This is a genomic window from Saccharothrix sp. 6-C (assembly GCF_016695385.1).
GTDB lineage: Bacteria > Actinomycetota > Actinomycetes > Mycobacteriales > Pseudonocardiaceae > Actinosynnema > Actinosynnema texasense.
Genome location: NZ_CP064192.1, coordinates 3,953,533 through 4,009,595 on the forward strand (window position 1 = coordinate 3,953,533; position 56,063 = coordinate 4,009,595).

53 protein-coding genes and 1 tRNA gene (2 of these 54 only partly in view) are annotated in these 56,063 nt (G+C 72.3%); 26 read left to right on the forward strand and 28 right to left on the reverse strand.

Annotation, left to right across the window (positions count from 1 at the left end; translation table 11 throughout):
- From IOD16_RS16940 to IOD16_RS16965, 6 genes are all read left to right on the forward strand, one after another.
- Window positions 1–510, forward strand: partial view of a non-ribosomal peptide synthetase gene (locus IOD16_RS16940; protein ID WP_201440825.1) — the 3' portion only. It extends 2,712 nt beyond the left edge of the window; the window shows 510 of its 3,222 coding nt (coding positions 2,713–3,222); its start codon lies off the left edge, out of view; its stop codon occupies window positions 508–510.
- Window positions 507–1,847 (forward strand): MFS transporter, encoded by a 1,341-nt coding sequence (locus IOD16_RS16945; protein WP_236595043.1) that lies wholly within the window; start codon window positions 507–509, stop codon window positions 1,845–1,847. Before IOD16_RS16940 ends, IOD16_RS16945 begins: the two co-directional genes overlap by 4 nt.
- Window positions 1,844–6,256, forward strand: a complete 4,413-nt coding sequence (locus IOD16_RS16950) for a non-ribosomal peptide synthetase family protein (RefSeq protein ID WP_201440826.1) — start codon at window positions 1,844–1,846, stop codon at window positions 6,254–6,256. Before IOD16_RS16945 ends, IOD16_RS16950 begins: the two co-directional genes overlap by 4 nt.
- A 2-nt stretch (window positions 6,257–6,258) precedes the next feature.
- The gene (locus tag IOD16_RS16955) at window positions 6,259–7,257 is read left to right on the forward strand and encodes a class I SAM-dependent methyltransferase (protein ID WP_201440827.1); all 999 of its coding nucleotides are present in this window, start codon (window positions 6,259–6,261) and stop codon (window positions 7,255–7,257) included.
- A gap of 217 nt (window positions 7,258–7,474) precedes the next feature.
- On the forward strand, window positions 7,475–8,353 hold the full coding sequence (locus IOD16_RS16960; RefSeq protein WP_201440828.1) for a bile acid:sodium symporter family protein: 879 nt from the start codon (window positions 7,475–7,477) through the stop codon (window positions 8,351–8,353).
- A gap of 184 nt (window positions 8,354–8,537) precedes the next feature.
- Complete coding sequence (locus IOD16_RS16965) at window positions 8,538–10,823, forward strand: PQQ-dependent sugar dehydrogenase (protein ID WP_201440829.1); 2,286 nt, start codon at window positions 8,538–8,540, stop codon at window positions 10,821–10,823.
- A gap of 48 nt (window positions 10,824–10,871) precedes the next feature.
- On the opposite strand, the gene IOD16_RS16970 is transcribed toward IOD16_RS16965, so the two are convergent.
- Together IOD16_RS16970 and IOD16_RS40345 are read right to left on the reverse strand one after the other, a co-directional pair.
- Window positions 10,872–13,142 carry a catalase gene (locus IOD16_RS16970; protein WP_201440830.1) on the reverse strand — a complete coding sequence of 757 codons (2,271 nt, stop codon included), beginning with the start codon at window positions 13,140–13,142 and terminating at the stop codon, window positions 10,872–10,874.
- Window positions 13,143–13,216: 74 nt separating this feature from the next.
- Window positions 13,217–13,582: a GNAT family N-acetyltransferase gene (locus tag IOD16_RS40345; RefSeq protein WP_236595046.1), complete on the reverse strand. Its 366-nt coding sequence runs from the start codon at window positions 13,580–13,582 to the stop codon at window positions 13,217–13,219.
- Window positions 13,583–13,789: 207 nt separating this feature from the next.
- Between IOD16_RS40345 and IOD16_RS41005 the strand changes: the two genes are divergently transcribed.
- Entirely contained in the window at window positions 13,790–13,924 is a 135-nt protein-coding gene (locus IOD16_RS41005) for a hypothetical protein (protein WP_268957720.1), read from the forward strand.
- Between the two features lie 60 nt (window positions 13,925–13,984).
- Window positions 13,985–14,686, forward strand: coding sequence for a hypothetical protein (locus IOD16_RS16980; protein WP_201440832.1), 702 nt, complete (start codon window positions 13,985–13,987; stop codon window positions 14,684–14,686).
- On the opposite strand, the gene IOD16_RS40350 is transcribed toward IOD16_RS16980, so the two are convergent.
- From IOD16_RS40350 to IOD16_RS16990, 3 genes are all read right to left on the reverse strand, one after another.
- On the reverse strand, window positions 14,665–14,940 hold the full coding sequence (locus IOD16_RS40350) for a hypothetical protein (protein WP_442978107.1): 276 nt from the start codon (window positions 14,938–14,940) through the stop codon (window positions 14,665–14,667). The genes IOD16_RS16980 and IOD16_RS40350 overlap by 22 nt on opposite strands.
- 295 nt (window positions 14,941–15,235) lie before the next feature.
- Window positions 15,236–17,629, reverse strand: coding sequence for a DUF4082 domain-containing protein (locus IOD16_RS16985; RefSeq protein ID WP_201440833.1), 2,394 nt, complete (start codon window positions 17,627–17,629; stop codon window positions 15,236–15,238).
- Window positions 17,630–18,070: 441 nt separating this feature from the next.
- Complete coding sequence (locus tag IOD16_RS16990; RefSeq protein WP_201440834.1) at window positions 18,071–18,325, reverse strand: hypothetical protein; 255 nt, start codon at window positions 18,323–18,325, stop codon at window positions 18,071–18,073.
- An 80-nt stretch (window positions 18,326–18,405) separates the two neighbouring features.
- Here IOD16_RS16990 and tsrT point away from each other — a divergent pair, with 80 nt between their 5' ends.
- Window positions 18,406–20,118 carry a tryptophan 2-C-methyltransferase gene (tsrT, locus tag IOD16_RS16995; RefSeq protein ID WP_201440835.1) on the forward strand — a complete coding sequence of 571 codons (1,713 nt, stop codon included), beginning with the start codon at window positions 18,406–18,408 and terminating at the stop codon, window positions 20,116–20,118.
- 6 nt (window positions 20,119–20,124) lie between these two features.
- Here the strand turns inward: tsrT and IOD16_RS17000 are convergent, their stop codons facing one another.
- From IOD16_RS17000 to IOD16_RS17010, 3 genes are all read right to left on the reverse strand, one after another.
- Window positions 20,125–20,754 carry a LysE family translocator gene (locus IOD16_RS17000; protein ID WP_123741648.1) on the reverse strand — a complete coding sequence of 210 codons (630 nt, stop codon included), beginning with the start codon at window positions 20,752–20,754 and terminating at the stop codon, window positions 20,125–20,127.
- Between the two features lie 89 nt (window positions 20,755–20,843).
- Window positions 20,844–21,338, reverse strand: a complete 495-nt coding sequence (locus tag IOD16_RS17005) for a hypothetical protein (protein WP_201440836.1) — start codon at window positions 21,336–21,338, stop codon at window positions 20,844–20,846.
- A gap of 66 nt (window positions 21,339–21,404) precedes the next feature.
- Complete coding sequence (locus IOD16_RS17010) at window positions 21,405–21,809, reverse strand: STAS domain-containing protein (RefSeq protein WP_170184932.1); 405 nt, start codon at window positions 21,807–21,809, stop codon at window positions 21,405–21,407.
- Window positions 21,810–22,163: 354 nt separating this feature from the next.
- On the opposite strand from IOD16_RS17010, the gene IOD16_RS17015 reads away from it, so the two are divergent.
- Window positions 22,164–22,511 carry a VOC family protein gene (locus IOD16_RS17015; RefSeq protein WP_201440838.1) on the forward strand — a complete coding sequence of 116 codons (348 nt, stop codon included), beginning with the start codon at window positions 22,164–22,166 and terminating at the stop codon, window positions 22,509–22,511.
- Between the two features lie 10 nt (window positions 22,512–22,521).
- On the opposite strand, the gene IOD16_RS17020 is transcribed toward IOD16_RS17015, so the two are convergent.
- Genes IOD16_RS17020 through IOD16_RS17035 form a run of 4 tightly spaced genes read right to left on the reverse strand, consistent with a single transcriptional unit; the run spans window position 22,522 to window position 26,051 of the window.
- Window positions 22,522–23,022: an SRPBCC family protein gene (locus IOD16_RS17020; RefSeq protein WP_201440839.1), complete on the reverse strand. Its 501-nt coding sequence runs from the start codon at window positions 23,020–23,022 to the stop codon at window positions 22,522–22,524.
- Window positions 23,019–23,441: a metalloregulator ArsR/SmtB family transcription factor gene (locus IOD16_RS17025; protein WP_201440840.1), complete on the reverse strand. Its 423-nt coding sequence runs from the start codon at window positions 23,439–23,441 to the stop codon at window positions 23,019–23,021. Before IOD16_RS17025 ends, IOD16_RS17020 begins: the two co-directional genes overlap by 4 nt.
- A 28-nt stretch (window positions 23,442–23,469) precedes the next feature.
- On the reverse strand, window positions 23,470–24,555 hold the full coding sequence (locus IOD16_RS17030) for a M20 family metallopeptidase (RefSeq protein ID WP_201440841.1): 1,086 nt from the start codon (window positions 24,553–24,555) through the stop codon (window positions 23,470–23,472).
- A gap of 38 nt (window positions 24,556–24,593) precedes the next feature.
- A complete protein-coding gene (locus IOD16_RS17035; protein ID WP_268957721.1) occupies window positions 24,594–26,051 on the reverse strand; it encodes an MFS transporter in 1,458 nt (485 codons plus the stop codon).
- Between the two features lie 78 nt (window positions 26,052–26,129).
- Between IOD16_RS17035 and IOD16_RS17040 the strand changes: the two genes are divergently transcribed.
- Both IOD16_RS17040 and IOD16_RS17045 read left to right on the forward strand, forming a co-directional pair.
- The gene (locus IOD16_RS17040; RefSeq protein WP_201440842.1) at window positions 26,130–26,471 is read left to right on the forward strand and encodes a DUF6221 family protein; all 342 of its coding nucleotides are present in this window, start codon (window positions 26,130–26,132) and stop codon (window positions 26,469–26,471) included.
- The gene (locus tag IOD16_RS17045) at window positions 26,468–26,704 is read left to right on the forward strand and encodes a DUF6343 family protein (protein ID WP_201440843.1); all 237 of its coding nucleotides are present in this window, start codon (window positions 26,468–26,470) and stop codon (window positions 26,702–26,704) included. Before IOD16_RS17040 ends, IOD16_RS17045 begins: the two co-directional genes overlap by 4 nt.
- 8 nt (window positions 26,705–26,712) lie before the next feature.
- Here the strand turns inward: IOD16_RS17045 and IOD16_RS17050 are convergent, their stop codons facing one another.
- The 3 genes from IOD16_RS17050 to IOD16_RS17060 form a co-directional block, all read right to left on the reverse strand.
- Window positions 26,713–27,582 (reverse strand): isocitrate lyase/PEP mutase family protein, encoded by an 870-nt coding sequence (locus IOD16_RS17050; protein ID WP_201440844.1) that lies wholly within the window; start codon window positions 27,580–27,582, stop codon window positions 26,713–26,715.
- Window positions 27,583–27,646: 64 nt separating this feature from the next.
- Window positions 27,647–27,868 carry a hypothetical protein gene (locus IOD16_RS17055; RefSeq protein ID WP_201440845.1) on the reverse strand — a complete coding sequence of 74 codons (222 nt, stop codon included), beginning with the start codon at window positions 27,866–27,868 and terminating at the stop codon, window positions 27,647–27,649.
- A gap of 373 nt (window positions 27,869–28,241) precedes the next feature.
- Entirely contained in the window at window positions 28,242–28,856 is a 615-nt protein-coding gene (locus IOD16_RS17060; protein ID WP_123741659.1) for a cysteine hydrolase family protein, read from the reverse strand.
- A 455-nt stretch (window positions 28,857–29,311) separates the two neighbouring features.
- On the opposite strand from IOD16_RS17060, the gene IOD16_RS17065 reads away from it, so the two are divergent.
- From IOD16_RS17065 to IOD16_RS17085, 5 genes are all read left to right on the forward strand, one after another.
- A tRNA-Arg gene (locus IOD16_RS17065) sits at window positions 29,312–29,385 on the forward strand.
- 310 nt (window positions 29,386–29,695) lie between these two features.
- Window positions 29,696–30,724 (forward strand): pectate lyase family protein, encoded by a 1,029-nt coding sequence (locus IOD16_RS17070; protein WP_123741660.1) that lies wholly within the window; start codon window positions 29,696–29,698, stop codon window positions 30,722–30,724.
- Between the two features lie 14 nt (window positions 30,725–30,738).
- Window positions 30,739–31,743: a pectate lyase family protein gene (locus IOD16_RS17075; RefSeq protein ID WP_201440846.1), complete on the forward strand. Its 1,005-nt coding sequence runs from the start codon at window positions 30,739–30,741 to the stop codon at window positions 31,741–31,743.
- A 19-nt stretch (window positions 31,744–31,762) separates the two neighbouring features.
- Complete coding sequence (locus tag IOD16_RS17080; RefSeq protein ID WP_123741662.1) at window positions 31,763–32,758, forward strand: pectate lyase family protein; 996 nt, start codon at window positions 31,763–31,765, stop codon at window positions 32,756–32,758.
- The gene (locus IOD16_RS17085) at window positions 32,755–33,756 is read left to right on the forward strand and encodes a pectate lyase family protein (protein WP_123741663.1); all 1,002 of its coding nucleotides are present in this window, start codon (window positions 32,755–32,757) and stop codon (window positions 33,754–33,756) included. Before IOD16_RS17080 ends, IOD16_RS17085 begins: the two co-directional genes overlap by 4 nt.
- Before the next feature lie 59 nt (window positions 33,757–33,815).
- On the opposite strand, the gene IOD16_RS17090 is transcribed toward IOD16_RS17085, so the two are convergent.
- Window positions 33,816–34,478: a lytic polysaccharide monooxygenase auxiliary activity family 9 protein gene (locus IOD16_RS17090; protein ID WP_123747730.1), complete on the reverse strand. Its 663-nt coding sequence runs from the start codon at window positions 34,476–34,478 to the stop codon at window positions 33,816–33,818.
- A gap of 521 nt (window positions 34,479–34,999) precedes the next feature.
- Here IOD16_RS17090 and IOD16_RS17095 point away from each other — a divergent pair.
- Window positions 35,000–36,166, forward strand: a complete 1,167-nt coding sequence (locus IOD16_RS17095; protein WP_201440847.1) for an endo-1,4-beta-xylanase — start codon at window positions 35,000–35,002, stop codon at window positions 36,164–36,166.
- Window positions 36,167–36,568: 402 nt separating this feature from the next.
- Here the strand turns inward: IOD16_RS17095 and IOD16_RS17100 are convergent, their stop codons facing one another.
- The 5 genes from IOD16_RS17100 to IOD16_RS17120 form a co-directional block, all read right to left on the reverse strand.
- Window positions 36,569–37,171 (reverse strand): hypothetical protein, encoded by a 603-nt coding sequence (locus tag IOD16_RS17100; protein ID WP_201440848.1) that lies wholly within the window; start codon window positions 37,169–37,171, stop codon window positions 36,569–36,571.
- On the reverse strand, window positions 37,168–38,787 hold the full coding sequence (locus tag IOD16_RS17105; RefSeq protein WP_201440849.1) for a VWA domain-containing protein: 1,620 nt from the start codon (window positions 38,785–38,787) through the stop codon (window positions 37,168–37,170). The genes IOD16_RS17100 and IOD16_RS17105 overlap by 4 nt, the downstream gene beginning before the upstream one ends.
- Entirely contained in the window at window positions 38,784–39,938 is a 1,155-nt protein-coding gene (locus IOD16_RS17110; RefSeq protein ID WP_201440850.1) for a toxic anion resistance protein, read from the reverse strand. The genes IOD16_RS17105 and IOD16_RS17110 overlap by 4 nt, the downstream gene beginning before the upstream one ends.
- The gene (locus IOD16_RS17115) at window positions 39,935–41,005 is read right to left on the reverse strand and encodes a hypothetical protein (RefSeq protein ID WP_201440851.1); all 1,071 of its coding nucleotides are present in this window, start codon (window positions 41,003–41,005) and stop codon (window positions 39,935–39,937) included. Before IOD16_RS17115 ends, IOD16_RS17110 begins: the two co-directional genes overlap by 4 nt.
- A 71-nt stretch (window positions 41,006–41,076) precedes the next feature.
- On the reverse strand, window positions 41,077–41,268 hold the full coding sequence (locus IOD16_RS17120; protein WP_201440852.1) for a hypothetical protein: 192 nt from the start codon (window positions 41,266–41,268) through the stop codon (window positions 41,077–41,079).
- Between the two features lie 110 nt (window positions 41,269–41,378).
- Between IOD16_RS17120 and IOD16_RS17125 the strand changes: the two genes are divergently transcribed.
- Window positions 41,379–41,582 (forward strand): hypothetical protein, encoded by a 204-nt coding sequence (locus IOD16_RS17125; RefSeq protein ID WP_201440853.1) that lies wholly within the window; start codon window positions 41,379–41,381, stop codon window positions 41,580–41,582.
- Between the two features lie 426 nt (window positions 41,583–42,008).
- Window positions 42,009–42,473 carry a helix-turn-helix transcriptional regulator gene (locus IOD16_RS17130; protein WP_201440854.1) on the forward strand — a complete coding sequence of 155 codons (465 nt, stop codon included), beginning with the start codon at window positions 42,009–42,011 and terminating at the stop codon, window positions 42,471–42,473.
- Here the strand turns inward: IOD16_RS17130 and IOD16_RS17135 are convergent.
- The 4 genes from IOD16_RS17135 to IOD16_RS17150 all read right to left on the reverse strand — a co-directional run bounded on the left by IOD16_RS17135 (window position 42,467) and on the right by IOD16_RS17150 (window position 48,355).
- Window positions 42,467–42,613, reverse strand: a complete 147-nt coding sequence (locus IOD16_RS17135; RefSeq protein ID WP_123741671.1) for a DUF1059 domain-containing protein — start codon at window positions 42,611–42,613, stop codon at window positions 42,467–42,469. The two genes, IOD16_RS17130 and IOD16_RS17135, sit on opposite strands and share 7 nt — an antisense overlap.
- A 172-nt stretch (window positions 42,614–42,785) precedes the next feature.
- Window positions 42,786–45,566, reverse strand: coding sequence for a discoidin domain-containing protein (locus tag IOD16_RS17140; RefSeq protein WP_201440855.1), 2,781 nt, complete (start codon window positions 45,564–45,566; stop codon window positions 42,786–42,788).
- A gap of 265 nt (window positions 45,567–45,831) precedes the next feature.
- On the reverse strand, window positions 45,832–46,290 hold the full coding sequence (locus IOD16_RS17145; RefSeq protein ID WP_123741673.1) for a pyridoxamine 5'-phosphate oxidase family protein: 459 nt from the start codon (window positions 46,288–46,290) through the stop codon (window positions 45,832–45,834).
- A gap of 4 nt (window positions 46,291–46,294) precedes the next feature.
- The gene (locus IOD16_RS17150) at window positions 46,295–48,355 is read right to left on the reverse strand and encodes a diguanylate cyclase (protein WP_201440856.1); all 2,061 of its coding nucleotides are present in this window, start codon (window positions 48,353–48,355) and stop codon (window positions 46,295–46,297) included.
- Window positions 48,356–48,634: 279 nt separating this feature from the next.
- On the opposite strand from IOD16_RS17150, the gene IOD16_RS17155 reads away from it, so the two are divergent.
- Window positions 48,635–49,291 (forward strand): transcriptional regulator, encoded by a 657-nt coding sequence (locus tag IOD16_RS17155; RefSeq protein WP_123741675.1) that lies wholly within the window; start codon window positions 48,635–48,637, stop codon window positions 49,289–49,291.
- 178 nt (window positions 49,292–49,469) lie between these two features.
- On the opposite strand, the gene IOD16_RS17160 is transcribed toward IOD16_RS17155, so the two are convergent.
- Entirely contained in the window at window positions 49,470–51,614 is a 2,145-nt protein-coding gene (locus IOD16_RS17160; protein ID WP_148088672.1) for a putative bifunctional diguanylate cyclase/phosphodiesterase, read from the reverse strand.
- Window positions 51,615–51,750: 136 nt separating this feature from the next.
- Window positions 51,751–51,945, reverse strand: a complete 195-nt coding sequence (locus IOD16_RS17165) for a hypothetical protein (RefSeq protein WP_201440857.1) — start codon at window positions 51,943–51,945, stop codon at window positions 51,751–51,753.
- A gap of 107 nt (window positions 51,946–52,052) precedes the next feature.
- Between IOD16_RS17165 and IOD16_RS17170 the strand changes: the two genes are divergently transcribed.
- Window positions 52,053–53,225 (forward strand): metallophosphoesterase, encoded by a 1,173-nt coding sequence (locus tag IOD16_RS17170; RefSeq protein ID WP_201440858.1) that lies wholly within the window; start codon window positions 52,053–52,055, stop codon window positions 53,223–53,225.
- Between the two features lie 99 nt (window positions 53,226–53,324).
- Window positions 53,325–54,248, forward strand: a complete 924-nt coding sequence (locus IOD16_RS17175) for an NAD-dependent epimerase/dehydratase family protein (RefSeq protein ID WP_201440859.1) — start codon at window positions 53,325–53,327, stop codon at window positions 54,246–54,248.
- Here the strand turns inward: IOD16_RS17175 and IOD16_RS17180 are convergent.
- On the reverse strand, window positions 54,245–54,493 hold the full coding sequence (locus tag IOD16_RS17180; protein WP_201440860.1) for a hypothetical protein: 249 nt from the start codon (window positions 54,491–54,493) through the stop codon (window positions 54,245–54,247). The two genes, IOD16_RS17175 and IOD16_RS17180, sit on opposite strands and share 4 nt — an antisense overlap.
- A 284-nt stretch (window positions 54,494–54,777) precedes the next feature.
- Between IOD16_RS17180 and IOD16_RS17185 the strand changes: the two genes are divergently transcribed.
- The 3 genes in view from IOD16_RS17185 to modB are tightly spaced (each overlapping or abutting the next) and all read left to right on the forward strand, a layout consistent with a single transcriptional unit that may run on beyond the window.
- On the forward strand, window positions 54,778–55,176 hold the full coding sequence (locus IOD16_RS17185) for a TOBE domain-containing protein (protein ID WP_123747731.1): 399 nt from the start codon (window positions 54,778–54,780) through the stop codon (window positions 55,174–55,176).
- Window positions 55,176–55,919, forward strand: coding sequence for a molybdate ABC transporter substrate-binding protein (gene modA / locus IOD16_RS17190; protein WP_201440861.1), 744 nt, complete (start codon window positions 55,176–55,178; stop codon window positions 55,917–55,919). The genes IOD16_RS17185 and modA overlap by 1 nt, the downstream gene beginning before the upstream one ends.
- Window positions 55,916–56,063: the beginning of a molybdate ABC transporter permease subunit gene (gene modB / locus IOD16_RS17195; RefSeq protein WP_123741681.1), read on the forward strand. 674 nt of this gene lie beyond the right edge of the window; the window shows 148 of its 822 coding nt (coding positions 1–148); its start codon is at window positions 55,916–55,918; its stop codon lies off the right edge, out of view. The genes modA and modB overlap by 4 nt, the downstream gene beginning before the upstream one ends.

Sequence of the window (56,063 nt, forward strand, 5' to 3'; positions counted from 1 at the left end):
GTCCCGGTGGACGTGCCGCGCGACGGGTGGTGGCCCCGGCTGCGGACCGGGCTGGCGGCCCGGCTGCCGGACTACATGCTGCCCGCCACGGCGGTGGTGCTGGACGCGTTCCCGCTCACGCCCAACGGCAAGACCGACCGCAAGGCGCTGCCCGCGCCGGTGTGGGACGTCGGTGGCGAACGCGTGCCACCGCGTGACGCGGTGGAAGAGGTGCTGGCGGGCATCTGGGCAGAGGTGCTGGGCGTGCCGGGAGTGGGCGTGCACGACGACTTCTTCGCCTTGGGCGGCCACTCGCTGCTCGCGGCGAAAGCGCTGGCCAGGGTGCAGGCCGCGTTCACCGTGGTGATGCCGATCGGCCGGATGTTCGCCGCGCCGACCGTCGCCGGTGTCGCCGCCGCCCTCGGCGACCTGGACGACCCGGAGCGGGTGGCCGCCGTCGCCGAGCTGCGCCTGCGACTGGCCGGGATGTCGGCCGAGGAGGTCGAGTCGATGCTCGGTGACGAGCGATGAGCGCGCCGGCCGGGCTGACCGGGCGGGCGGGTCTGGGCAGGTTCGCGGTGGTGTGGGCCGGCCAGCTGGTGTCGGTGATCGGCTCCGCGCTGACCGCGTTCGTGCTCGGCGTGTGGGTGTACCTGGGCACCGGGTCGGTGACGACGTTCGTGCTGATCCAGTTCTGCGCGGTGGTGCCCGGCATCCTGCTCGCGCCGTACGCGGGCGCGGTCGCCGACCGGTACGACCGCAAGCGGATCATGCTCGTCGCGGATGTCGGGGCGGGTGTCGTGACGGCGCTGCTGCTGGTGGCCGTGTCGACCGACTCGTTGGCGGTGTGGCAGGTCTACGTGGCCACCGCGCTGACCGCGACGCTGAACTCGTTCCACATCATCGCGTACACGGCCCTGGTGCCCGCGTTGGTGCCCAAGGAGCACCTGGGCCGGATCAACGGGCTGATGCAGATCACGCAGGGCGTGCAGATCGCCGCCCCGCTGGTCGCGGGCGCGTTGCTGGGCCTGGTGGGGCTGCGGGGCGTGCTGCTGGTCGACTTCGGGTCGATGCTGTTCGCGGTCGGCGCGTTGCTGCTGGCCCGGCTGCCCGACGGGGCCGTGCGGCCGGCGGGCGCCTCGGACGGGGAGCGCGCGGGCATCGGCGCCGGGCTGAGGTGGCTGCGCGGCGCGCCCGGGCTGTTCGCCCTGTGCGCGGTGTTCGCGGTGTGGAACTTCCTGTTCGCCGTCGCGGGCGGGTTGGTGCAGCCGCTGATCCTGTCGTTCTCGAGTCCCGCGACGCTCGGCGTGCTGATGGCCGCGGGCGGCAGCGGGTTGTTCGCCGGCGGTCTGGTGATGGGCGTGTGGGGCGGTCCGCGACGGCGGGTGCACGGCATCTACGCCGGGGTGGCGCTGGGCGGGGTGTTCCTGGTGCTGCACTCGCTGGCGCCGTCGCCGTGGCTGATCGGGATCGCCGCGCCCGCGTTCCTGTTCACCCTGCCGCTGATCAACACGTGCTGCGTGACGCTGTTGCAGACCAAGGTCGACCCGGCGGTGCTGGGCCGGGTGCTGGCCGTGGTGCGGATGATCGGCACCGCCGCGATGCCCGTCGCGTTCCTCCTGATCGGCCCGCTGACCGACGGCGTGGCCGAGCCCCTGATGGCCGTCGACGGCCCGCTCGCCGGTGGCGTGGGCGCGCTCATCGGCACCGGCGAGGGCCGCGGCATCGCCCTGATCTTCCTGGTCGTCGGCGTGCTGATGCTCGCGCTGGCGGCCTGCGCCTGGACGCGGCCGCGCCTGCGGACCGTGGACGACCTGCCCGACGCGGTGGCCGACGAGACGCCGTCACCTGAGAGGACACTGGGATGACCGAGCTCTCCGACCAGCGCGAACGACTGCTGGCCAAGCTGCTCGCCGAGCGCGGCCTGGCCGCCGCGCCCCGCCAGGCGGTGCCGCGCCGCCCCGAGGGCGCGGTCGTGCCGCTGTCGGGCAACCAGCGCGGCCTGTGGCTGACCGGGCGGCTCGGCCTGGACGCGGGCGCGTACGTCATGTTCGCCGCGCTCCGGGTCGCCGGCGAGGTCGACGAGGACCGGTTGCGCGCCGCCGTGCGGACCGTCATGGGGCGGCACGAGGCGTTGCGCACCCGGGTCGTGGACACCGACGGCGTGCCCGAGCAGCAGGTGGCGGCCGACGTGCCCGCCGACGTGGCGTTCTCGTCGGTCGACGGCGAGGACGAGCTGACCGCGTTCCTCCGGTCCGAGGTGGACACGCCGTTCGACCTGGCCGTCGCGCCGCTGCTGCGGGTCAGGGCCGTGCGGGTCGGGCCGGGCGACACGGGGGTCGTGTTCAGCGCGCACCACATCGTGTGCGACGACCTGTCCCTCGCCGTGGTGGCCGGCGAGGTCGGCGACGTGTACGCGGGCGTGACGCCCGGTCCGGCCGGTGCGCAGTTCCCCGACTACGTGCACTGGCAGGCCGACCGGCTCGCCGACGGCGAGCGGCAGCGGCAGCTTGACCACTGGCACGACCGGCTCGCCGGCGCGCCGGCCGTGCTGGACCCGGCGCTGGACCGGCCGCGCACGCCGAACCGCACCACGGCGGGCGGCAGCCACCGCTTCACCGTGCCCGCCGCGGTGGCCGGGCAGCTCACCGAGGTGACCCGCGCGCACGGCTGCACCACGTTCGCCGGTCTGCTGGCCGCCTTCGGCGTGCTGCTGGCCCGCCGGTCGGGCACGGACGACCTGGTGATCGGCTCGCCGACCACGCACCGGCCGTTCCCCGAGCTGGAGCGCTCGGTCGGCATGTTCGTCACCACCACCGCGCTGCGGCTGGACCTGTCCGGCGACCCGACCGTGGCCGAGCTGCTCGGGCGGGCCCGCGCCACCGCGATCGACGCGCTGGACCACGCCGAGGTGAGCTTCGACGAGGTCGCCGCCCGGGTCGCGCCGCGCCGCGACCTCGCGCACCACCCGCTGTTCCAGGTGATGCTGGTGCTCAACCGCGGCGGCGCCACCGGCTCGTGGGCCGGGATGGACGCGGCGGAGCTGCCCGTCGACCGCGGGACCAGCCGGTTCGACCTCACCCTGCACGTGCGGGAGACCGACGGCGACTGGCCCGCGAACCTCGACTACAGCGCGGACGTGTTCGACGCGGACACCGCCGCGCGGCTGGCCGACCACCTGCTCGCGGTGCTCGCCGCGCTGGTGGCCGACCCGTCCGCCCGGCTGTCCGCGGTGGACACGACCACGCGGGACGACCGGCTGGCCGCGGCCCGGCTCAACGGCGAGCCGCAGGACGCCCTGGACCCGGCCCTGTCGCTGCGCCACCCCGGTGTGCTCACCCGCATCGCCGAGCAGGTCGCCGCGCACCCCGACCTCACCGCCGTGCTCGACCTGGCCGACGGCACGGAGGTGACGTTCGCGCGGCTCGACCGGCGGGCCAACCGGGTCGCGCACGTGCTGGCCGGGTGGGGCGTCGGCCCGGAGACCCCGGTCGGGCTGGCGGTGAAGGCGGGGCCGGACGCGCTGGTGGCGCTGCTGGCCGTGCTCAAGGCGGGCGGCGCGTACGTGCCGCTGGACCCGGCGCACCCGCCCGCCCGGCTCGCCGGGCTGCTGGCCGACTGCGGCGCGCCCGTGGTGATCACCGCGCCGGCCGACCGGGACCGGTTCGGCGAGTTCCACGGCGCGCTGCTGGACACCGCCGACGACGCGTTCACCGGCGAGGCCGACGCGCCGCCGGCCGCGGTCGTGCCCGACGACGGGTTGGCGTACGTCGTCTACACGTCCGGGTCGACCGGTGTGCCCAAGGGCGTGCAGGTGCAGCACGACACGCTCGCGAACCTGACCGGCGCGTTCATCGACCTGCACGGGTTCGCGGCCGGTCAGCGGATCCTGATGATCCCGCCGTTGAGCTTCGACGCGTCGGTGGGCGACGTGTTCCCGGCCTGGTGCGCGGGCGCGGCGGTCGTGGTGCACCCGGAACCGGCCGCGATCGGCGGCGCGGACCTGCTCAAGCTGTGCGCCGACCACGCCGTCACCGCCGTCGACGCGCCCGCCGCGCTGTTCAAGCGCTGGGTGTCGGACCTGGCCGGGCTCGACGTCGACCCCGGCCCGCTGACCGTGATGATGATCGGCGGCGAGGCGGTGCCGACGGCCGCGGTCGCCGAGTGGGCGGCCCTCACCGGCGGGAAGGTCGCGCTGGTGAACCACTACGGCCCGACCGAGACCACGGTCTGCGCCACCGCCTACCGCACGGTCGACGCCTCCGAGGTCGACCCGCGCGCGGCGACGTTGCCGATCGGGCGGCCGCTGCCCGGCGTGCGGGCGTACGTGCTGGACGCGGACCTGCGCACGGTCCCCGTCGGCGTGCCCGGCCAGTTGCACATCGGCGGGCGGGCGCCCGCCCGCGGCTACCGGAACGACCCGGCGCGCACGGCGTCGGCGTACCTGGTCGACCCCACCGTCCTGAGCGGCCGGATGTACGCCACCGGCGACCTGGTGCGCCTGCTGCCCGACGGCGCGCTGGAGTTCCTCGGCCGGGTGGACGACCAGGTGAAGCTGCGCGGCCACCGGATCGAGCCGGGCGAGGTGCGGTCGGCGCTGCTCGCGCACCCGGCGGTCGCCGAGGCCGCGGTGGCGGTGCGCGGCGACCTGCTCGTGGCCTACGTGGTGCCGCGCGCGCAGGCGCCCGGGCTGGACGAGCTGCGGGCGTTCTGCGCCGGCCGGCTGCCGGACGCGATGCTGCCCGGCGCGGTCGTGGTGCTGGACGCGCTGCCGCTGACCCGGCACGGCAAGGTCGACGCGGCGGCGCTGCCCGACCCCGACCCGGCGGCCCGGCTGACGCCGTACGAGCCGCCGCGCACACCGGTCGAGAAGACGTTGGCCGAGGTGTGGTCCGAGGTGCTGCACGTGCCGCTGGTCGGCCGCCGGGACAGCTTCTTCGGCCTGGGCGGGCACTCCCTGATCGCCGCCGCCGTGCTGGCGAAGGTGCGCTCGCTGCTGGGCGTGACGGTGCCGTTGCGCGCCCTGTTCGCCACCGCCGACCTCGCCGAGCTGGCCGAGGTGGTGGAGCAGGCCGCCGCGTCGGACCACACGTTCGCCAAGCGCTACCGGTCCGGCCTGCCGTCCGCGGCGGAGATGCGGGCCGACGCCACACCGCCGGACGACATCGAGGCGCGCCACCCGGTGCGGACGGGACCTCCGCGGCGGGTGCTGCTGACCGGCGCGACCGGCTTCCTCGGCGCGCACCTGCTGGGAGAGCTGCTGTCCCGCACGGACGCCGAAGTGCACTGCCTGGTCCGGGCGGAGACGCCGGCCGTCGCCCTGGCCCGCGTCCGCGCCAACCTGCGGCGCGCGCACCTCGACGTGCCCGAGGAGCGGCTGGCCCGGGTGGTGCCGGTGGTCGGCGACATGTCCCAGCCGCTGCTCGGCCTGGCGCAGCGGGACTTCGACGCGCTGGCCGAGAGCATGGACGCGATCTACCACAACGGCGCGGTGATGAACTTCGTCCTCACCTACCAGTGGATGATGCCGCCGCACGTGGGCAGCACGGTGGACGTGCTGCGGCTGGCCACCCGGTACGCGACCAAGCCGCTGCACCTGATGTCGACGCTGGGCGTGTTCCTCGGCGCGAACTACGACCGGCGGCTGATCACCGAGGCCGACCGGCCCGAGGACCCGACCGGCCTGGACACCGGCTACCACACCACCAAGTGGGTGGCCGACATGATGGGCGTGCTCGCCCGGGACCGGGGCGTGCCCGTGTCGATCCACCGCATCGCCGCGATCGTGGGCGACGTGCGCACCGGCACCGCGAAGACCGAGTCGTACCTGAGCCGGCAGATCGCGACCTGCGCGCACGCGGGCGCGGTGCCGGACACGCCGGACGTGATCGACATGCTGCCGGTGGACCGGCTGGCGGGCGCGATCGCGGGCATCTCGACCCGGCCGTCGACGCTGGGCCGGGACTTCCACTACTACCGGGCCGACGGGTTCAGCTACGCCGACCTGGGCGAGGTGCTCACCGCCAAGGGCTACCCGACGCGCCTGCTGGAGTACCCGGACTGGCGGTCGTTGATGCTGGAGAGCCCGGACAGCGCGTTCGGCCCGCTGGCGTTCGGCCTGACCACCACCCACCGGGCGCACCCGGTGTTCGACTGCTCGGCCACGTGGGCCGCGGCGGCGTCGTGCGGGGTGGAGTTCCCGCCCGCCGACGCGGAGATGATCGCCCGCCACGTGGACTTCCTCGCCGCCGCGGGCGTGCTGCCGGAAAGGGTCTGACCATGCCTCTGCACCTGGGACCGGACGACGGCCCGCCCTCGTTCCACGACCTGCTCGCCACCGCGGGCTACCGGGCCGTCGCGGCGGGGTTGCGGCTCGGTGTGTTCGACGCCCTGGCCGACGGACCGCGTCCGGTGGGCTCGCTGGCCGCCGCGCTGGGCGCGGACCCGCGGGGCACCGGGCTGCTGGCCGAGGCGCTGGTGTCGTTCGGGTACCTGACCGGCGGGCCGGACGGGTACGCCAACACCGACGACACCGCGAAGTGGTTGGCGGGCGGCGGTTACGCCGACGTGGACAGGTTCTGGTCGGTCGTGCTGTTCGAGTCGTGGGAGGGCTTGGAGGAGTCGGTGCGCACCGGCAAGCCCGCGATCGACTTCTACGCGTGGCTCGCCGAACGGCCCGACGTGCTGCGCCGGTTCCAGGGCATGCTGTCCGGGCACGCCGACGCGATCGCGCCGGAGGTGGCGTCGATCGTGCCGGTCGGGTCGACGTTGCTGGACGTGGGCGGCGGGCACGCCAAGCACGCGATCCGGCTGTGCGCGACGCACCCCTCGCTCCGCGCGACCGTCGTCGACCTGCCCGACGCGCTGGCCGTGGGCGCGACGGCGGTCGCCGAGGCGGGGCTGTCGGGGCGGATCACCTTGCGCGCCGGTGACTACGACGCGCTGGACCTGGGCGAGGACTACGACACCGTGCTGCTGTTCAACGTCGTCCACGGACGGCCGGCGGAGGCGAACCGGGCGTTGCTGACCCGGGTCGCCTCGGCCTTGCGGCCCGGCGGCGCGGTGGTCCTGCTGGAACACGACGAGCACTCCCCCGACCAGGCGTCCGACGCCTTCGCCCGCGTCTTCAGCCTCAACCTCTTCCACGGCCAGGGCGGTCAGGTCTACGGCACCGCCGAGATCACCGCCTGGCTCACCGCAGCGGGTTTCGACAGCCCGGTGCCCCACCCCCTGGCCACCTCGCCGGGCCAGTCCCTCCTCGTCGCCCGCAAACCCTGACCTCCAACCGCGCGTGTCCTACGTCCGGAACACCCGTGTCCTACGTTCGGAACACCCGAGTTGAACGCTCAGGACACGCCGGGCGGTCGATGTGCCCGGCCGCGGTCACCACCCGATCACTGTCCGAAGCGCAAGATCCCCTCTCCCGATTCGCCCCGTTCTGGGGCAGTATTCGCTTTCCGACTCCGGGTTCGACGCAGAGACGCAGGTGATCGCCGTGGATTCCGCCCTGACCAGCGTCGGCCTCCCGATCGCACTGGCCGTGGTCATGTTCGGGCTCGGGCTGTCGCTGACGGTCGCCGACTTCGCCCGGGTCGCCCGGACGCCGCGCGCGGTGGCGATCGCGCTGGCCACCCAGCTGCTCCTGCTGCCGGTGGTGTGCTTCGGGCTGGTGCTGGCGTTCGACCTGGACCCGCTGCTGGCGGTCGGGATGATGCTGCTCGCCGCCTCTCCCGGTGGCACGACGGCGAACCTGTTCAGCCACCTCTTCCGCGGCGACGTCGCGCTGAACATCACGTTGACCGCGGTGAACTCCGTGGTGGCGGCGATCACGCTGCCGCTGGTGGTGAACTTCGCCCTGGACTACTTCGAGCCGACGGCGGACGGCGTGGTCGGCTTGGAGTTCGGCAAGGTCGTGCAGGTGTTCGCGCTCGTGCTGGTGCCGGTGGTGCTGGGCATGCTGGTGCGCCGGGCGTCCGCGTCGTTCGCCGACCGCGCGGACCGGCCGGTGCGCATCGTCTCGGGCGTGGTGCTGGTGGTGGTGATCGTCGGCACGATCGTCGCCGAGATCGAGCACACCGCCGAGTACATGGCCGCGGTCGGGTTGGTGAGCGCGTTGTTCTGCGCGTTCAGCCTCGCCGTCGGCTACCTGCTGCCCCGGCTGGGCAAGGTCGGCCACCGGCAGGCGATCGCGTCCGCGTTCGAGGTCGGCGTGCACAACAGCACCTTGGCGATCACGGTGGCGGTGAGCGTGCTCGGCAGCGAACGGCTGGCCGTGCCCGCCGCTGTCTACGCGGTGGTGATGTTCCCGCTCGCCGCGGTGGCCGGGCTCCTCCTGACCCGAGGGCGGGCCGCGCGTGACGCCGCGTTGGACTGAACGCCGAGCGCCCGTACGCCGGACGGATCACGGCTGAGCCGATTTATCGGGGTGATCGATAGTCCGCTCGGATGAGACCGAGCGGTACCCGTAATACCAGCCCGGCAAAGCAGTGCGTAATCAGCAGCCGCATGTCACCCTTCCGTGCTCACCCAAAAGTGTCACGAAGGGACTGAAACGGACTATGCGATTACTCCGCCGCGCACAGCTCCAGCCGCGTTCGAGACGCGTGACCGCCGTGGCCGCCGCAGCTCTCGTCGTCGCCGCCACCACGGTGGCACTCCCGCCGACGGCCTCCGCCGCCGTGCCGGCCGGCTTCACCGACACCCTCGCCATCGGCGGCCTCACCGCGCCCACCGCGGTCTCGTTCGCGCCGGACGGCCGCGTGTTCATCGCCGAGAAGAGCGGCCTGATCAAGGTCTTCGACTCGCTCGCCGACACCACCGCGACCGTGTTCGCCGACCTCCGACCGCAGACGCAGGACTTCTGGGACCGCGGACTGCTCGGCCTGGCCGTCGACCCGCAGTTCCCGACCCGCCCGTACGTCTACGTCGCCTACACCTACGACGCCGTGCCCGGCGGCACGCACCCGCGCTGGGGCGACCAGTGCCCGACCCCGCCCGGCGCCACCGACCAGGGCTGCGTGGTGACCGGCCGGGTCTCCAAGCTGACCGCGGGCGCCGGCGGCACGATGACCGCCGAGCAGCCGCTCGTCACCGACTGGTGCCAGCAGTACCCGAGCCACTCGATCGGCACCGTCGTCTTCGGACCCGACGGCGGTCTCTACGTCGGCGGCGGTGACGGCGCGAGCTTCAACTTCACCGACTACGGCCAGGTCGGCAACCCGTGCGCCGACCCGCCGTCGCCCGCGGGCACGAACCTGACCGCGCCGACCGCGCGTGGCGGCGCCCTGCGCTCCCAGTCGATCCGCCGCCCGGCCGGCGAGCCGGTCAGCCTCGACGGCTCGATCGTCCGCATCGACCCCGACACGGGCGCGGGCCTGCCCGGCAACCCGTTCGCGGGCAGCGCCGACGCCAACGCCCGGCGCGTCATCGCCCACGGCTTCCGCAACCAGTTCCGCTTCGCCTTCCGCCCCGGCACGGAGGAGCTGTGGGCGGGCGACGTCGGCTGGAACACCTGGGAGGAGGTCAACCGGATCCCCGACGTGAACGACGCGACGGCGGAGAACTTCGGCTGGCCCTGCTACGAGGGTTCGGCGCGCCAGGGCGGCTACGACGGGGCGAACCTGACCCTGTGCGAGTCGCTGTACACCGGAGCGGGCCAGACCACGCCGTACTACGCCTACAACCACTCGGCGAAGGTCGTGGCGACCGACCCGTGCCCCACCGGCGGGTCGTCGATCTCCGGCATCGCGTTCGAGGCGGGCAGCAACTACCCGCCCGCCTACGACGGCGCGCTGTTCTTCGCCGACAGCTCGCGCGGCTGCATCTGGGCCATGCAGACCACCGCGGGCCAGCCGGACCCGGCCAAGCTGGTGCCGTTCGTCACCGGCGTGAACGTCCCCGTGCAGATCACCACCGGTCCCGGCGGAGACCTGTTCTACCTGGCGCTGGGCGCGGGCCAGCTGCGCCGGGTCGCCTACCCGACCGGCAACCAGGCGCCGACCGCCGTCGCCACGGCCACCCCGCAGTCCGGGCCCGCGCCGCTGGCCGTGCAGTTCAGCGGGACCGGGTCGACCGACCCGGACCCCGGTGACACGCTGAGCTACGCGTGGGACCTCGACGGCGACGGGCAGTACGACGACTCCACCTCCGCCACCCCGACGCGCACCTACAGCACCCAAGGCGCGGTCGCGGTCGGGTTGAGGGTGACCGACCAGTCCGGCGCGTCGGGCACCACCTCGGTCACCGTCACGGTCGGTACACCGGTCGCGCAGGACCCGGTGCCGGTGATCGACACGCCGACCGCGCCGCTGAACTGGTCGGTGGGCCAGAACGTGCCGTTCACGGGCCACGCGACCGACCCGCAGGACGGCGCGCTGCCCGCGTCCGCGTTGAGCTGGAAGCTGAGCATCCAGCACTGCGCGACCAGCGGCTCGTGCCACGAGCACGTGGTGCAGAACTGGACGGGCGTGGCGTCGGGCTCGTTCATCGCGCCCGACCACGAGTACCCGTCGTACCTGGACCTCACGCTGACCGCCACGGACTCGTCGGGGCGCACCAAGAGCACCACGACGAAGCTCGACCCGCGGACGGTGGCGCTGACGTTCACGTCCAACCCGAGCGGTTTGCAGCTCAGCGTCGGCGGCACGGCGCAGACCACGCCGTTCACCCGCACGGTGATCGCGGGCTCGAACAACTCGGTCAGCGCGCCGAGCCCGCAAGGCGGCGCGCTGATCTTCCGCTACGGGTTCACCAGCTGGTCGGACGGAGGGGCGCAGACGCACAACGTGACCGCGCCCGCGACCGCGACGACGTACCAGGCGAACTACTCGCTGTGCCTGTGCTGACGTGACAGACCGGCCGCGGACTCCCGTCCGCGGCCGGTCGTCGTCGGGTCAGGCGATGGTCGCGGGGAACCGGTCCCACACCCGGTGCTCGCCGAGCAGCGTCTGGACCTCGCCGAACACGTCCGCCGGGGTCTCGCCGGCCACGACGCCCAGGTCACCGGCCGAGCACCCGGCCTCCAGCAGGGCCGCCTCGCCGTTGCCCCACACGCCGATCACCTTCGCGTGCCGGTAGCACTCCTGGACCATCAGCACCACGCGCGGGTCGACGGCCGCGCCGGGCGCGCCGGCCTTGTCGTCCCGGGCCGGGATCGCGTCCGGGGCGGGCGGCGGCGCGGCGGCCAGCAGCAACGCGTCGAACTCGATCGAGCGGGCGGTGGAGAACGTCCTCTGCGCCACCAGGCCCTCGTCCAGCTGACCGCCGCGCGCGGCGATGAGCAGCGGCACCATGCCGCCCGCGGTGATCGTCTGGCGCAGGGCGTGCAGGCCGTCCAGGCTCGCCGGGTCGTCCGCGTCGACCACGATGCCGATCAGCCGGCCGTCCGGCGGCCACACCTGCCCGATCTGGGACACCGCCGGGCTGGGCGCCACCTCGGCCGCGGGCTCGGTCGCCTCCGGCGCGGGCAGCCCTAGACCGGCGGCCACCAGGGCGCACAGCTCGGCGTCCACGTTGGCCAGCACGCGCAGCTCACGTTCCTTGATCGCCTGCTCGTAGCACTTGCCCAGCTCGAACGTGAACGCCCGCACCAGGTGCTCCTTCTCCACCGGGCTCAGGCTCCGGTAGAACAGCCGGGGCTGGGTGAAGTGGTCGGCGAACGACGCGGGCGCGCGGCGCTCCTTGACCCCCTCGGCCACCGGCGCCGGGAACTCCACGTACGCGCCGGTCTCCAGGCCCGCCATGAACGGGCAGCCGCCGTCCAGCGTGTTCGGCTTGTACGGCGCCACGCCGCTGTGCACGGCGTGCTGGTGGAACCCGTCGCGCAGCATGTCGTTGACCGGCGCGTGCGGCCGGTTGATCGGGATCTGGTTGAAGTTCGGCCCGCCGAGCCTGCTGAGCTGCGTGTCGATGTAGGAGAACAGGCGCGCGTGCAGCAGCGGGTCGTCGGTCACGTCGATGCCCGGCGGCAGGTGGCCGACGTGGAAGGCGACCTGCTCGGTCTCGGCGAAGTAGTTGGTGGTGTTGCGGTTGAGGGTGAGCATGCCGATCGGCTGGACCGGCGCCAGCTCCTCCGGCACGATCTTGGTCGAGTCGAGCAGGTCGATGCCCTCGAAGGTCTGCTCGGGGGTGTCCGGGAACACCTGGATGCCCAGCTCCCACTGCGGGAACGCGCCGGACTCGATCGCGTCGAACAGGTCCCGCCGGTGGAAGTCCGGGTCGACGCCCGCGATCAGCTGCGCCTCCTCCCACAGCAGCGAGTGCACGCCCAGCTTCGGCTTCCAGTGGAACTTCGCCAGCGACGTCTGCCCCTCCGCGTTGACCAGGCGGAACGTGTGGACGCCGAAACCCTCCATCATCCGGTAGGAGCGCGGTACGCCCCGGTCGGACATGTGCCACATCACGTGGTGGGTGGCCTCGGTGTGGGTGGAGACGAAGTCCCAGAACGTGTCGTGCGCGCTCTGCGCCTGCGGGATCTCCCGGTCCGGGTGCGGCTTGGCGGCGTGGATGATGTCCGGGAACTTGATGCCGTCCTGGATGAAGAACACCGGGATGTTGTTGGCCACCAGGTCGAAGGTGCCCTCCGCGGTGTAGAACTTCGTGGCGAAACCACGGGTGTCACGCACCGTGTCGGCTGAACCCCGTGACCCCACGACCGTGGAGAACCTGGTGAACACCGGGGTGGTCACACCTTCGGCCAGGAAACCCGCCTTGCACACGTTCGTGGCGTTGCCGTAGCCGACGAACACGCCGTGCACGGCGGCGCCTCTGGCGTGCACCACCCGTTCCGGGATGCGTTCGTGGTCGAAGTGGGTGATCTTCTCCCGCAGGTGGTGGTCCTGCAGCAGTGTCGGCCCGCGCGCACCTGCCTTGAGCGAGTGGTCGGTGTCGTACAGGCGCGTGCCCGTCGACGTGGTCAGGTACTCGCCCTGCTGCTCCCGCGCGTCCGCCGGGGCGCCGGTCTCCGCGCCGGTCGCGCTCCGCGTCTGGGGCGACGCCTGGTCCGGTTTGCGCGGCAACGGCCCCTGCGGCTCGTCCGGCGGGTCCAGCGGGGGCGGCGCGCTGCCCGGCGTCCCGGGGACCGGCGGGGTGACCAGGTCGGCGACCTTCTCAGCGGCCTTGTCCAGCGCTTCCTTCACGACCTTGGCCGGTTTGAACGCGTCCACGTGCTCCTCCTCGTCGGCAGTCCCACGCCGACTACCCGGGCTGGCGCGTCCTACACACGGTGACTCTGTGTTGTTCACAGGGCGATGAGGCCCGCTTTGGTCGGCCGGAACCCGCAGCCGTCGAAGTAGAACTGCTCGAGGTGGTCGTCGAAGTCGACGTGCAGCCACTCACAGCCCGCGGCCCGCGCGCCGTCCACGGCCGTGGCGACGAGTTGCCGTCCGACGCCCTGACGGCGTGCGGTGGCCGTGACGAGGGTGTCGAGGATGAAGGCGTGGATCGCACCGTCCCAGGCGACGTTGACGAACCCGATCAGGGCATCGTCGTCGCGCGCCGTGACCCACCCGAGGCGATGCCCGCTGACTTGCGTTGTTCGCCGACCGCGTCGACCTCGGTCTCGGCCTGCTCGAACCGGCCGACGACTGGTCGACCCGCCTGCCACCGGACCTGGTCGGCCGCCGTCGGGCAAGGGCTTCCCCGCGCGGGTGTACTCGTGCGGCGGTGAGCTGCCGGGCGACCGCGGTGCTGGTGAGCGACGCGGCCGGGTGCGCGCGTTCGCCGCCGCGCTGCCCAGCGCGGTCGTGGTGGACGTGGGATTGGCGGGTCCACCGGGCGCCCGCGGGCGTCGCTCGTCGTTGTGGAGGCGAACATGGCTTGGTTCAGCCAGGTCTGCCTGTCCGACCCGGCGCGGGCCCTCGACGTGGTGCTGCGCGCGGCCGGGCCGATCGACGAGGTGGCCCTGTCCGACCGACCGTTCGTGCGGCGGCATCGGACCACGGTCTGACCCCGAACTCCGGACCGCGGACCGATGTCCCCCAACCCACCCGTTGAGATCGTCTACCCCATGACCTACACCTTCCCCGGCCGCGGGCTGGGAGCCGCCGCGCTGATCCTCGGCCCGGTGCTGCTGCTCGCCGGAACGCTGCTGCGCCTGCCGTACCACTACTTCTTCCCCCAGCAGTTGATCGCCGTCACCGAGCAGCCTGCCCGGATGGCGGCGGCGCACACCTTGGTGATCGCCGGGACCGTGCTGCTCGCCCCCGCGGTGCTCTCGTTGGCACACCGGATCGGGCAGACACGTCCGGCGTTGGCCAGCTGGGGCGCCGCGCTGGTGCTCGTGGGCCTGTTCGAACGCACGTTCCACGCGGGCATCGACCAGGCCGCCCACGGCTTGGTCCGACGGGAGGGCGCGACGTTCGCCACCGACCTGGTCAGCCAGTCCTACCAGGACTTACACCTGTTCAGCTTCGTCTCGTTCACCATCCTCCTCGGCTGGCCGGTCCTGGCCTTCGCCGCGTACCGCAGCCGCGTCCTCGGCCCGTTCCGGGCCACCGCCCTGGCCCTGACGTGCCTGCTCCCGTTGGGCGTGCTGAAAGGCACCGAGATCACCTCGGTGATCGCCGTGGCGGCCCTGTGCGCCACCTTCCTCCCCACCGGCCTCCGCCAAGCCTTCGACGGCCCCCGCCCAACCCGCAAATCGGTCCTGCTGACCCTGACCACCCTCCCCACCCTGACCGCCCTGGCCTACGTGAGCACCCTGGGCTGACTGGTCCTGAGAACTCCTGACGTGTGGATGTCGTCGCTGACTTCCCAGCGGATGCGCAGGCGGCGGAACCAGTGCAGCAGCGCGAGGCCATGTCCGGCCCTGCGGCGGGCGATGACCGGCTTGATGTTCCTGGTCCGGAGTTGCCGGCGGCGCCTGTCGTGGTCGTGGGCCCGGTCGGCGAACAGCCGGTCAGATCTGCGCCGTGGTCGTCCCACCCGTCCGCGCACAGGCGGGACGGCGTCGATCAGCGGCATCAGTTTGGGTGATGTCGTTACGGTTCGCGACGGTGAGCATCACGGCCAGGGGCACGCCGCCGCCGTCAGCACCTTCTTGCCCACGCCGAAACCTCTGGTCGCCTTTCCGACGGCTTCGGCGGCTCGTACCGACCGCGGCTCCTGACCACCACCGACGACGTCGTTGCGGTTGCCGCCGGTCAGCAGGACCGTGAGCGGGAGGCCGCCGCCAGCCAGGACTCTGACACCCGAACAAGATCCCGGAAGCGGATCACATCGGCTCCGACGCACGTTCCGCGGCTCGCACCGTGTCGGCTCAGCCGCCGGCCGTCCGCGCCCAGACGACGTCCACCCAGTAGTGGGAGTCTTCAGAGCTCCGGTCGGGGAACCCGCCACCGTAGCGGTACAGGCCGTTGGGGCCGTCGACGCTGCTCGGCAGCGCGGTGAGCGGCTCGAGGTGGGTCCGCCGGCGGCTGAAGTGGCTGAAGTACTCCATGTCGGCGGAGTAGCGGCCGGTCGGGGTCAGGTAGGACACGACGTAGGTGGTGTCCGCCTCGACCGCCACCGGGGTCGCGAACAGGAGGGTCTGCCAGCCGCTCGCGGTCTCGTCGGTGAACGTGCCGGTGGCCAGGCGCTGACCGGTCGAGGTCCACAGGCTGCCGGTGTGCCTGCCGGTGTTGCCGGAACTCTTGTAGAACCGCACACCGCGCACGTAGCCGCTTTGCCCGGCACGCCACTTCACACCCAGTTCCAGGGCGGAACCGTCGGAGAACTCGCGTTCCGCGGGTCGGTCGTCGTTGGTCCACATGCCGCACGGGCAGGTCCGCGCCGATGTGGTGGGCGTGGCCGTGACGGGCGCGGAGAGGTTGAGCGAATCGTCGACCGCGCGCACGCGCAGGCCCGCGGGACCGGACCTGGCCGGGGTGTAGGTGTAGCTCCACGTCCCGCGACCCGGTTGCCACACCGCCGGGTGCCAGGACCCGCCGTCGGTGGAGACCTCCACGCCCGCGACCTGACCGGCCGCGTCGGCGACCGTGCCGGAGAAGCTGTAGGCGGCGCCCACGGTGGAGATGACCGGCACGGTCGTGACCGCCACGACCGGCGGCGCGGTGTCGGTGCTCGCGGTGGCCGCGCTGAGGGCGGGTTGGAGCGTGGCGGGCTGCACGCCCATGTCGGCCAGGAAGTTGACGGTCGCCTGCTGCAGTCGGACGTCGGAGGTCGGCGTGTTGGTCAGGTAGGCGTGCTCGTCGTCCACGCCCCACGCCCACTGGACGGTGCCCGCGCCGAACACCAGCGACCCGCCGGGGTGCCGGTAATAGGTGACCGAGTGGGTCGCCGTCCCCGAACCGTAGAGGTCACCGTGGTTCTTCAAGAGGTACGCGCCGTCCAGGGCCACGGTCGTCGACGACATCTTCGCCACGCCGTCGGGTTGGAACCCGTTGTCCGGCACCGTGTTCCACTCGTAGCCCAGGGTGCCCGGCTGGAAGGAATGGGTGCTGCCGGCAACCATCTGCTGGAGGTCGGTGTGCCGCCACAGCCGCATCCTGCCGTACGCGGCGGGCACCTGGAGCCGGTCGGTGCGGCGGCCGTTGACCATGAACAAGCTGCCCAACAAGGCGTTCTCGGGTCGCCCGCCGTCCTGGGGCGGGCTGCGGCGCGGGTCGCGCCAGGTACCGGTCCAGTCGTCCAGGCCGTCGTTCTGCGTGCCCTTGGTCTCCTTGTAGCAGGCCAGTGTGCGCCAGTCGGTGGCGGAGGAGTCGATGGACTTCTCCCACCGGGTCTTCCAGAAGATCTCGTTGCCGGTCAGGAACGCCAGGTGCACGCCCGCGTCCCGGGCCGCCTCCACGTTGGCGCGCTGCTCGTTGGACCAGTACTCGTCGTGGCCGACGGCCATGAACACCTGGTGGTTCCTGATCAGGTGGCCGCGCCGGGCCGAGTCGACGTCCGTGGTGTAGCTGAGGTCGTACCCGTTGCGCTCCAGGAAGCGCAGCATCGGGTACTCGGCGTTGAAGATGAAGTTGTCCTCGCCGTCGCCGCCGGTGTACGGGCGGTTGTAGCTGACCTTGTAGGCCTGCCCGCCCTGGCCGGGGCCGTCGCCGAAGTACAGGCTGTTGCCGCCGTAGCGGTTGTAGGCCACCCAGGTCGAGTCGGAGGTCTGGAACAGGATCTTCGAGGTGCTGGTGTCGTCGCGCACCACGAACACGATCTCGTTCATCGCGCCGTTGTCGTCGCGCCGCAGCCGCGCGTAGTAGATGCCCGACACCGCGTCGAGCGGCACGTCCCAGCTCACCGACACCGCCCAGTTACCGCAGTCGATCAACGCGCTGCCGTCCGTGCCGTGCAGGCACGCCGGCTGGGTCGAGGCGCCGCTGTGCGAGGTCGAGCCGATCAACCGCGCCCCGGCACCCCCGTACCAGCCGAGCCGGTGGACGTCCACGTGGTAGGCCGTCGCGCTGGTCTTGACCTTGAAGTCGACCCGGCTGCCGGGGGTGGCGCTGATGTCCGTGGTGAAACCGACGATGGACGGGTCGCGGTAGCTCACCTGCCAGTCCGATGTGCCCGCCTTGGTGTTCTCGCAGGCCACCTCGTTGACCACCGGCGCGTCGCACAGCGCTGTCGCGGCGGGCTGCGCGTGCACGGGCCACGGTCGGGCGTCGCCGACCGCCACGATGGATGCTGCCGCCAGCACGAGCACCACGAGGGCGTGCATCGACGACAGCCGGGATCTGCGAGGTCTTTCCTGTTGTGCCGACACGACTCCCCCGAGAAAAGAATGAGCCCCCGAATACCGACAGATGCGTGACGCGGGTGACACCGAACGACGCGGCCGACCTGAAAACGTCCGAGCAACCTATCAGGCCAGGTCGGACCTGGGACAACGTCCTCACCCGTTCGGTCGCCCCGACCACCGCGCAAAGACCGCCCTTGCCATCGACAATCGACCTTATGGGCGCACCCAGGCAGCCCTGGAGCACTTCGGAGTTCAGCCGCTCGAAATAGCCTTTCCGGCTGAACGGCGCTCGTTTTGCCCGGACACCCGAAGTCGAGCCGGGCGCGTCGGGGTGCATCGGGTTAGGAGCCGAACGCGGCGCTGGAGCCCGCGCACGCGTCCCAGCAGACGGGTGGGCGCAGATCATGGCATGGCGGCCGGTCACGGACGGCACGTGCCGAGGCGGGACGGCGCTTGGAGGTGAAGAAGATCGTCGTGGCGGTCGATGTAATCGATCACCGTCTTGTCGGCACGATCGAGTGCCGCGGTCTCCGCGGAGGCAACGCGGCCCTTCCGACCCGGTGATCGGTTCAGAATGAGCTGACGAGCCGAATCCCGCGCCGGGCGGAATATTCGCACGTTCCCGTCGATCTGGAATGAACACGTCGGGTAAAGCGTGACCACCTCGGCCATCACTCTTACGGACTCTGACAACAAGAGTGCCGCTGCGTAGCCTGTGCGTTGTCGCGATGACGGAATGCGGGGGATTTCCTGACATGGGCCGTGCTCTGGTCACCCTGGTCAACCCGAACAAGATTCGGCCGACCATCACGCCATACGCGCTCGATATCCTGACGACGTCCCTGGAGGAATCGGGGTTCGACGTCGAGGTGGTCGACCTGAACTTCCACCGGGACGAGTGGCGGGCGGCGCTGGCCGGGTACTTCGACCGCCGCCGCCCCTTGCTGGTCGGCGTGACCGTGCGGAACACCGACACGATCTACCCGCAGGAGCAGAAGGTGTTCGTCGGCGAGCACCGCGAGATCATCACCGAGATCCGGCGCCTCACCTCCGCGCCGCTGGTGGTCGGCGGTGTCGGGTTCTCGTCGATGCCCTTCGCGCTCGTCGACTACTTCGGCGTGGACTACGGGGTGAAGGGGCCGGGCGAGCTGATCATCTGCCGGCTCGCGGACGCGCTGCTCACCGGCGGCTCGCCGCGGGACGTGCCCGGCCTGATCGTCAACGAGGGCGGCGGCGCGGTCACTCGCGTGCCGGTGTCCGCGGAGCTGCCGACGTCCCCGCTCGCCCACGCCGGGCACGGGGAGAGCCGTGCCTGGCAGGCGAACCGCGGCACCGCCTACACCAGGCGGTCGGGCGTCGAGCACAAGGTCGACAACCTGGCCCACTACCACCACGGCGGCCTGGGCAACATCCTCACCAAGAACGGGTGCCCCTTCACCTGCGCGCACTGCGTCGAACCGGACGCCAAGGGCAACGGCTTCGCGCGCCGCGCCGTGACCGCGGTGGTGGACGAGGTCGAGGCGTTGACCGCGCAGGGCGTGCACGACCTGCACACCACCGACAGCGAGTTCAACCTGTCGATCGCCAACAGCAAGGCGGTCCTGCGCGAGATCGCGCGCCGCAAGGACACCGACTCCTCGTCGCCGTTGCACTCGCTGCGCCTGTGGATCTACTCGCAGCCCGCGCCCTTCGACGAGGAGTTCGCCGACCTGCTGGTCGCGGCCGGCTGCCGCGGTGTCAACGTCGCGCCCGACCACGTCCGGGAGGACCTGCTCAGCGGCTGGAAGGTCACCGCCAAGGGCACCAGGTACTACACGTTCGACGACACCGTGCGCGTCGTCGAACTGGCCCGTGAACGCGGGATGCTGACCATGGTCGAGGTGTTGCTGGGCATGCCCGGCGAAACCCTCGACACCCTGCGCGAGTGCATCGACCGGATCATGGCGCTGGACGCCACCGTGGCCGGGTTCACCCTGGGGCTGCGCGCCTTCCCGTACTCGCCGCTGGGCATGGACCTGGCCCGGCAGTGCTCGGGCGAGCGCACCGTGCGCGGCCTCCAGTCGAACACCGCCACCGAGCCGATCGTGCTGAAGACGATCGACCAGTGCGCGAGCGTGGTGGAGTACGAGCGCCAGTTCCTGTTCGAGCCCTCCGGCGGCTTCCGGCCGGTGTACTACTTCTCGCCCCAGCTGCCCGAGGACGAGGAGACCCTGTCCCGGCCGGACGGGCGGTGGCTGAACACCCTGCGGTTCATGTGGGACCACATCCCGGAACGGGACTACCCGCGGGTGATGCTGCCGACCGCGCCGGGGTTGAGCAGGCACGACAACAACTACGCCGACAACCCGTTCCTGACGAGCATGGTGCAGCTGGGGTACCGCGGCGCCTTCTGGTCCCGGTGGCGCGACCGCGACTCGATCATCGAGGAGGCCAGGGCCAAGGGCATCGTGGTGCCCGCCGGGGCCTGAGCCCGCTCACTCCAACGCGACCCGCACGCCCAGCGCGACCAGCGTGGCACCGAGCAGGGCTTCCTGCGCCTGCCGCGCCCGCGGCGAATCCAGCCACCGCCGCGCCCGACCGAGGCCCACCGCGACCAGCCCCAGCCCGGCGAGGCTGAACAGGACGGCGATCACGGCCAGGCCGACCGCGACCGGCACCGCCCGGCCCGACTCGTCGACGGGCACGAACTGCGGCAGGGCGGCCAGGAAGAACAGCGTGGCCTTGGGGTTGGTGAGGTTCGTCATCAGCCCCTGGACGACGGGGGCGTGCCGACCCCACCGCCCGCCTTCCTGCTCCGGCCCGGGAGCGGGCGCGACCGGCCTGCGCGCCACCCACAGCGACCGCAGCCCCAGCAGCACGAGGAACACCGCGCCACCCCACCGGACCACGTCGAAGGCGAACTGGCTGCGCAGCAGCAACCCGGCCAGCCCGATCGCGACGACGAACGCGTGCACGAACAACCCCGCCGCACAGCCCACTGCCGTCCACAGTCCCGCGCGCGTGCCACCCCGCAGTGCGTTGCGCACCACGACGGCCGTGTCCAACCCCGGCGTCACGGTGATCAGCAGGCACAACCCGAGGTAGGACAGGAGCCCTGACGTCATACACCCATCCTTACTCCCCCGGAGCGACCCCGGCCACGCAGCGCCGAGGGAGCCTTGAGGGAGCGGACGCACGGGCCCGGCGGGCGGTTCTAGTGGTCGTGGGAGCCGGAGAGGAAGTCCGCGTCCTCGAAGTCCCGGATCAGGAACGTGCCGTCGTCCGGGTCGACCAGCACCGTCAGCCTGCTGCCGGGCTTGGTGCCCGGGCCGGGTTGGGTGGTGACGGTCGTCTCGAACGGCGGGGTCCCGGGGCCGCTGATCCGCACGGTGAGGATCATGTTCGTCACCTCGCCGCCGTCGTTCTCGGCCGTGAGGACCTCGCCCGTCGCGGGCAGGCCGATGGCTTCGAGGCGCAGCAGCCGGTTCCGGGCCCGGGTGGTGGCGCGCCACGCGCCGATCCCGATCGGCACCAGGAACAGCGACAGCACACCACCCACGTACAGCTGCGCCGAATCGGCGCCGCCGTCGACGTAGCCGAACGCGGCGATCACCGGGCCGGTGGCCAGGATGACCGCGCTGATCAGTCGCCACAGCGGGTTCGAGCCGCGGCCGACCGGGTTCACCTCGACGAAACCCGGTCCGGACATGACCGAACGCTACAACGTGAGCCCGCCCGGGGACGAGGTCCACCGGGAGGACTGGTGCGAGAGGGATCAGGTGGTGGGGAGGGCGAAGCGGCGGGCGTCGCCCGGTGTGCGGACCACCAGTGCCTCGGCCAGCGTCGGGCACGGCGTGATCTCCTGGTCCAGGCCGCTGATCTCGAACGGTCGCAGGACGTGGCGGTGGCCGGCGACCACGCGCAGTTGCACGCCTGCCGCCTTGGCCGCCAGGTGCCCGCGGTGCAGTTCGTTCAGGCCCGCGGCGGCGAAGAAGTCCACTTCGCTGAGGTCCACCACCACCGGGGCGGGCGGGGTGGCCAACGCCAGGCCGACCGCGATCTCGTGTTTCAGCTCGCTGACGGTCAGCGCGTCGACCTCGCCGGCGACGCGGACCACGACGGCATAGCCGTGGACTTGGCGGTCCACCCTGAACGAGTGGCCGAAAGGTTCGGTTATCACGGTCCGCAGCCTCCTCGGGGGTGAAGAAGGCAGTGGCTCTGACTCAACCCGCTGCGTCACCCGACCGTACTCGCCACTTCTCAAATGCGCAGCTCAAAGGCACACTGATGACCAAGCCGCCGCTCCGGAGCAGTGCAGGCCGCGCGCCGGAGCGCACGGTCCCGGACGCCTCGGGAACCGCTCGATCGGGTGACGAGAACGGGCTACGCCGCCGAAGCGGTGATCTTGGCGAACACCGCGACCGGCCACCGCTCCGGGTGCACGGCGACCCGACGGACGTCGGCGAGGCCCGTCCCCTGCTGACGCCGCCGAGCGACAGCCGGTGACCGACAGCCGGTGACCGACAATGTGACCATGGCGCACATCGGAAGCGTGGTCCTGAAGGTCGCGGATGCCCGCCGGGCGGCGGAGTTCTGGACCCGGGCCCTCGGCTACGAGCTGGTCAACGGCCCGATCGGCGACGAGAGCCCGGTCCTGGCCCCGAAGGACGGCAACGGGCCGACCATCACGCTGGACGAGGACGACCGGACCCACCTCGACCTGCACGTCACCGGCGAGGCGGCGCTGCGGGCCGAGGTCGAGCGGCTGGTCGGGCTCGGCGCCGTGCGCGTGCCGTGGACCTACCCGCCGGGAGCCGGTTTCGTGGTGCTGGCCGACACCGAGGGCACCGTGTTCTGCGTGGTGGACACCGGGCAGAACTGACGACCGGACCTCAGTCGGTGGTGGTCAGGCGCTCGAAGTGCTCCTTCTGGGACGGGTAGTAGTCGTCGAAGCGGGGCAGCGGCGCGCCGGCGCGGGAGGCGATCAGCATGTCGAGGTAGTACTCCCACCCCGGGCCGACCTCGCCGATCCCCTCCTCGGTCGACAGGTGGTGCACCAGGCGCAGCTCGGTCACACCGTCCACTTCGGACAGCAGCAGCTCCAGCCGCCACGTGCCCGCCTCGTCCACCATCGACAGCGCCAGCCGCCGGGGCGGGTCGCAGGCGTCGACGCGGACCTCCATCCACGGCTCCTGCTCCTCGAACACCATCTGCACCTTCACCGTGCGCCCCGGCGCGGCGTCGCCCTCCCACGGGCCGAACCACCGGGCGGTGCGCTCGGGTTCGGTCAGGCTCGCCCACACGTCGTCGGCGAGCGCGCGGAACGTCCGGGTGATCACCAGGTCGCTGCCCGCGTCGGTGCGGAACAGCCGGCCGGTGGGGGTCGGGCTCATGCGGTGTGCTCCTTCGAGTCGTCGGCAGGGGATTCGTCGGTGGACGGCCGGTCGGCGGGCGGGCCGTCCGCACGGGGTCGCGCGGCGCGGCGTTCGCGCCGGGCGCGGTGGACCTCGGTGTCCAGCGCGTCGAGGTGGTGCGCCCACCCCGAGGGCCGGTCGGGCACGTCGAACCCCGCCAGCCACCGCGAGAGCGGTGTCAGGCGAGAGGCGTCCAGCACGTAGAACCGCTGCCTGCCCACCAGTTCGTCGCGCACCAGCCCGCTCTCCCGCAGCACCCGCAGGTGCCTGCTCACCGCCGGGCGGCTGATCGCGAACCGCTCGGCGATCTGCCCGGCCGACAACCGCGCCTCGGCGCGCAGCATCTCCAGGATCGACCGCCGCACGGGATCGGCGATCGCGCCCGCCACCTCGTCCACCGCAGAAGCGTAACCACTGGGTTACACGTTAGGCAATGCCCTCGAGGAACGCGACCAACGCCCGCCGGTACGGCTCGACGGTGCCCAGGTCGGCGTGCTCGTCCGGTCCGTGCTGCCCGTCGCCGCCGACGCCGAAGATCACCGCGTCGATGCCGCGCTGGAAGTAGAACCGCGAGTCGGCCGCGCCGTGCTTGCGCAACAGGTCGCCCGAGTACCCCTGGGTCCGGGCGGCGCGTCGCAGCGCCACCAGGTCCGGCCCGTCCGGGTCGGCCCGGTGCGGCGGTTCGAAGCGGTCGACGGAGGCCGTGACGCCGGGCGGGCACAGCGCGGTGAAGTGGGCGGCGACCTCCTCCGGCGTGCGGCCGGTGAAGTCGGCGTCCTCGGGCGGGAACCGGACGTCCAGCCACGCGGTCGCGTCCGCGGGCACCTGGTTGAGCGCCTCGTTCTCCGACGAGATCCGGGCGACGTTCACCGTGGTCCGCCACTCCTCCTCCCCCGCCACCGGGTACGCGGCGAGCACACCGTCCACCGCGCGCACCACCTTCACCAACGCGTTGTCGCCGAGCCACTGGTACGCGCTGTGCGCCGCACGTCCCACCGCGTGCAGCCGCACGGTGGCGAGCCCTTTCGACTCGGCCACGACGCGCAGCGCGCTGTGCTCGCCGATCACCACGAACGACCCCGTCACTCCCTGCTCCAACTGGTGCAGCGTGCCGTCCCGCCCGCCGACCTCCTCGTCGGTCACGAGCTGCAACCCGATCGGGTACGGCAGCCGGCCCGCCAGGTCCCGGAACACCGACGCCAGCACCAGCGCGGACAGCTTCATGTCCTGCGCGCCGCGGCCGATGAGCCGGTCGCCGTCGCGGCGTGGCCGGAACTGCTCGTCCGTGCCCGGCACCACGTCCAGGTGCGCGTTGAAGATCACCCGGAAGTGCGGTCGCCGTTCGCCCGCGTAGACGAGCGCGCTCGGTTTGCCGCCCGACTCGAACCGCTCCACGGTGAAGTCGGGTCCGACCACGTCCAGCACGAAGTCCAACGCCCGGCGCAGGTCGGCCGGGCGGTCGGCCGTCGACCGGATGCGCAGCAGCTGTTCGGTCAGCGGTAGCAGGTCCATCCCGCCATCGTGCCCCCGACCGCACGGGTCGGCACCGGTCACGGCGCCTCCGGGATCGCCTGCTCCGCACCGTCCACAGCGGACGGACACCGCGGTCGGGCGCGCAGCTCCAGGACCGCCACCACCAGGGCCAGCGCCACGGCCAGCGTCGCGCCGCCGACCGCGACCGACGCCGCGACCGGGAAGTCCCGCCCGGACGCGGTCAGCACCAGGTAGAACACGCCGGTCAACGCCGCCGTGCCGATCGCCGAGCCGATGCGCTGCCCGGTCTGCAGCGCCCCACCGGCCGCACCCGCCATCGACACCGGCACGTGCCGCAACGTCAGCGTGGTGTTCGGCGAGATCACCCAGCCGCCGCCGACGCCCGCCACCAGCAACGCGGGCGCGACCGCCCACCCCGCCACGTGCGGCGGTGCGAAGCGCAGCACCACCGCGGTCACCGCGAGACCGGCCACGACCATGGACAACCCGGTGACGGTCAGCTTGCGGCCCCACTTCTCGACCATCCGCCCGCCGGCCACCGCGGACGCCGCCGACCCCACCGCGAACGGCGTCACGGCCAGGCCCGACTCGAGCGGCGTGTAGCCGAGGCCGAGCTGGTAGTACAGCGCGAACACCAGCCAGATCCCGGCGAACCCGACGAAGTACACCATCCCCAGCAACGCGCCCGTGCTGTAACCGGGCGTGCCGGTGAACAGGCCGATGTCCAGCATCGGGCTGCGGCCGCGGGCGGCGACCTGCCGCTCCCACCGCACGAACAGCACCAGCAGCGCCGCGCCGATCCCGAACAGCCACCACAGGTGCGCCAGCCCGCCCGCCTCGGCCAGCACCAGCGGCAGCATCACGGCCAGCACACCGGTGCCGAGCAGGGCCGCGCCGACCAGGTCCAGGTGGCCGCGTGGCCCGCCGCGGGCCCGGGGCAGCAGTCGGGCCGCGAGCACCAGCGCGACCACGCCGATCGGCACGTTGACGTAGAAGATCCACCGCCAGCCCTCGTCCTCGCCGGCCGCGGCCAGGATGAGGCCGCCGACCACCGGGCCGACGGCCGTGGACACGCCGACCGTGGAGCCGAAGAACCCGAACGCCCGGCCGCGTTCCGCGCCCCGGAACAGCTGCTGGATCAACGCCGAGTTCTGCGGCGCCAGCGCGCCCGCCGAGATGCCCTGGGCGAGCCGTGCCGCGATCAGCACCTCGGTGCTCGGCGCGAGCCCTGCCAGCGCGCTGAACAGCACGAACGCGCCGAGGGCGACCAGGAACATGGTCCGTCGCCCGATCGCGTCGCCCAGGCGTCCGGCCGGGACCAGGGTCAGGCCGAACGCCAGCGCGTAGCCCGAGACGACCCACTGCACCCCCGCCGGCGTGGTGCCGAGGCCGTGCTGGATGGACGGCAGGGCGACGGACACGATGCTCACGTCGAGCAGGCTCATGAACCCGGCGACGAGCGTGACGGTGAACGCCTTCCACCGCCGCGGGTCCGGCTCGCACGCGCTGGTCACCCGCTATTCCTACCTGCCGGCGCGATCACCCGCACGCCCACGACGTGTGGCCTGGTGCGGAGTGGATACCCCTTCGGCATGGACGTGGAGCCGAACCGACTGTCGGACGTGGACCTGCGCGGATTCGTGCTGGACCGGCTGGACGAGGACGCCGAGCGGTTGGCGCGCGAGGAGCTGCCGCTGCTGGACGAGGCCGAGCGCCGGGGACGGCTGGCGATCCTGCGGTCCGACGACGGCCGCGAGCTGCTCATCGTGCCCGGTGAGGCGCGCACCGCCGACGAGCGCGTGCCCGTCCCGTTCGAGGAGAAGGCGCAGTGGCTGCGCAAGGAGGTCGAGGGCGGGTCGGACCGGTCCGTGCTCCTGCTGCTGGCCTCCGCCTACGACACCCACCACGGCTGGCAGGAGGAGTGGCGGACGTGACCGGTCCCGGTCACCGGGACGACGACCTGCCCCCGCGGGCGCCGCCGCGCAGCGCGTTGACGCTGCGGTTGTGGCTGGCCGGGTTCGGTGTCGTGTTCAACGGCGTGGCCGCCGTGCTGTGCGTGCGCGCGGGCCTCACGTGGCTGGCGGTGCTGCTCGCCGTGATCGTGGTCGCCCTGGTCGTCGACTTCGGCTGGGTGGTGCACCGCAAGCGGCGCGGCGACCCGGGCTGATCCCGGTCTCAGCGCGTCATGGCGGGCTGCGACGCGCGCGGCGCGGGCACGTCGTGGTGGCGGCTGATGTTCTCCTTCAGCAGGTCCTGCGACTCGGCGACGGTGATCGAGTCGTCCGGCAGCACGCCGTCGCGGTCCTTCAGCCGCACCATCGCCTCCTCGATGGCCGCGTGCGCGGCGAACAGGCACGGCGTGCTGTAGATCGCCACGTCGACGCCCAGCTCCGTCAGCTCGCCGAGCGACAACTGGGGCGACCGGCCGCCCGCGATCTGGTTGAACAGCAGCGCCTTGTCGCCGACCGCCCGCCGGACCCGGTGGATCACGTCGGTCGAGGGCATCCCCTCGACCAGGACCACGTCGGCGTCCGTCCCGGCGAACGCGGCGGCCCGGCGCAGCATCTCGGCCTCGTCGGTGGCGTCGGTGCGCGCCACGACGACCAGGTCGGTCCTGGTCCGCAGCACGAGGTCCAGCTTCTCCAGGTACTGCTCCAGCGGCAGCACCCGCTTGCCCTCGACGTGCCCGCACCGGCGGGGCCGCTGCTGGTCCTCCAGGATCACGCCGGACGCGCCGACCTGCTCCAGGGCGCGGACCACCTGGCAGGCCACCTCCGGGTCGGTGTACCCGTCGTCGATGTCGACCAGCAGGTGCTTGGTCGGCAGCGCCAGGCGCATCCGCTGCACGAACCCGACCACGTCCGGCCAGGCGATGAAGCCGACGTCGGGCAGGCCGTAGTGCGACGCGGAGAAGCCGAAGCCGGAGACGAACAGCCCGTCGTAGTGCCGGGCCGCGATCGACGCCGACACCATGTCGAACACGCCGATCAGCGGGGTCGTCCCGGGAGCCGCGACCGCCTCGCGCAGTGCCTTGCCGTAAGCCATGCGACGAACCGTAGGGGTGGCGCCGAACGCGGTCGAGGTATCGGAAGGATGAGATCCACATCGATCACGCGGAGCGGCTCTCGGCCGTCAGGCCCCGGTAGCGGTGGGCGACGCCGGGGAGCAGGTACTCGGCCAGGACGTTGCCCGTGCGGCGGGACGGCAGGCCGAGGTCGTGCAGGAGCTCGTCCGCGGCGTGGAGGTCGTAGGGGCCGAAGTCGTAGCCGCCGGTGCACGCCCCGACCGCGCTGACCCCGGCGGCGAGCGGGCCTCGGCGAACGGCCCGCACGTGACCGCACGGCATCACGCCGGCGTGGGCCGGGTGGAAGGGCGGCGGTCGCGCCGGCCGCAGCCGCTTCGGCAGCCGGGCGGACCCGGCGGACGCAGGCCGGGTCGTGGTGGCGGGGCAGGAGCGCGCCGCCCACGACGGCCACGCCTGCGGGGAACGTCCCGGACCGCACTTCGTCGGCGTGCAGCACGGTCCCGGTGAACGACTCGCGGCCGGGCAGGTCGGGCAGGTGAAGGTGGTGGTGGGCGCCGGCGGCGGTGACGTGGTCGAACGTTTCGCCGCCGCCGGGCGACCGGATCTCGCCGACCCGCTCGTACTTGTCGAAGACCGTGAGCCACCTCCTGCCCGGCGCCGACCGGGAACCCGGACGAAGTCAGGACAGGGCGGCCAGCACGTCGTCGGCGGTGACCGGGACCGAGAACATCGGGAAGTCGAAGCGCAACGCGTTGTCGTGCTCCTCCTGGGACGTGGCGGCGACGCAGTCGGTCAGCGTGATGACCCGGTAGCCGTTCTCGTAGCCGGTGCGCATGGTCGACTCGACGCAGCAGTTCGTCAGGAACCCGCCGAGCACGATGGTCTTGATGCCCTTGCTGCGCAGGATGAAGTCGAGGTTCGTGCTGGCGAACGTGTCGAGTCCCCGCTTGCCCTCGATCACGATGTCGCCGTCGCGCGGCGCGAGGTCGTCCACGATCGCCGCGCCCCAGCTGCCCTTGACGAACGCCTTGCCGTCCACGACGCCCTTGAGGATGCCGTACGGGTGGGAGGAGATCTCGTGGTAGCCCTCGGCGAACGTGATGGGCGCGTGCATGACGGTCACCCCGGCCGCACGGGCCGCCTCCGCCAGGGCCACCGTCTTGGGCAGCATGCCGGTGCTGCCCATCACCTCGCTGACCGCGCCGTTCAGCACGCCGCCCTCGCTGGTGAAGTCGTTCTGGTACTCGATCAGCACCAGCGCGGTCGTCTTCGGGTCCAACACCAGCTCGCTCATCGCGTGCTCCTCTGCTCGGCGGCGCTGCGGACCCGATTCAACGGCCCCGACCCTCCGCCCGCAATGCGGCGTCCGGGTGGCGGCGCCCGCCCGCGCCGGCCGGGGAGGAACCCGGGTCGCGGTGCCGGAAATGGTTTGACGGTATGTGCCGCGAATAGTCATCATGGTCGCATCGAACCGAGGAGCGGATATGACGGACACAGGTTGGCGAGGTGCGCGGCGATGCCGTGGCATCGTGTCGGTCGTGGCGTCTTCCGCGACATCGCGCCGACGTCCGCTCTCCCGTGCCGGGAACCCGTGCTCCCCGCCGTGACCTGTTGAAAGGTCCGGTCCAGGGAGCCGCCCGTCGGGGAACCGACCAGGGCGGCTTTCTCTTGCAGACACCCTTCGGAAAAGATTTCGGACGGCCGGGGAAGTCATTATTGGCGACCTCGGTGCGATGACCGCACGATCAGGCCCCCATAGCTCAGCAGGACAGAGCGCGCCGCTACGAACGGCGAGGTCCCAGGTTCGAGTCCTGGTGGGGGCGCCGCTGGAACCCTGTGCCACCGCGCCTCGCCGGGACGAGCCCGGCGGGCCGCGGTCGGTGGTTCCAGACCAGCTCCGCCTTCGCGCGCGGCGGGCGAGAATAGCCGCGCGGAGCATTCCCGGTCAGCCGGAATGGGCCTCCGGTGACACATATGTGAACCGTTCGTCGAATAGGGCGGCCACATATGTGAACATCGAACCGGGGTTGCCACCGGCCGTTGACACGCCGGAAACATGCGCTACGGTGCGATCAGAGAGCGCTTTCCTGATATCCCCCTGCACTCACCCCTCATACGGGAGAGGAAATAGCCATGCCCACATCTTCCGGGAACCGGCGCGCCCTGCTGAAGGTCGTCGTGGCCGCCGCGCTGGCCACGACCGCGGTCGCCGTGCCGGGTGTCACGCCGGCGTCGGCCGCGACCACCGCGGACGGGTTCGCCTCGGTCAACGCACTGGGACAGAACGGCACCACCGGAGGTGCGGGCGGCGCCGTCGTCACCGCCACCACCACCGCTCAGCTCCTGGACTACATCGCCCGGCCGGAGCCGCTGGTCGTGCAGGTCAAGGGCACGATCACGCTGCCGACCGGCACCACGGACGGCATGCACCAGGTCGCCTCGGACAAGACCATCATCGGCCTCGGCTCCGACGCCCGGCTCGTCGGCGGCGGGCTCACCATCGGCGTGCCGGTGGACGACGACGTCACCTCACCACCGGCCAACGCCGTGCACAACATCATCATCCGCAACCTCGCGATCACCGGGGCCACGGACGACCTGATCAACGTGCAGATGTTCAGCCACCACATCTGGATCGACCACAACGACTTCTCCAACGGCGACGACGGCGCGGTCGACATCAAACGCGGCAGCGATTTCGTCACGGTCTCGTGGAACAGGTTCCACGACCACGACAAGACCTTGTTGCTCGGCCACGACGACGACAACGGCGCGCAGGACATCGGCCGGCTGCGGGTCACCTACCACCACAACTACTTCGACGGCTCCGACCAGCGCAACCCGCGGGTGCGGTTCGGCGAGTCGGTGCACGTCTACAACAACTACTACCGCGACAACAGCTACGGCGTGGCCTCGGCGATGAACGCGGGCGTGGTGCTGGAGGGCAACTACTTCTTCAGCGTCAACAACCCCGGCCGGGTCGACTTCAGCGGCGACCTGGGCCGGATGGTCGCCCGCGACAACATCCTCGTCGAGTGCAACCACGAGATCGAGCTGCGCGGCTCCGTGGTCGAACCCCGCACCTACTACAGCTACTCCCTCAACCGCGCCGCCGAAGTCCCCACGGTCGTGCCCGCCGGCGCGGGCACCGGCCGCATCTGACAGGAGCACCGGAGATGAGCGACATCAGCAGGCGCAGCCTCCTCGCGGGCGCCGCCGCCACGGCCCTCACCGCCGTCGCCGCACGCGCCGCGACGGCCGAACCCGCCCGGACCAGCCGGGTCACCACGAACCCCGTGTGGGCGGCGCCGTTCCAGACCGCCGACGGGTTCGCCGGCACGAACACCCTCGGCCAGAACGGCACCACCGGCGGGGTGGGCGGGCCAGTGGTCACGGTGCGCGACACCGAGACGTTCCTGGACTACTGCGACCGCAACGAGCCCTACGTGATCCAGGTCGACGGGATCATGACGTTCAGCAGCAAGCAGGGCCTGCGGTCCAACAAGACCGTCATCGGCCTGCCCGGCGCGGAGATCCGCGGCGGCGGCCTGGACATGTACCGCAGGCAGAACGTGATCATCCGCAACCTGAGGTTCAGCGGCGCGGACGACGACGCGATCAGCATCCAGCAGTCCTCGCACCACATCTGGATCGACCACTGCGACCTCAGCGGCGGCGCGGACGGGCTGATCGACATCGTCCGGGGCGCGGACTTCATCACCGTGTCGTGGAACCACTTCCACGACCACAGCAAGACCGCGCTGCTCGGCCACTCCGACTCCAACGCGGGCCAGGACACCGGCAAGCTGCGCGTCACGTTCCACCACAACTACTTCAACGCCACCGAGCAGCGGCACCCCCGCGTCCGCTTCGGCGAACCCGTCCACGTCTACAACAACTACTTCCGGAACAACCGCCTCTACGGGGTCGCGTCCACCGAGAACGCCGGCGTGCTGGTCGAGGCCAACTACTTCGAGAACGTGCCGCACCCCGTCTACTCCGGGTACGACGAGAGCGGGCCGGGGCGCGTGGTGCAGCGCGACAACATCTTCGTCAACTCCGGCGCGCCGCAGACCCTCGGCACGGTCGTCGAACCGCGCACCTACTACGCCTACACCCCGGACAACCCGTCGACCCTGCCCACCACCGTCCCCGCCGGCGCCGGCGTCGGCCGGATCTGACCCCAGGAGGACCAGGAGCATGAGCGACATCAACCGTCGTCGGTTGCTCGCCGGCACGGCACTCGCCGCCGTGGCCGCCGCCGTGCCACGCGCCGCGTGGGCCGGTGTCGAACCGTCGGCCGTCGCCGACGGGTTCGCCGGCGTCACCGCGCTGGGCCAGAACGGCACCACCGGCGGCGCGGGCGGCCAGGCGGTCACCGTGACCACGGCCGCCGCCCTCGCCGACTACGTCGGCCGCAAGGAGCCGTACGTCATCTCCGTGTCCGGCCGCATCCAGACCGGCGACGAGATGCTGACCGTCGTCGCGAACAAGACCATCGTCGGCGTCGGCTCCACCGCCGAGATCACCGGCGGCGGGCTGCAACTCGGCTCCACCACCCGCCCCGGCAACAACGTGATCATCCGCAACCTGCGGTTCACCAACGCCTCGGACGACTCGATCAGCGTCACCAACTCCGCGCACCACGTGTGGATCGACCACTGCGACCTGTCCGACGGCTACGACGGCCTGCTGGACATCAAGCGCAACTCCGACTACGTCACCGTGTCGTGGAACCACTTCCACCACCACAGCAAGGCCGCCCTGCTCGGCCACTCCGACACCTACACCAGCGACAAGGGCAAGCTGCGCGTCACCTACCACCACAACTTCTTCGACGGCACCGACCAGCGGCACCCGCGCGTCCGCTTCGGCGAGCCCGTGCACGTCTACAACAACTACTACCGGGGCAACTCGCTCTACGGCGTCGCGTCCACCATGGACGCCGGAGTCGTGGTCGAGGGCAACTACTTCGAGAACGTCGCCCACCCGATCCTGTCCGGCTACGACAAGAGCGGGCCGGGACGCGTGGTGGAGCGCAACAACATCTACGCGGGCTCCGGCGCCCCGGAGACGCTCGGCGCCGTCGTGGAGCCACGCACCTACTACAGCTACGCGGTGGACGACCCGGCGTCGGTGCCACGTCTCGTCACGGCCGGCGCCGGTGTCGGCCGCGTCCAGGGGGTGGCTCGGTGAACAGGAGCACCGCTGTCGCGCTCGCCGCGACGCTGATCGGGAGCCTGGCCGTCGCCACACCGGTGACGGCCGCTCCCGCGGTCGCCGCCGACGCCGCGCCGGTCGGTTTCGCCGCCGTCGACGCCCTCGGCCAGAACGGCACCACGGGCGGCGCGGGCGGCCCCGAGGTCACGGTGTCCACCGCCGCCGACCTCATCGCCGCGGTCAAGGCGACCGGGCCGCGCGTGGTGCGGGTGCAGGGCATGATCACGCTGCCGGCGGGCATGCACGACGTGACCTCGGACAAGACGGTCGTCGGCGTCGGCGCGGCGTCGGGGATCACCGGTGGCGGGCTGAACATCGGCCTGCCGGTGAGCGAGACGACCACTCCCCCGGCGGACGCCGTGCACAACGTGATCATCCGCAACCTGGTGTTCCGCAACGCCACGGACGACTCGATCAACGTGCAGATGTTCAGCCACCACGTCTGGATCGACCACAACGACCTCTCGCGGGCCTACGACGGGCTGATCGACATCAAGCGCGGGTCCAGCTACATCACCGTGTCCTGGAACCACGTCCACGACCACGCGAAGAACATGCTGCTCGGCCACTCCGACAGCAACGGCGCCCAGGACACCGGCTACCTGAAGGTCTCCTACCACCACAACTTCTACGACCGGACCTCGCAGCGCAACCCGCGCACCCGGTTCGGCAACCCGGTGCACATCTTCAACAACTACTTCCTCCGCAACAGCGACACCGGTCCGGCGTGCCAGGCCCAGTCCGGCTGCTGGATCGAGGGCAACTACTTCGACGACGTCGAGGAGCCCATGACCAACAGCTACTCCGGCCCCAAGGGCAGCATCGTCGAGCGGAACAACGTGTACGTGAACAGCGGCAAGCCGGTCGTGGGCGGCGCGGTCACCGACCCGCGCACCTACTACCAGTACGCCCTCGACCCGCCCGCGAACGTGAAGGCCCTGGTCACCCAGGGCGCGGGCACCGGCAAGGTCTGACGGTGGCAGCACGGGTCCCGGCGCCCGGAGGACGGGGGCGCCGGGACCCGCCGCGCGACCTACTGGAAGATCACGTCGCTGCAGAAGTAGTACGACTGGTCGGAGTGGCTGGCCTGCCAGATCACGTAGACCACGTGGCGGCCGGTGCGGCTGCCCGCGTTCACCGCGACCCGGTAGTGGTCCGACGGCGCGTAACGGCCGGTCGTGGCGACGAGGTCGATGTTGTTCCAGCCCAACGGCGTCGTCGTCGCGTCATAGCCCTGCTTGGACACGTACACCCGGAGGTAGTCCGCGCCGTGCCGGGCCTGGTCCCAGATGTCGAGGGTGAACTGCCGCGACTTGGTCACGGCCTTCCACTGACCGGGGTTGTCCAGGGCCGCGTACCGCATGCCGCCGGTGCGCCCGCCGCTGCACAGCTGGCCGTTGGGAATGGCCCCCTGGTGGTTGCCCGCGACACCTTCGCGGTACAGGCCGTTCCAATTCCACATGGCAGTGGTGTCGGCCTGCCACGCCTGCCAGCACATCGGGTCCTGCTGGGCCATCGTCGGGTTCTGGAAATCGCTGCCCCACCGCTGCCAGCAGCCGTAGTTCCGCGACGGCGGGTCGACGGTCGACCCGTGCGCGGCGGCGACGCCGGTCAGCAGGCTCGCCATGAGCCCGGCGACCACCGCGAGCGTCGCGAAGGCTCTGGCGAGCAGGTTCTTGTTCGCAGGGACGGACATGAGCGCCACTCTTTCCTCCTCGTTGAGGACAACCATGTTGGGTAATGACCATGGGTGGGCTGGGAGCGCTCCCAAATCGCACTGTAACCAAGCGTGCGCGGAAATGGGAAGTGTTGGCGGACAACGGGTTCGCATTCGACGCGCGTTCGACCGCAATTCGACGCAACGCCGTCCCGGCAGCCGACGGGAGCGCGTTTCGGGGAACTCGCCGCCACAGCGCCGAAAGGTCGACGGCCTCGATCATCGCGCGGTCGGGGTCGACCACCGCGTCGAACTCGCCGGACGAGCGGATCCGGCGTCCACCACGCCGCGGCGACCGGCCGACCGCTCCGCCGGCTCGTCCGGGCAGCGGTTGCAGGCGTCCACAGTGGAGGCCGTGCCGTCGGTGGTGGGTGGTCCTTGACGAAGGCTTGACGTTGGCCCGGCGGGCGTCTTAGGGTCCGGCATCTCGAAAATTGCCGGATCAATGACGAAACTTTCGAACGCCGCCGTCGTAGTCGTCCGAGAAAGCGAAGACCGCCATGAAGTCGATCCGCCTCGTCACCGCCGCGCTCGCCGCGATGGCGCTGACCGCGCCGCTGGCCCTCGTGGCCGCGGCCTCGCCCGACACGGGTGACCTGTCCGCCGGCCACGCGAAGAAGGACAGCCTCCGCTGGGTGGCGCCGAAGGGGTTCTACATCGGCACCGCCGCGGCCGGTGGCGGCCACCACGAGGACCAGCCCTACCCCGACCCGTTCACCAAGGACCTCGAGTACCGCTCCGTGCTGGCCAAGGAGTTCAGCTCGGTGTCCGCCGAGAACCAGATGAAGTGGGAGTACATCCACCCGGAGCGCGACCGTTACAACTTCGGGATGGCCGACGCCATCGTGAAGTTCGCGCGGCAGAACCGCCAGGTCGTCCGCGGGCACACGCTCCTGTGGCACAGCCAGAACCCGGCGTGGCTCGAGCAGGGCGACTTCACCCCGGAGGAGCTCCGCGAGATCCTGCGCGAGCACATCACCACCGTGGTGGGCCGCTACAAGGGCAAGATCCAGCAGTGGGACGTGGCCAACGAGATCTTCACGGACACGGGCTCGCTGCGCACCACCGACAACATCTGGATCCGCGAGCTGGGCCCCGGCATCATCGCCGACGCGTTCCGCTGGGCGCACGCGGCCGACCCCAAGGCCGACCTGTACTTCAACGACTACGGCGTGGAGAGCGTCAACGCCAAGAGCAACGCCTACCTGGCGCTGATCAAGGACCTGAAGGCGCAGGACGTGCCGGTGCACGGCTTCTCCGCCCAGTCGCACCTCAGCACCCGGTACGGCTTCCCCGGCGACCTGGAGACGAACCTGAAGCGGTTCGCCGACCTCGGTCTCGGCACCGCCATCACCGAGCTGGACGTGCGGATGGACCTGCCGGCGAACGGCGTGCCGACCCCGGAGATGCTGGCCAAGCAGGCCGACTACTACAACCGGACGCTGGTCGCCTGCCTCAACGTCAAGGGCTGTGACTCCTTCACGATCTGGGGCTTCACCGACAAGTACTCCTGGGTGCCGGTGTTCTTCGCCGGCGAGGGCGCGGCGACGGTGATGTGGGAGGACTTCACCCGCAAGCCCGCTTACGACGTCATGCAGTGCACGCTGGCCAAGGAGTCGGTCAAGCGCGGCGAGCGCCACCCGCACCTGCCGGCCTGCGCCAAGTAGGTCCCGACGCGCGTCCCACCGCGCCGTCGCCAGTCGTCGGCCCCCGTCCGGACCTCGAGTCCGGGCGGGGGCCGATCACCACGACCGGGTCAGCCGCCGAACGCGACCACCGCGCAGGACGCGGCCACGCCGAGCAGCAGGGCCAACACCTCCATCCGACACCCCCGTACGCTTGCGTATGGCCCGTGGGCCGTACGGCAGCGCGAGGACCCTGAAAGTCAGTGACGCACGCCACGTCCCGGCGGGAACACCGAGGACCCGCGGGCCGTTGGAACACTCGGTCGGTGCGGTCCGTGTCCCCGGGCCTCACCAAGCGCCGTCACGGAACACCGTTCGGCTGGAGCCGCGTCGAGCCACTTGCCGAGAGGCGACCGCCGCGCCGACCCCTTCACCTCCGCGCGGTCAGGGCTGCCCGTCCGCGTCCCGGTCCCTCAGGTACCGGGTGTGGTCGGCCTGCCGGTCCACCTCCGCCGCGTACACGCGCTCGGCCAGGCGGTGGGCCTCGGCCTCCAGCAGCCCGAGCTGGGTGACCAGCTGGTCGCCGGGGCTCGGCTCGCCGCCCGCCCGCTGCCGCACCGCGAACCACCACGGCAGGTTCAGGTACGTCCGCACGGACAGCGGCAGGTCGGTGCGGGCCAGCCGGACCGCGGTGTGCCGCAGGTCCGGGTCGGCGGCCAACGCCTCGGGCCGCCCGAGGAGGTCGCCGAGCACCGCGCCGATCCGGCCCACGGCGGCCACGGCGGGCTCGGGCACCCGGGACGACTGCGCGCCCACCTCGCGCACCAGGTCGTCCAGTCCCGCGCGGAGCAGACCGGCCTCGGTGACCGCGTCCACCGGCACCAGCCGGACCTCCTCCGGCGGCGCGAGCAGCGCGCCGGCCGCGTACAGCCCGGCCACCACGGCCGGCCACGCGCCGTCGACCGCGCCGGCCAGGTGCAGCAGCACGCCGACGAGACCGCCGGCGCAGCCGACGAGGTTCTTGGTCGAGCCGAGGTAGCGGATCACTGGTAGCCGCGGATCTCCTGGAACACGTCGCCCAGGGCGGTGGCACGGGCGTCGAACACCTTGCCACCGGTCATCGCGGCCACCTGGCCCAGCTCCGCGCCGCTGCCCTCGCCGAACAGCACGGTGAACACGGGCACCTGCCGCACCGAGGCGGGCACCGAGCCGAACGACGCCTGGAACTCGGCCAGGTTTGAGCCGTTGGCGTTCTCGCCGTCGGTCATCAGCACGATCGACGTGAACCGGTCCGGGTCGGCCGCGACCAGCGGCTCCATCACCCGGTACGCGCGGGACAGGCTGTCGTAGATCGCCGTGCCGCCGCCTTCCGCCAGCGCCTCGGCGTACGCCTTGATCTCGGCCAGCTCGGCCCGCGGGTCGCCCTCGGGCAGGGTGAACGTCCGGGGCGTGCCCGGCTGGGTGTCGAACGGCAGCACGGTGACCTCCTCCCGACTGCGGAAGCGGCGGAAGCGACCGGTGAGCGAGTCGTCGGCGCCGGTGAGGCCGACCAGCGCGGACCTCAGCGACGCGATCCGGTCGCCGGCCATCGAACCGGACGTGTCGAGCACGTACAGCGTGCGCGACGGGCGTCGGAGCTCGTCGAAGTAGGCCGAGAGGAGGGCGTCGACGGCGTCGCGCGCGACCGGGAACGGCAGCTCCACCAGGTCGCGCACGGCGAACCGGGGGTCGAGCTCGACGCCCGGCACGACCGGCCGCCGGTGCGTGGTGCGCGTGATCTCGCGCTGCACGTCCGGTGTGCGCAGGTGGTCGGTGAGGCGTCGGTGCGCGTCGCGGGCGTCGTCGCCGGCGTCCGCGAGCAGGGTCAGCGGGTAGTCCGCGGTGACCACGCCGTCGTCCGGGTAGACCAGGGTGAGCGGCTCGGGCAGGGTGCCGGCGGCGTTCATGGACAGCAGCACGGACTCGTAGTTGACCAGACCGTCGACCCGCGCGCCGGGGTCCTGGCCGGTGGCGCGGCGCCGGTAAGCCTCCGACAGCCAGCCCGACGACCCGGCGGACAGCGACTGCGCGGCGAAGAAGTCCTTGAGGCGCGGGGTGACCACCGCGATCTGGTCGGCGTCCACGGCGGCGCCCGCGCCCGCCAGCGCCGACGCCACGCCGACCAGGGCGGAGAAGCCGGAGTTCGACGCCGACGGGTCGGTCATCCCGTAGGTGAAGGCCTTGCGGCCCGCCTGCTCGGCGATCTCGCCCCAGCCGACGCGCCGGTCGGCCCACCCCAGCCGCTTCGCCGACGACGTCGACAGGCCGAGGACCACCGGTGAGCTCATGACCTCGACCTGGGTGCCGAGTCGTCTCGCGGCCTCCGGGATGCCGGCCGGGTAGCGGTTGGAGGAGAACCAGACGGCGTCGTACTCGCCGTCCACCTCGCCCCCGGCCAACGCCTCGGCGCCTTCCAGCGTGCCGGTGAAGGTGAACTCCACCTCGACGCCGGTGGCCTCGGCCGCCGCGTCCAGCACCGGTCGCAGGTCGGTCAGCTCGCTGCCGGCGAGCACCCGCAGCACGCCGGGTTCCGCCGGGCCCGCCGGTCGTGCCGGGTCGGGTCCGGCTTCGGCGGTGCACCCCGCGACCACCAGCGCGGCGGCGAGCACGAACGCTGTCCTCATCGGTCCCCCTCGACCGCCGTCGCGTCGTGCGAGCGGCGCAAGTGCTCTTCCGCGCGGCGGATCTCCCCCGACAGCGACTCGACCGTGGCGGCCATCGTGCGCACGGCGTCCGCCCGGTAGCCGTCGACCGCGTCGATCGCCGCGTAGATCCGGTCGAACGACGCGCGGATGGTCTCCGCCGCGACGGCCGGGTCGCTGCCCGCACGGCGGATCTCCGCGCCTTGCAGGTCGAGCAGTTCGGTGTTGGCGCGGATCAGGCCGTCCGTGGTGGCGCGCAACGCGGCGACCTCGTCCAGCACGTCCTGCCGGCTCGCCAGGGCGCCGCTCACCAGCAGGGCGGTCCGCAGCGCGGCCACGGTCGTGGTCACCGCGCGTTCCACGCCCCGGATCAGCTCGTCGTTGTTGCGCCGCACCAGGTCCAGGGCCAGGTAGCCCTGCGCGCTCACGGCGAGCTGCGTCAGCAGGTCCTGGTGGCGTTGCCGGATCGGGTGCAGCACGTCCGCGCGCAACGTCCGCGCCCGGGCCGGGTCGGTCAGGTCGAACACCCCGGCCTGGCGGTCGACCGCCGCGTCCACCGCCTCGGCGAACGCGGCGGCCTCGGCCAGCGCGCCCAGTGCCCGCCACAGCCGCTCCCGCTCGCCCTTGATGGCGGCGTTGTCGCGGCGCAGCACGTCCTGCCGGTCGCGCAGGTCGCCCACCAGCGCGTTCACCGGCTCGCCCGCGGCGCGGTAGCGGTCGAGGGCCTTCTTGGCGGCGTTCGCGGCGGGGAAGACCTTCAGCAGCTTGCGGCCGGTGAGCGGCAGCTTCGCCGGGTCGAGTCCGGCGACGGTGCGGCGCAGGTCCGACAACGACGTGGTGACGTGCACCTGGGGCGAGTCATCGCGCAGGGCGCGGGCCGAGCGGTCCAGCATCGCGCCCGCCACGCCCGCCGCCGCGCGCAGGTCCGCCTCGCCGACGGCGAGCACGTCGTCCAGCACGGCGGTGAACTCCGGTGACCGGACGTCCAGCTCCCGGAGGCGTCGGGCGAACCGCTCGGCCCGGCGGTCGACGTCGGCGCGCACGTCCGCGCCGAGCGCGACCAGCCCGGCGGCGCGGTCGACCGGGATCGGCGGCACGGGCTCCGGCGGGGTGAGGGCGAACTCGCCGGTCACGGGGCGACCGCGTCGAGCAGGCGTTCCAGCGTCTCGAACGAGGGCGGCTCGACCGCGTCCACCAGGTCCGCGGGCGCGTGGGCGCCCATGACGTCGGCGAACACGCGCGGGTCGGACGTGCGGAAGCCGAAGGTGGCCGCGAGCCTGGTCAGCTCGGGGTCGGTGCTGAGCAGCCGGCCGACCTGGTCGCCCCGGTCGGACAGCGGGACCAGCGTGTGCTTGGAGTACACGGTCGGCGCGAGGTAGAGCAGGCGCATGTCGGCGCGGATGGACCCGTCGGCGCGGCGCAGCCGGTCGAGGTACTGCGACTCGTAGATCAGCGCGAGCGGCGTCTTGCCCATGCCGGCCGCGAGGTAGTCCTCGAACGGGCCCTCGGTGCTGTTCTGCGTGTAGCCCTGGTCGCGGAAGAGCCTGGCGACGTCGGGCAGCACGGCGGCCTCCTGCTCCGGTGTGCCGACCACGGTGTCGCCGTTGGCCACGAACGACACGATGGACAGGTACATCGCGGCGGAGTTCGACTCGGCCGGGTTGGTGGTGGTGACGAGGACGTTCTTGCGGGCCGGGTAGGCGGTGTTGCCGGGCAGCTGGTCCCAGCGCGTCCCCGCCCTGGTCAGCTCCAGGTACCGGGCCACGTCGAGCACCCGGTAGTCGCCCGCGCCCCCGGTCACGACGCCGGCGGTGTCGAGCAGCTCCACGATCGGCTCGAACGTCGCCACGGCCATGGGCGACTGGAACGGGGTGTGCGCGGCGGTCGTCTTGCGGTCGCGCTGGATCCGCTGCGCGGCGGGCGAGGACGACGGGAACGCGAACTCGTACCGGTCGAGGTCGACGGAGGTGGCGATCTGCCGCGAGCCGGCCGGGTCGACCTCGACCTCGAGGCCGTGCCTCGCGAACGCCTCGGCCACTCGCGGGTCGCTGAAGAAGGCCAGCTTCTCCGACCCGATGACCCCGCGCACGGTGGTCAGCCGGGCGCCGCCCTCCGCGTCGTCCGGACGACCCCACACGACCACCGCGACGACAGCGGCCACCAACACCACGGCCGAGCCGATGGACAACCGGCGCTTCACTGGACCCGCTCACCCCCGTGTTCACGGCGATCATCTCCGCCGCTCGACTCGTTTGACGCGCGGAGCGGCGATCACGGGGCGAACGGTTGGTGAACGCCTCGTGTCGATGCCGCGTACCCGGCGGCGAGGACGGTGACCGCGCACGCGGCGTACGCGGTCGTGCGCGGAGAGGTGAGCTCGGCCGGCGCGCCGACGATCGTCGCCGCCGCCTCGCCGGTGAACAGCACCGCGCCGACCCGGCCGAGCAGGTCGGTCGGCGTCACCCGCTGCAGGGTGGTCCGCGTGACGACCAGGGCGACCGAACCCGACAGCCCGATCAGCGCGGCGGCGGGCGGGGCGGCGGTACCAACCGACCGGTCCCGGGCCGCCCCACGTGACCACCCCGAACGGGACCGGCAGCGCGCTGAGCGAGGCGTTCGCGACCAGGAAGGCGGTGCTCACCGCGAGGAGCGCCTCGGCCGTCGGCGTCGAGCGCAGGAACGCGAGCCCTGCCCGCAGTTCCGCGCCGACGCCCGGTCCCCGGTCGCCGCGGGCGCCCCGGGCCGTCGACGCGATCAACCCGGCCGAGACCAGGTAGCTCGCCACGTCCGCCGCCACCAGGGCCGGGAAACCGATCAGCGGCGCGCCGACGAGTCGGGCCACGCCGTCGGTGAGGGAGTTCAGGGCGTTGGCGTCGCTCAGCGCCGTGCCGGTGCCGACCACGACGGGTGTGCGCCTGGGCCGCGGGCCGGAACACCACCGTGCCCGTGCTTTCGAGGACCAGCGCGAGGTACACCAGCCAGAGGTCGCCGGGGTCGCGGGGGAACAGCAGCAGGGCGACGGCGGCGGCGCGCAGCACCTCGGCCGCGACCATCGCCCGCCGCCGGTCCCACCGGCCGACCAGCACCCCCGCGACCGGGCCGCCCACAGCAGCCGGAAGTCCCTCACGCGCAGAGCGGTCAGCACCCGAAGACCATCTCCAGAAGACAGCCATCTCGGATAGTGCTCTGACAGGACTGGCGCCGTGGGACACGAACTGGGTCGACGGCTGCGAGCGCTGCGCGCCGCGAACGGACGGACGGTGGCCGCGGTCGCCGCCGACGCGGGACTCTCCGTGTCGTACGTGGCGAACCTGGAGAACGGCCGGGGCAACCCGACCGTGGACGCGCTCACCCGGTTGGCGGGGGCGCTGGGCACGCGGCTGGTCGTCGGGTTCGCCGACACCGACGACCAGTCCGCGTCCCCGCCCGCCGCGCTGCCCGCCGCGCTGGTCCGGCTCGGCCGCACCGCGCGGTTCCGCCGGGACGTCCGCGCCGTGGCCGAGGCGACCGGTCAGAGCGCCGACGACCTGACCGGGCGGCTGCTGGACGCGCTGGCCCGGCTGTCCGCTCTCACCGGCCGCGACCTCGCCGAGCCGGACTGGCTGCGGCTGCTCGACGCGCTGCTGCTCGTCGCCGCGCACCCCGACCCGGGAGAAGGGGCTCAGTAGGCCATGAACAGGATCTCGTCGCGCGAGTAGTCGTGGCCCGGGTGGTTCTCCTTGAGGTGCTGCTGGGTCTTCGCCACCAGGTCGTCCTCGTCCTGACCCGTGATGTGCTCGCCGCAGGGGCAGGTGATGTTCTGCTTCATCGCAATCCTCCGCTGGTGATCTCTCCCCGTCGACTCTACTGAACGTGACGACGTTGTCGACCGGTCGAGTTCGGTGGCGGCAGACCGGACGGCGGCGGACGGCGGGGGCGTCCGGGGACACGGGGGTGGTCCCGCCGGCGTCGTTGCCGCGGGACCACCCCCGGCCGAGGCGTCAGCCCGCGTACGCCTCGAACTCGGCGAGCTGGGCGGCGGGCCAGCCCGTGTTGCCGGTGACGGTCAGCCGCAGGTAGCGGTGGTTCGCCGAGACCGGGATGCTCACCTGGTTGCCCGACGCGGGGTCGAACCGGAACCCGGCCGACGCCGCCAGTTGGCTGTAGCTCGCGCCGTCCGCGCTGCCGGACACGCTCAGCGTCTGGGTGCGCGCGGCCCACGCCGCGGCGGGCGGGAGCTTCAGCACGACCCGGTTCACCGCGATCCGGCTGCTCAGGTCGACGGTGAACGTCTGCGGGAAGGCGTTGTTCGGGCTCTCCCAGTAGGTGGTGGCGTCGCCGTCGACCGCGTTGCCGCCGGGGAAGCCGCCGTTGGCCGAGGCCTGGACCGGCTTGCCGCGCGCCACGTTCCCCTGCGGCGGCGGTGACGTGGTGGTGGTCGTGGTCGTGGTGGTGCTCGACGCGTAGACCTCCAGCTCGGCCAGCTGGGCGGCCGGCCAGGCGGTGTTGCCGGTGAACGTCAGCCGCAGGTGGCGGTAGGCGCCGGAGACCGGGACGGTGACCTGGTTGCCGGACGCCGGGTCGAACCGGAACCCGGTCGAGGCCACCAGTGGGCTGAAGTTCGCGCCGTCCGCGCTGCCGGACACGCTCAGGGTCTGCGTGCGCGCTTCCCACGCGGTGGGCGGCGGGAGCTTCAGCACCAGGCGGCCGACGTTCTCCGACCGTCCCAGGTCGACGGTCAGCGACTGCGGGAACTGGTTGTTGGCGCTCTCCCAGTAGGTGTTCGGGTCGCCGTCGACGGTCTGGGCGGCCGGGAAGCCGCCGTTCGCGGTGGAGGCGCTGACCGCCTTGCCCCTGGCCAGGTTGCCGCCCGGCGGGACCGTCGTGGTCGTGGTGGTGGTCGTCGTGGTGGTCGTGGTCGTGCTGGTGCTGGTCGGCGGGTTGGTCGGGTCGGTGTAGATCGGGTCCGGCCACGGGCCGCAGTACGACGGGCCGTCCCAGCCGGAGTTGCCCGCGCCCTTGGTGAGCTGGAACCCGTTCTCGCCCAGGCAGCTGTAGATGCCCGCGCGGCCCAGGCCGGTGGCGGTGACGTTGGTGAACGACGCCGCGCCCGGCGACTGGAGCTGGATGCCGAACGTGCCCGCGCCGTTGATGCGCACACCGTCGAAGTGGACGTTCGTGATGGTGCCGCTGATGAACTGGATGGCTTCGTAGTTGCTGTCGATCAGGTCGGTGTCGGTGACGTCGATCCGGCCGTTCATCGCGCCGTCGCGGGCGTCGAACCAGAGCGCGCCCACGCCGAACTGCCAGTTCGAGTCGAGCACGCCCGCGCGCAGCGTGGTGTTCTTCGACAGGGTGGTCGTGCCGGACAGGGGCACCGAGGAGAAGCGGTTGCCGACGTGGATGCCGCCGCCCTGGTCCTGGGTGTCGGCCACGACGTTCTCGGTGGCGACGTTGTCGCGCCCGCCGTAGATCGCGATGCCGTTGGCCTTCATCGGCACGACCACCGTGTTGCGGCGGATCGTGTTGCTGTGGTCGGCCTGCTGCTCCGACCAGAACGCGATGCCGTCGTCGCTGATGTTGCGGAACAGGTTGTGCTCGATCAGCACGTTGCTGATGCCGCGGTGCAGGTTCATGCCGTCCGCGAGCTGGTCGACGACCTTGTTGTTGCGGATCGTGAGGCCGGAGAACGGGCCGTCCAGCCACAGGCCGACCTTGGTGTGCTGCAGGAACATGCCGGAGATCACCGAGCCGCCGCCCAGCGCGCCGCCGATGGCGTTGGTCTGGTCGCAGTCGACCCGGTTGGTGACCTCGCCGATGATCGCGAAGTCGTGCAGGCCGACGCGGGTGCTCGCGCCGGAGTTGCCGCCCTGGCCGCAGCTGGACGGCTCGCCGAGGCCGTAGAAGCCGACCCGGTCGCCGGCGACCACGCTGTGCCAGTGGCCCGCGCCGCGGACGGTGACCTGGTCGACGGTGACGTGCTTGGTGACGGTGAACCGGCCGGCCGGGATCCACACCTCGCGGCCGGAGGCCTTGGCGGCGGCGACCGCGGCGTCGAAGGCGGCGTTGTCGTTCGAGCCGTCGTTCGGCGTGGCGCCGTGGTCGGTGACGGAGACCGAGTTCGCGGGCCGGGTGGCGGCCGGCGCGACGAGCTCGAAGTCGGCCAGGTCGATCGTGTAGGACGGCGCGGTGTCGCCCGCGTCGACCTGGAGCCTGACCTTCGAGCCCGCGGCGAGCGTGCGGCCGAACAGGGCGCGGGTCGAGTCGTAGAGGTGGTGCGGCTTGCCCTGGTTCGGGTCGTTGGCGTAGGGGTAGCCGCCGTAGCGCCACGCGTACTTCGACGTGAGCGTGAGGCTGGTGGTCTTCGCTCCGTCGAGGTAGAGCGACAGGGGCGCGGTGATGCCCGCGCCGTTGTTCCCGTCCGGGACGCTGTAGCGCAGGTCGATCGAGTTCGCGGGCTCGGTGAGGGTGAACTCGACGTACTTGCCCTGGCCGGACAGGGTCACGGCGCGGCGGCCGGACGCCTCGCCCTCCAGCGTGCCCTGGCGGCGGCCGGGCCCGATCTTCGTGCCGTTGGTGGCGGCGGCTTCGGCCTCGTGCTCCACGAAGGGCACGTCGGCGCCCCGGCCGGGGATGTCGAACGGCGAGGTGGCCGCCGCGGCGGCGGCCTGGGCGGCGACCTCGCCCGGCGCGGCGGCGATCGTGAGGGCGGCTAGCAGGGACGTGGCCACCGCCGCCGCGCCGAGCGCCAGGGGACGCCGGAGGGTGGGGTTGACTCGCATGGGTTCAGCCCTTCGTTGGACGGGACCTCGAACTGCGGGCAGGGATGTCACAGGGTGTGGCGTGGCGCACACCATAAGCAGCACGATCAGCCGTGCGCAAGATGTCTACTGAAACACGCAAAATCTCGACGAACCGGGATCGCAGCAGGGCGGATCGACCGCTTGCGGGATGTTTGCGGAAACTTGCGTTCGCTTGCGTGGCAGGTCGGCCGCCGCGAAGGGCGCGCACGACCCAGCGCGGACCTTTGGTGCGACCTACTACGACTCAGTAAGACCCGCTCAGCTTGCGGTGGTCCCAGGAGACGACGGAGGTGGGCGCGAAGCGCAGCCCGACCCGTTTCACCGCCTGCGCGGCCACGAACGCGTCCAGTTCCGGCCCGCTGTGCCCGGAGTAGCGGGCGGCCACCGCCGCGCCGATGCGGGTGACCTCCGCCTGCTCCTCGACCAGCCGCGCGTCGCACTCCATGGTCACGCCGCGCAGCTGGTCGTAGGTCTCACCCGCCTCCAGCTGCAACGTGGCCTCGGGCTTGCGGCGCAGGTTCGCCACCTTCTGCGACGCCCGGTACGTCCAGCCAGCCAGTTCGCCGTCCTCCACGACGAACCACAGCGGCACGAGGTGAGGCCGGCCGTTCGGGCCGATGGTGGCCACCGTGACCACGCGCTGCTCCTCCAGGAACGCGCGCACCTCGTCGGTCGTCATCGTGATCAGCGCCCGGCGGGACATGGCGTCAGGATAGGCGGCTGTCCTCGCGGGACGTCGCCGAGCCGGGTCCGGCGGCCAGGTCGCCGACCGCGCCCTGCTCCAGCAGGGCCAGGAACACGTCGACCAGGTCCGGGTCGAACCGGGCGCCGCGGCCGGAGCGCAGCTCGCGCACGGCCTGCTCGTGGGTCAACGCGCGCCGGTGCGGCCGGTCGGCGCGCATCGCCGCCCACGCGTCGCACACGGACAGGATCCGCGCCTCGACCCGGATGCGGTCGCGGGCCAGGCCGTTGGGGTAGCCGGCGCCGTCCCACCGCTCGTGGTGCTGGCGGATGACCTCGGCCACCTCGCCGTGGTCGGGCAGCACGCCGACCATGCGGGCGCCGCTGTCGGGGTGCTCGTGCAGCAGGTGCCACTGCTGGTCGGTGAGCGGGCCGGACTCGGTGAGCAGGTCGTCGGGCAGCACGATCATGCCGACGTCGAGCAGCCGTCCCGCGCGGTGCGCGGTGTGGACCTCGGCCGGGTCCCGCTTGAGGTTCTCGGCGACGGTCCGCGCCCACTCGGCGATGGCCAGGCTGCGCCCGGGACTGGCCACGCGCAGGTCGACCAGGTCCGCGACCTGGTTCAGGTAGTCCACCGCGACGTCCTCCCGGTGCTCGGTGAGCGATGTGCCACCGGCGACCGCCCGGTCCCGGCCGAGGTCCTTGGCCAGGTACAACGCGCGGTCAGCCGCCGACACCAGTGCGGACGCGTTGCCGTAGTGCGGCGCGAACGCGGCGGTGCCGGCGGAGAGCGTAACCGTCACCGATCTACGACCGCTCACGGCGATCGGATGGTGGGAGACGCCGTGCCGCAACCGTTCCGCGAGGCGGGTGAGGTTCTCGGCGTCCGCACCGGTCGCGATCAGCGCGAACTCCTCGCCGCCGTACCGGGCGAGCACCCGGCCCTCGCCCGCGATCGCGCGCAGCCGGTTGGCCACCTCGACCAGCACCCGGTCCCCGGCCGGGTGCCCGAACCGGTCGTTGATCGACTTGAACCGGTCGACGTCGAGGATCACCACGCCGAGCGGCGACCCGGTGCGCCTGGCCCGGGACACGTCGTCGGCGAGGCGCGCCTCGAAGTAGCGGCGGCTGCGCAGCCGGGTGAGGCTGTCGGTGATGGCGAGGCTGCGCTGGTCGACCGCGAGGCCCGCCAACCGGGTGGCGGTCAGGGCGAACAGCACCGCGCAGCCGGCCGCGATCACCGGCACGTCCCGGCGCACACCTTGCGCGTGCTGCACGAGCAGCAGCGCGGGCCCGATCAGCGCGGCACCGGACAGGATCGCCAGCCGCGGCCAGCTCAGCCGCAGCGCGGGCACGTCGACGGCCTGCGCCATCCGGCCCATCGACGGGTGCAGGGCGCACGCGCCGAGTGCCAGGTTGCCGGTCAGCCAGATCGCGTCGAGGAAGTTGCCCGCCGCGTAGCTGAGGTCGAGGCGCTGCAACACGTACGCGGTGTCGGCGGTGAGGATCGCGACCAGCCACAGGGCCAGCAGCACGAACGACGCGTCACGCCGGCCGCCGCCGAACAGCAGCCGCAGGGAGACCAGCAGCAGCACCAGGTCCATGAGCGGGTAGGCCAGCGACACCATCTCGACCAGCAGCGGCGTGCCGAGGCGGGTCTGGGGGCCGATCACGAAGACCCACGACAGCAGGCCGGCGACGACGGTGAGCGAGACCGCGTCGAGCAGGCCGGGCAGGTCGCGGTCGGAGCGGCGCTGCCGGATCAGCATGAGCAGGCCGACCACGACGAGCGGGTAGTGGCCGAGGTAGAAGGCGTCGGCGACGGCCGGGTAGCTGGGGTCGCCGAGCACGTAGTGCGACATGTAGAAGGTGGTGTCCGCCAAGGCGTACACGAGTTGGCTCAGGCCGAGCACGAGCCACGGCGCGCGTGGTTCGGGCCGGTTGCGCCGCACGCCCCACCACACGGCCAGCGCGGCGGACGAGCTGACCGCGCAGTAGACGACCACCCGCAGCGGAACCGTGCCGACGAAGATCGGCAGCGCGTAGTAGACCCCGACCGATAACAGGCCGAAAGCGAGGTAGACCATCCACAGCTGATGCTGTTTTCCGATCGGGATTTCGCGGCTTTCGACCGACTTCGCTCCGGCGACGCGCAATCCCGGCACTCCCCACTGAGGCAACGCTGACGTTCGACAAGGCGGGGCTATGAGATCGGCTAAGGGGACTCCACGTCAACTCCCGTTGCCGAGTCTTCATCCACAGAACCGACGACATGCCCGTCCGGGCGGTGCGGGCGGGCTCTATAGAGTGCCTAATGGTCATGCCGCCGTCGTCGGTGACGTGCGGTGCCCGGACGAGGGGAAACGATGGCGAAGGACGCGAAAGACCTGCTGGAGCGGGTGCGGGCGGAACTGCGGGGCGAGGGCGGGACGAACCGGCTGGTGCCGTTGATCGCGTCCGGCGAGGCGCCGCTCGGCACGTTGAAGGCGTTGGCGGCGGAAGAGCACCGCATCGTGCAGAGCGACTGGCGAGCGTTCCTCACGTTGGCCGCGCAGTCTCCCCTGCCCGCGCAGCGCGAGTTCTTCGCGACGGTCGCGGGAGGCGAGGGACTGGCGTTGGCCAAACTGGCCGATTTCGCCGCCGCGACCGGACTGGGCCCGGATGACGTGGCCGCGTACCGACCGTTGCCGGGGTGTCAGGCATATCCGTCGTACGTGGCCAGGCTGGCGTTGGACGGCAATCCGCACGATGCGCTCCTGGCGATTCTGGCGAACTTCGCGGAATGGGGTGGCTATTGCGCGACGATCGCCGCCGCGCTGCGTGAGCACTACGGTTTCGACGACGCGGGGTGCGCGTTCTTCGACTTCTTCGCCGAGCCCGCGCCGGAGCTGGACGCGCTGGGCCTGCGCGCGCTGGACGACGTCCTGGCCACCGGCTGGTCCCCGGCCGGCGCGATGCCCGCCGCCCGCCTCCTGCACTCCTACGAGCTGATGTTCTGGAACACGCTCGCCGACCTCCCCTGACCCGAGAGTCCCACCCCCACCCCGCGTGAGTCCTCCCTCCACGGCGCGAGAGTCCAACGTTCACGACCACTGAGTTCTACGTTCAAGCATCACCGAGCGTTCAACTCGGGGTGCGTGGACGTCGGACTCTCGCGCCGTGGACGTTGGACTCTCGCGCCGTGGACGTTGGACTCTCGGGTCAGTGGGGGACGGAGGGTTGGGCGTCCCAGTTCTCGGCCAGGTCGGGGCGGCCGAAGAGGTAGCCCTGGGCGTAGGCGCAGCCGGCGTTGCGCAGCCAGTCCGCCTGGGCCTGCGTCTCGATGCCCTCGGCGACGGTGTGGGCGCCCAGGACCTCCGCCAGGTCGATGATGCAGCGCACGACGCCGGCGGTCCGGCCGGTCTCGGCGAGGGCGTTGGTGAACGACCGGTCGATCTTCACCACGTCGAACGGGTAGCGCTGCAGGTAGCTGAGCGACGAGTAGCCGGTGCCGAAGTCGTCCAGCGCGACCCTCACGCCGGTCTCGCGCACCTCCATCAGCCCGCGCATCGCGGCGCCGTCGGCCCACACCGACTCGGTCACCTCGATCGTCAGCCGTTCCGGCGGCAGGCCCGTGGTCTTCAGCACCCGGTCCAACGACGGCAGGAACGCGGGCGCCGACAGCTGCCTGGTCGACACATTCACCGTCACCCCGAGCGAGCGCCCCTGCTCACGCCACCTCATCGCCTGCTCGCACGCGCCGGCCAGCACCTTGTTGCCCAGCGGCACGATCAGCCCGGTCTCCTCCGCCAGCCCGATGAACTCGCCGGGCCCGAGCAGCCCGTGCCCCGGCCGCTGCCACCTCACCAGCGCCTCCGCGCCCGCCGCCTCCGACGTCGCCAGGTCCACGATCGGCTGGTAGTGCAGCACCAGCTGCCCGTCGGACACGGCGGTGCGCAGGTCGGCCTTGTCGCGCTGCCGGGCCAGCACCCGTTCGCCCATCTCGGGGCGGAACAGCCGGATCCGCCCGCCGCCTTCGCGCTTGGCCACGTACATCGCGGTGTCCGCGTCGCGCAGCAGGTCCGCCGTCCCGACCCCCGGTGACGACACGGCGACGCCGACGCTGGCCCGGATCACCGTGTCGTGCCCCAAGCCGGTCAGCGGCCGGGCCAGCTCGGACAGGATGCGGGTCGCCAGCCGTGCCGCGTCACGCACGTCGTGGCCGGGCGCGAGGACCGCGAACTCGTCGCCGCCGAGCCGCGCGGCGGTGGCGACGGGTCCGACGGCCCGGCCGATCCGCTCGGCCGCCGACACCAGGTACCAGTCGCCCGCTTCGTGCCCCTCGGCGTCGTTGACCTCCTTGAACCCGTCGAGGTCGATCACCAGCAGGCCGACCGTCTCACCGGCGGGCAGCGCCGCGTCCACCAGGTGCAGGAAGTGCGTGCGCCCGGCGAGCCCGGTCAGCTCGTCGCGCTCGGCCCGGGTGCGCAGCTGGTCTTCCAGCTCGCGGCGCTTGCTCACGTCCAGCGCGGTGACCAGGGTGTGCGGTTCGGAGACGTGCTCGACCGGCACCGCCTGCACCGCGAGCACGCCGGTCGAGCCGTCCGCCCGGGTCACCCGGACCTCCACCGCGTCCTCGGCCGCGCGGCAGCCGCGCGCGCAGGCGGTGATGTCCGGGCCGTGCGGGCACGGCACCCGGCCGGGCGCGTCCTCGGACCACGCGAGCAGCTCGCGGGCCCGGTCGTTGTGCAGCAGGGGCGCGCCCTCGGCGTCGACCAGCACGAGCCCGACCGGGCTGGCCCGCACCACGGTCTCGACGGTGCGGTGCGCGTCCTGCACGAGCCGCGCCGAGCGCGCCGTCTCGTGCAGCGCGGTCGCGACGACGGCCAGGCCCACCAACGGCATCACCACCGAGGCGACCATCGGGCCGGTCACCGCGACCGGGGTGACCGAGAGCCACACCGTGAAGCCGGTCAGGAACCCGAGCAGCGCGGGCATCGCCCGCAGCGGGAACCGCTCGTGGTCGGTGCCGCGGAGCGCGCGCTGCACGGTCACCGCGAACACGAAACCGAGGGCGGGCTGCGGGGTGGGCAGCACGAACATCGCGCCGTGCACGACCGCGCACTCGACCAGCGCGATCAGCCAGCTGTCCCTCATCGGCCGCAGCAGCCACGACAGGAGCACGAGCGGCACCAGCGCGAAGAGCACGAAGCGGCCCGGCCCGACGCCCATGACGAGCAGCTGGACCGCGAAGGCGACGGAGCTGAGCCAGGCGTAGGCCTCGGTGAGCCGCCGGATCCGGCGCAGCGCGGGTTGGCCGGGTGACGAGAGCGCGTCGTCCACCACGGTGCGGCTTGGACGAGCCACGCCCCGTTACCCCCAAGTCAAGCGGCGATCGACTGGACACCCCCGCGGAAGATCGAACTATCCATACCGGTGTTCGCGTTCTCAACCGCCATTCGGGTGAGTCCACTATGGACCCCGCCCGGCCGGGCGCCGCCGGTCAGGATCCGGGGGTCGACCCGTGCGGCGGCTCGCTGTCCGGCAGCGGGTCCGGGGTGGTCTCGGCGAGGTCGGCGGCGACCGCCTTGGCCTCGTCGATCGTGCGCCGCGAGGCGGCCAGGCGCGCGTCCTCCTCCGGCGTCTCGACCCGGAAGTCCTCCGTCGAGCGGCTCTCGTGTTCGTGATCGTCAGCCATGCGACCGGGGTTTCCGCGCACCCCGTCGTCAAACTTGGACACCGGCGGCACGGCGGACTACCGTCGATAAGAGCCCGCTGGTTCGTAAAGCCCGTCGAGGAGAGCCGATGTCGAGCACGACGACCGCGCCGCCCCGCCCGTCCGCGCGGCGGCGCGTCACCTTCACGGCGGTGCTCCTCACGCTGACCGCGCTGCTTTTCTGGGTGCCCTGGACCGGTCTGCTCCCGCCGGGCGCGCGGTGGCCGTGGCCGGTGCAGGCGGTCGGCACGGCGTTCTTCGTCGTCACGTCGGTGGCGTTCCCGCTGCTGCTGGTCCGCGCGCACGGCCGCCGGCACTCCGACCGGGCGTCCCGGGTCGCGCACCTGATGCTGGGCGTCGCGTGGGTGTTCTTCTCCTGGACGGTGATCACGCACGTCCTGCGGATCGTGCTGGCGGCGGCGGGCGTGGAGAACCCGTTGCGGGCGCGGGTCGTCGCGCTCACCCTGCTCGTCGTCGGCCTGGCGCTGGTGGGGTACGGCCTCCGCGAGGCGCGCCGCGTGCCGCGGGTGAAGCGGACCGAGGTGCCGCTCCCCCGGCTCGACGAGGCGTTCGACGGCCTCACCGTCGCGGTGCTCGCGGACACCCACTACGGCGCGATCGACCGCACGAAGTGGTCCGTCGGCACGGTGGCGGCGGTCAACGCGCTGGACCCGGACGTCGTCGTGCACGTCGGCGACATCGCGGACGGCACGGTGGCGCAACGCCGCGGCCAGGCCGCCGCGCTCGGCGACGTCCGCGCGCGGCACCTGTTCTACGTGTCGGGCAACCACGAGTACATCAGCAACGCCCAGGCGTGGCTGGACCACATGGCCGAGCTGGGCTGGACGAGCCTGCACAACCAGCACCGGGTCCTCGAACGCGGCGAGGCGCGGTTGGTGTTCGCGGGCGTGGACGACGTCACCGGCGCGCACTCGGGCGAGGCCGGGCACGGCGCGGACCTCGAGGCCGCCCTCGCGGGCACGCGCGCCGACGACCCGGTGGTGCTGCTGGCCCACCAGCCCAGTGAGATCCCCAAGGCGGTGGCGGCGGGCGTGGACCTCCAGCTGTCCGGGCACACGCACGGCGGCCAGATCTGGCCGTTCCACCTGCTGGTGCGGTTGCAGCAGCCGGTGCTGGCGGGGTTGAGCCGCCACGGGGAGCGCACGCGGCTGTACACGAGTCGTGGCGCGGGTTTCTGGGGTCCGCCGCTGCGCGTCTTCGCGCCGAGCGAGATCTCCTTGCTCACACTGCGTTCCGCGTGATCGACGCTCGGTGAGCCGGGGCGTGCGGGAACCCCTCCCCGCGGGCGCACCGCGCGGCGCGGTTGCGCCCGGGCGCGGCCGGGCGGGCATGATCTGCCCGTGAAGGTTCTGGTGGTGGGTGCGAGCGGGTTGGTCGGGCGGCACGTCGTCGAGCGGTTGCGGGAGCGGGGGCACGACGTGACGTCCGTGGCGCGGACCGCGCGGGACGGCGTGGCCCACACCCTCGACGCGACGACGGCCACCGAGGCGGAGTTCCGGGCGTTGCTCGCGGGTCACGACGGCGTGGTGTTCGCGGCCGGCGCGGACGACCGGGAGGTGCCGCGCCGGCCCGCGTACCCGGTGTTCCACCGGGGCAACGTCGCGCCGGTCGTGCGGCTGCTCACCGCCGCGCGCGAGGAGGGGCTGAGCCGGGCCGTGGTGCTCGGGTCGTACTACACGCACTTCCACCGGCTGCACCCCGAGTGGGACCTGGTCGCACGCCACCCGTACATCCGCAGCCGGGTCGAGCAGGCGCGGGCGGGTCGGGCGGCGGCCGGGCCCGGGCTGCCGGTGGCGGTGCTGGAGCTGCCGTTCGTGTTCGGGCGGGCCGGCGACCGGCTGCCGAACTGGTCGGGCCCGTTGGACAAGTGGGTCCGGTCGCGGTCGCCGCTGCTGGCGCCGCCCGGCGGCAGCGCCGCGACGACGGCCGCGCACGTGGCCGACATCGCCGTCGACGCGCTGGAGCGGGCGTCCGGTGAGGACATCCCGGTGGCGGCCGAGAACCTGACGTGGCCGGACATGATCGGCCGCATCGCGGCGGCCGCCGGTCATCCGCGCGCGGTGCGCCGCCTGCCGGGCGCGGTGGTGCGGGTGGCGTTGCGGCTGGGCGGGCTCGCGCAGCGGCTGACGGGCAAGCAGTCCGGGTTGGACCCGGCGCACGCGGGCGCGTTGCTGTTGCGGGAGCTGTTCGTCACGCCGGTCCGGCCGGTGTCGGTGGACGCCGCGGTCGCCGAGACGTTCCCCCGGACCGGTGCGCGCGCCTAGTGGGCGCGGCGGCGGGGTTCCGGCGGGGCGTAGTCGTAGTCGTCCTCGGGCACGTCGAACGGGAGCGGGCGGTTGGTCCACGAGTCGATGAGCACGACGATGGCCGCGCAGACGATGACGACGACGCCGACCCAGGCCAGGCCACCCCAGATGAGGATGCCCGCGATCAGCACCAGCGGCAGGACCATGAACAGGCAGAACGGGTCCACCCGCCCGAAATGCCGCCGTCCTCCGGAACTCGCCATCTACGCCCTCCCAGTCAAGCGCCTCCCCGGGTGAACTTACGCGACGTGGTTCGCCCGGCTGTCAGCCGGGCGGTCACGCAGCGCGTTGTCCGCGGCCGGGGTGCCGGCCGTTCGGCGCGTTCGACGACCGTGCGGGCACGGCCGGGATGATCATGCCGGCTGCGGGGCCGCGGGTGTGGCGGACCCTCGGGATCCGCGGCGGCGTGGCCGGTGGCCCGGCCGGCGCGGTCGGCGGCGGCACGGAGGTCACCGGACTCCGCGGGTGCGGAGTTACACTGCCCGACGTGCCGAATCTGCGGATCAGCGACGCGGCCGCCCTGCTGGGGGTGAGCGACGACAGCGTGCGCCGGTGGATCGACCAGGGCCGCTTGACCGCGGTGCGGCTCGACAGCGGGCGCAAGGGTGTCGACGGCCGCGAGCTGGCCGAGCTCGCCCAGCGCCTGGCCGAGGCGCCGGAGCCGGGGGTGACGGTGGCGGCGTCGGCGCGCAACCGGATGCGCGGGATCGTCACGCGCGTGGTCAAGGACGGGGTCATGGCGCAGGTCGAGCTGCAGGCCGGGCCGTTCCGGGTGGTGTCGCTGATGAGCCGCGACTCGGCCGACGAGCTGGGCCTGGAGGTGGGCGCCGTGGCGGTCGCGTCGATCAAGTCCACGCACGTCGTGGTCGAGATCCCGGAGGCGTGATGCGCGCACCGGCGCTGGCGGCGCTCCTGGTGGTGGTGGCCGGTTGCGGCACCTCCGGGGGCGCGGCGGACGAGCGGGTCACGGTGTTCGCGGCGGCGTCGCTGACCGAGGTGTTCACCAGGCTGGCCGAGGACTTCGAGGCGGCCCGGCCGGGCGTGGAGGTCGTGGTCAACTTCGGCGGCAGCTCGGCGCTGGCGCGGCAGATCGGGCAGGGCGCGCCGGCGGACGTGTTCGCCTCGGCGGCGCCCGCCGACATGGCGGAGGTGGCCGACGCGGGCGGGACGGCCGCCGCGCCGGTCACGTTCGCGCGCAACCGGTTGACGATCGCGGTGCCGGCGGGCAACCCGGCGGGCGTCACCGGCCTGGCCGACTTCGCGGACGCCGACGCGAAGATCGCGTTGTGCGCGGAGCAGGTGCCGTGCGGCGCGGCGGCGAAGCGGGCGTTCGAGGCCGCCGGGGTGACGGCGCGGCCGGACACGGTGGAGCAGGACGTCAAGGCGGTGCTGACCAAGGTGCGGCTCGGCGAGGTGGACGCCGCGCTGGTGTACCGGACGGACGTGCGGTCGGCCGGCGGGGAGGTCGAGGGCATCGGGTTCCCGGAGGCCGACCGGACGGTCAACGACTACCCGATCGCGCCCTTGGCCGAGGCGCGCAACCCGGCCGGCGCGCGGGCGTTCGTGGACTTCGTGCGGTCCGACCGGGGTCGGGCGGCGCTCGCCGAGGCCGGGTTCGACGCGCCGTGAGGTCGACGCGCCGCCGGGTCGCCCGCCGCCGGACCGGGGGCCGGCTGCCGGTGGCGCTGGTGCTGCCGGCCGTGGTCGGGCTCGCGTTCCTGCTCGTCCCGCTGGTCGGGTTGCTGGCCCGCACGCCGTGGAGCACGGTGCCGT

Excerpts from the sequence above, each read along its gene's own strand:
- IOD16_RS16945 (WP_236595043.1), top strand. The coding sequence starts at position 507 with ATGAGCGCGCCGGCCGGGCTGACCGGGCGGGCGGGTCTGGGCAGGTTC.
- IOD16_RS16950 (WP_201440826.1), top strand. The coding sequence starts at position 1,844 with ATGACCGAGCTCTCCGACCAGCGCGAACGACTGCTGGCCAAGCTGCTC.
- IOD16_RS16955 (WP_201440827.1), top strand. The coding sequence starts at position 6,259 with ATGCCTCTGCACCTGGGACCGGACGACGGCCCGCCCTCGTTCCACGAC.
- IOD16_RS16965 (WP_201440829.1), top strand. The coding sequence starts at position 8,538 with ATGCGATTACTCCGCCGCGCACAGCTCCAGCCGCGTTCGAGACGCGTG.
- IOD16_RS41005 (WP_268957720.1), top strand. The coding sequence starts at position 13,790 with ATGGCTTGGTTCAGCCAGGTCTGCCTGTCCGACCCGGCGCGGGCCCTC.
- IOD16_RS16980 (WP_201440832.1), top strand. The coding sequence starts at position 13,985 with ATGACCTACACCTTCCCCGGCCGCGGGCTGGGAGCCGCCGCGCTGATC.
- IOD16_RS40350 (WP_442978107.1), bottom strand. The coding sequence starts at position 14,940 with ATGCCGCTGATCGACGCCGTCCCGCCTGTGCGCGGACGGGTGGGACGA.
- IOD16_RS16985 (WP_201440833.1), bottom strand. The coding sequence starts at position 17,629 with ATGCACGCCCTCGTGGTGCTCGTGCTGGCGGCAGCATCCATCGTGGCG.
- tsrT (WP_201440835.1), top strand. The coding sequence starts at position 18,406 with ATGGGCCGTGCTCTGGTCACCCTGGTCAACCCGAACAAGATTCGGCCG.
- IOD16_RS17000 (WP_123741648.1), bottom strand. The coding sequence starts at position 20,754 with ATGACGTCAGGGCTCCTGTCCTACCTCGGGTTGTGCCTGCTGATCACC.
- IOD16_RS17005 (WP_201440836.1), bottom strand. The coding sequence starts at position 21,338 with ATGTCCGGACCGGGTTTCGTCGAGGTGAACCCGGTCGGCCGCGGCTCG.
- IOD16_RS17015 (WP_201440838.1), top strand. The coding sequence starts at position 22,164 with ATGGCGCACATCGGAAGCGTGGTCCTGAAGGTCGCGGATGCCCGCCGG.
- IOD16_RS17020 (WP_201440839.1), bottom strand. The coding sequence starts at position 23,022 with ATGAGCCCGACCCCCACCGGCCGGCTGTTCCGCACCGACGCGGGCAGC.
- IOD16_RS17030 (WP_201440841.1), bottom strand. The coding sequence starts at position 24,555 with ATGGACCTGCTACCGCTGACCGAACAGCTGCTGCGCATCCGGTCGACG.
- IOD16_RS17040 (WP_201440842.1), top strand. The coding sequence starts at position 26,130 with ATGGACGTGGAGCCGAACCGACTGTCGGACGTGGACCTGCGCGGATTC.
- IOD16_RS17050 (WP_201440844.1), bottom strand. The coding sequence starts at position 27,582 with ATGGCTTACGGCAAGGCACTGCGCGAGGCGGTCGCGGCTCCCGGGACG.
- IOD16_RS17060 (WP_123741659.1), bottom strand. The coding sequence starts at position 28,856 with ATGAGCGAGCTGGTGTTGGACCCGAAGACGACCGCGCTGGTGCTGATC.
- IOD16_RS17070 (WP_123741660.1), top strand. The coding sequence starts at position 29,696 with ATGCCCACATCTTCCGGGAACCGGCGCGCCCTGCTGAAGGTCGTCGTG.
- IOD16_RS17075 (WP_201440846.1), top strand. The coding sequence starts at position 30,739 with ATGAGCGACATCAGCAGGCGCAGCCTCCTCGCGGGCGCCGCCGCCACG.
- IOD16_RS17080 (WP_123741662.1), top strand. The coding sequence starts at position 31,763 with ATGAGCGACATCAACCGTCGTCGGTTGCTCGCCGGCACGGCACTCGCC.
- IOD16_RS17090 (WP_123747730.1), bottom strand. The coding sequence starts at position 34,478 with ATGTCCGTCCCTGCGAACAAGAACCTGCTCGCCAGAGCCTTCGCGACG.
- IOD16_RS17095 (WP_201440847.1), top strand. The coding sequence starts at position 35,000 with ATGAAGTCGATCCGCCTCGTCACCGCCGCGCTCGCCGCGATGGCGCTG.
- IOD16_RS17105 (WP_201440849.1), bottom strand. The coding sequence starts at position 38,787 with ATGAGGACAGCGTTCGTGCTCGCCGCCGCGCTGGTGGTCGCGGGGTGC.
- IOD16_RS17135 (WP_123741671.1), bottom strand. The coding sequence starts at position 42,613 with ATGAAGCAGAACATCACCTGCCCCTGCGGCGAGCACATCACGGGTCAG.
- IOD16_RS17140 (WP_201440855.1), bottom strand. The coding sequence starts at position 45,566 with ATGCGAGTCAACCCCACCCTCCGGCGTCCCCTGGCGCTCGGCGCGGCG.
- IOD16_RS17145 (WP_123741673.1), bottom strand. The coding sequence starts at position 46,290 with ATGTCCCGCCGGGCGCTGATCACGATGACGACCGACGAGGTGCGCGCG.
- IOD16_RS17150 (WP_201440856.1), bottom strand. The coding sequence starts at position 48,355 with ATGGTCTACCTCGCTTTCGGCCTGTTATCGGTCGGGGTCTACTACGCG.
- IOD16_RS17155 (WP_123741675.1), top strand. The coding sequence starts at position 48,635 with ATGGCGAAGGACGCGAAAGACCTGCTGGAGCGGGTGCGGGCGGAACTG.
- IOD16_RS17165 (WP_201440857.1), bottom strand. The coding sequence starts at position 51,945 with ATGGCTGACGATCACGAACACGAGAGCCGCTCGACGGAGGACTTCCGG.
- IOD16_RS17170 (WP_201440858.1), top strand. The coding sequence starts at position 52,053 with ATGTCGAGCACGACGACCGCGCCGCCCCGCCCGTCCGCGCGGCGGCGC.
- IOD16_RS17180 (WP_201440860.1), bottom strand. The coding sequence starts at position 54,493 with ATGGCGAGTTCCGGAGGACGGCGGCATTTCGGGCGGGTGGACCCGTTC.
- modA (WP_201440861.1), top strand. The coding sequence starts at position 55,176 with ATGCGCGCACCGGCGCTGGCGGCGCTCCTGGTGGTGGTGGCCGGTTGC.